This window comes from Bradyrhizobium sp. USDA 4503, assembly GCF_054055815.1.
In genome coordinates this window covers 4,301,964-4,359,211 of the sequence record NZ_JBSRXS010000001.1, presented here as the reverse complement: position 1 = coordinate 4,359,211, position 57,248 = coordinate 4,301,964, and the positions used below count along the sequence as shown (strand labels likewise).

Here is a 57,248-nt window from a genome sequence, read left to right as displayed (position 1 = left end):
CGGCCTTGCGACACCGTTTGCGCCAGTCGGGAATCGCAGCGAGCGAGTGAAGTTGATACGCATTGCTGAAGATCGGGAAGAACAGTTCGTAATCACGTTGCAGCCGCAGTTGCGGCGGGGAGGGTGCCAGCACACCTGCCAGTTTGGTCGATCCTGATGCAAGGCGCGTCCACTTGTAGACCCGTCGCGAGAACTCCAGCGCAGCGCGATTTTGAACATCGAACTGATCGGCGCGCGCCATCGCCGCCAAATTGTCCTCGAACTCATAGCTGAGGCAAAATGCAACAAGATCGGAAATCCGACGCTGCGAGAGGAGTAAAACCTTGCCTTCCACGAGGCGCTGCCTCCGACCTATCAAATGCCGGAAAGTGCCGGCCGCACGACTTCCGGAATCTCTCGACCAGGAGCGAGTTGCGCGTTGATCGTCGTCACGATGCGCGCAATGGCGCCAATCAACGCTAGTCCAGATACGCTATTTAATCTTGTTTTGTACAAGTTTTCCCGAAATTGGATAATGGCGAGCCTGTGGAGTTCATTGCACGCGCATTGGCATTCCCGCCGTGCCGTTGCGAATGCAAGCACGAGGATGCATCGGCGAAGATTTGCGAACGGTACAGCGAATCCGCGTTAACCTGGAGAAGTTAAATCTGGAACTCGCTGGCAGTAGCGAAGAACGTCAGCGGACAATGAGTGAGTGCGCGTTAACCCGAAAAGGTTAAATCTGGAACCGCCTGACAACAGCCGGCTTCGATGATGCGCAACGCGCTCTGCGGCAACTCCGAGAATTAGCTATAAATTTCATTTAACATGTGCCGAGCCAACGTTGGCGATGAACGCGTCGGGAAAATCCGGTAGCGTGCCGCATCATTTCGAAACGACAAAAATATTCAACACGGCAAATCATTGAACACAGGCGGCGTCGGGGTTCATGCGTATTCTTAGCGTATTTGGTACTCGTCCAGAGGCGATCAAAATGGCACCGCTTGTGCTTGCGCTGGGCGAAGCAGAAGGAATTGATACGCGCGTCTGCGTGACGGGCCAGCATCGTCAGATGCTCGATGATGTGATGTCGGCCTTCTCGTTGAAGGCTGACTACGACCTGAACATCATGCGACCGAACCAGTCGTTGAGCGAAGTGTTCAGTGCGGTCATGACCGGAATCGATCCGATCATCGCCGACTACAATCCGGACTACGTTCTTGTACAGGGCGACACCGCAACCAGTACGGCGGCTGCACTTGCCGCGTTCTTCCGGTCGGTCAGTGTCGGGCATGTCGAAGCGGGATTGCGAACCGGCAATCTCATGAGTCCATGGCCGGAGGAGGCCAATCGGCGGGTCACTGCCGTCGTTACGACGAGGCATTATGCACCGACGTCGCGGGCGCGTTCTGCCCTGCTGAAGGAGGGGTATCCGCCAGACGCCGTCATTGTCACCGGCAATACCGTGATCGACGGACTGCTTCGTATGGCTTCAAATATCTCTCAACCGGGCGAGCTTCGTCGGTCGCTTGAAGCGAAATACTCATGGCTCGATACCTCGAAGCGGCTCATCCTCGTGACTGGACATCGGCGCGAGAGCTTTGGATCCGGGTTCCGGCAAATCTGCGAGGCATTGAAGACGATCAGTCGGCGGGACGATATTCAGATCGTCTATCCCGTCCATTTGAATCCGAACGTGCGCGGGCCGGTGTTCGACCATCTGCGCGATGCGTCGAATATCTTCCTGATCGAACCCCTTAACTATCCCGAGTTCGTCTACCTCATGACGCGTTCGTATCTCATCCTCACGGATTCCGGTGGAATTCAGGAGGAGGCGCCGGCGCTTCGGAAGCCCGTGCTTGTCATGCGAGATACCAGCGAGCGCATGGAGGCCGTTGACGCCGGCGTCGCTCGCCTGGTCACCACCGACCCGGTTCGCATTGTTGCAGGCGTCGAGCGCCTGCTCGATGTGCCAGCGGAGCACGAAGCCATGTCTCTCGGTGCCAATCCGTTCGGTGAGGGACGCGCCAGCAAACTGATCGTGCATGATCTTCTGAATGTCCGTCGGCCGAAACATCCAGCTGATGGCATAGCGAGCGTCAATCTTTTGTCGAATGCCGAGATGCATACGAAACCGCCGTCGCCGGTTCCCCAACCGGCCCACTGATCAAACGAAGCCATGGACACCAGAACCAATCAATTGGTTATTCAGGAATACGGCCAGCCGCTTGCGGAAGACTATGGTCCGCCTGCGGCGGGCCGTCCCGCTTTCGGCTTATGGGACATTGTCGACGTTCTGCGCCGCGAATGGCGGTTGCCCGTTATCGGGCTGTTGATTGGGCTGGCGGTTGCCGTGGCTTCCGTTGTGGTCATGAAGGCGCCCTACAAGAGCAGTGCACGCATCCTCATCGATCGAAGTCTCAATCGTTATCTGCAGACGAACAAGATCGTAGATCAGCCGACGATGGATGAAGTGGAGGTCGGCAGTCAGCTCTACGTACTGTCATCAGACGGGGTCCTGCTTCCGGTTATTCGCTCGCTGGGTCTGGCCAGTGATGGCGAGTTTGCCGGGCGATCTGCACTTGGCAGCGCCACAGACGGGAACTCCAGCACGGCGGAAGCCACTGCAGCCGCTGAACGAGCGGCGCTCGAATCTCTGCTGAAGCGGGTGACTGTTGCACGTGAGGATGTCGCGAACGTTATCAACGTAACGGTCGAGTCGCAGAGCGCGGAGAAGGCCGCGAAGATCGCCAACGGAATCGTGGATAGCTATCTCGCGTCCCTGCAGGACGCAAAGCTGAAATCAACGCAGAAGGTGAGTAAGTGGCTGCAGGAGCGGCTGATCGAGCTGAAGAAGCAGGTGGCCGATGCTGACAAGGCGCTGCAGGACTTCAAGACGGCTAACAATCTCAGCAGCACTGGCGCTCAGGATACCGAGCTCCTGGCAAGTCTGAATACCCAGCTGATGAATGCCAAGTTCGCGGCAGTTGAAGCAAAGGAGCGTCTCGACCGGATCAAGCGGACAGAGGCAAACGGGATTCCGTCGGCCGTGTCGACGGACGCGCTATTCAACGACAAGCGAGCGGCGGTCATCAACTTCGCACTCAACAACAGCGAACTTGCACGTCTCCGCACGCAAAAGCGCGATCTTGCGTCTCGGCTTGCGGAGATGGAAGCTCGCGTCGGTCGCAAGCACGCGGCTGTCGTCAAGCTTCGTGCGCAGCTCAACGGCGTTGACGCCGCCATTCGGTCCGACGAGGGGCGCATTACCGATTCCTACGCCAGCGAATACGAAGTCGCTAGGGCACGACAGACTGAACTCGAAGACACCGCCGCGAAGCTTTCCGCGGAAACCGGAAGCCAGCTGCGCGAACTCGAGAGCGCTGCCGAGGCGCTGCGCAATCTCTATAGCGGATTCCTGCAAAAGCATAAGGAGATCGAGGCGGCGCAGGCGGAGACGCTTCCGGCCCAAAGTGCGCAGATCATCACGAGAGCGGTTCCGCCGCTGACAAAGAGTTCCAAGAAAACCCTCGTCGTGGCGGCAGGCAGCATTGTTCTCGGTCTGTTTCTCGGCATAGGCTCTGCCTTCGGACGTGAATGGATGGCGGATGTGTTCCGTACGCCCAAGGCCGTCGAACAGGTGACCGAAATGCGGTGCATCGGACTGCCCTTCGTCTATGCTGGTCAATTACCAATCGAGGAGCATGTCCTTGCTGCCCCCTTCTCGCGCTTCGCGGAAGGTCTTCGCAATGTGAAGGCGATGCTCGACCGTTCGTCCGCCTCGACCGGGGGCAAAGTCATCGGCGTCGTGTCGGCGGTTTCGAAAGAGGGAAAGACTGTCGTTGCCGCCAATCTTGCCGCGCTCATATTGTCGTCCTCTGGATCGCGCACGCTGTTGATCGATGCCGACCTTCATCTCCGGAATCTCACGACTGCACTGTCCCCGGATGCGAAGGTCGGGCTTTTCGAAGCGCTGGAAGATCCCTCCCGTCTTGGCGAGTTTGTTTGCAAGCGACCGCATTCGGGGCTGGATGTCCTGCCGAATGCCTGCGCGCTTCGGATTCCCAACGCTGCTGAACTCCTGGGCTCGCGGGAAATGGAAAACCTGCTCGCCGTCGCACGGAAGTCCTATGACTACATTGTGGTGGAGGTGGCGCCGATCATGTCGGTCGTCGATGCAAGGCTGATCGAGCGCTTCATCGATGAGTTCGTCTTCGTTGTGGAATCCGGTCAGACCAAGCGCACGAGCGTGCTCGAAGCGTTGTCGGTAACGCAGCTCATCCGTGAGCGCGTGTCGACCATTGTGCTCAACCAGATCGATCCCGTCGAGCTTAGAACCATCGAGGCAAGAAATGGCGTCAGGTCCGAAGGATATTACCGGGAGTAGACCTGTGGACGAGCTTGACAGGCGCGCTTCAGGTGTTCCGCACAACGCCACGCCGCGCAGGTATGTGCTGATTTCGCCCTGCCGCGATGAGGGAGCCTATCTCTGCCGTACGCTGGACAGCGTGGCTGAACAGTCGGTGCCGCCTGCGCTGTGGATCGTCGTTGACGACGGATCCACCGACGAGACGCCACGGATTCTGGAAGAGTATGCGGCGCGGTTGCCTTATCTGCGCGTCGTGCGCCGCCATGACCGAGGCCATCGGCGGGTAGGGCCCGGCGTGATTGAGGCGTTTTATGATGGTCTCGATCAAGTGTCGCTCGGCGACTTCGGCTATTTGTGCAAGCTTGATATGGATCTCGACCTGCCGCCTCGCTACTTCGAGCTGCTGATGCAGCGAATGGAGGATAATCCACGTATCGGGACGACCTCAGGCAAACCCTGGTTCGTTCATCCCCAAACCGGTGATCTCGTGCCCGAGGTCTGCGGCGACGAAATGTCGGTTGGGATGACGAAATTCTATCGGGTTGAGTGCTTCGAGCAGATCGGAGGATTCGTGCGACAAGTCATGTGGGATGGCATCGATTGCCACCGCGCCAGAATGCTGGGCTGGATCGCGGAGAGCGTCGATTCAGAGCCAATCCGGTTCGTCCACCTTCGTCCGCAAGGGGCCAGCCAGAAGAGCATCTGGGCAGGCAGAATTCGTGCTGGCTTCGGTCAGTATTTCATGGGCACTTCGCCGTTTTACTATCTGGCGGTGGCGGCTTCCCGTCTTCGCGCGCACCCAATGTTCATCGGAAGCATCGCGATGCTTTGGGGTTACTTCAGCAGCTGGGCAAAGGGGTTGCCGCGCTATAATGACCCCGAGTTCAGACGTTTTCTTCGTACGTATCAGCACGCGTGCCTGAGACTGGGTAAACGAGCTGCCACGGCTCGCCTGGACGCCGAGCAAGTGGCTCGGTGGCAAGCCAGCCGGCAATCGCCGCAGGGGAGTTGAGCAGATGAAGCAACACGCGGGCCTATTGGGCGTCGAATTTGATGCGGTTACGCTCGATCAGGCGGCGCAGCGCTGTGTCGATATCTGTCTCCGCTCGAACAGTTCTCACGTCGTGATGACGATCAATGCGTCGCATCTCTGCATGATGCGGCGAGACGTGGAGTTGGCGCACGCATGTTCCGCGGCCGATATGACGGTGGCGGACGGTATGCCGGTGGTTTGGGCAATACGAGCGTCAGGTCAACACATGCCGGAACGCGTGGCCGGCATCGATCTGATGGAAGGACTTTTAAGGGGGGCCGCGTCCAACGGACTTTGTGTCTATTTTCTAGGGGCGCACCAGCAAGTCGTCGAAAAGCTCGTGCGGGTCTGCGAGGCGCGCTTTCCGCAGCTGAAGATCGCTGGTTTTCGGAACGGCTACTTCGGTCCGGACGAGCACGAAATTATCGTCGATGAGATACGAGCCAGCGGCGCCCACATTCTCTTTATCGGCTTGCCGTCCCCGTTCAAGGAGGTATGGAGTGAACGCTATCGGGATCGGCTGCAAGTTCCCGTCATTCTGGGGGTCGGCGGCAGCTTCGACGTCTTGGCCGGCTTTATCAGGCGCGCTCCTCGGCTATTCCAATCGCTCGGTCTCGAGTGGTTCTGGCGCCTGATGATGGAGCCGCGCAAGTTATGGCGGCGATATCTTTCCACCAACAGCGAGTTCATCTGGCTGGCGCTCCGCGAAGTGGTGGCGCGCAGGGCTTACGCCGTCCGTCCGGGAAGAGCGATCGCCGGATCGGCAAGCGTGGTGCGGAGAGACGACCGAAAAGTGGGTACGGAACGCAGGGTAGCTGATCGGCGAATTCTTGTCCGGCGAAGGAGCAACGTGCGGGATTCGCAGGTTCCGATACCCGATCGCCGGCGCGGCATAGAGCGACGTATCTCAGAGCGTCGGGCACGGACGGCTAATGCTCTCAAGGGTATCGAGGTGAGCGCCTGATGTATCGGCTGACCGACCAGGATCACTGATCCAAGCAGGCGGCTAAGCGATTCGCTTCATGGCGCAAGCGCGGGAAGCATCAAAGTGATTAAACCGCCAAGCAGTACCGATTCCTTCGGGTACGATAACGCAGACCAACCCATAGTCGTTAAGCTAAAGCCTGATGTGTACGTATTTGGGTATGAGTTCTGCCACGTTCTGCAAACGCTGATCAAACACGGCTGCGTGCCCGCCGAGCTCATCTATGAGGACGGAGGGGCGCTCATCCTTATTTTTGATCCCAATGAGAAGAAAGCGGAACTATGGTCAGGATGGTGGAGGTGCGACAAACCCGACATTTACTCCATCATTGAACCAGAGCATCGCGGGCTCGTGAATCAAATATTCGAAACCTCAGACGCCTTCATGGAGTTTTCCAATGCTCGATCTCCTCAGATTGAGCTGATCCCAGGCCAGATCCAAAAGATTCAAAGATCGGGGGCTGCGGTTTTCCGCGGAGACGCTCCCCTTCGTCCTCGACCTCTATGAAGAGCTGCTTCCGCACAGCGCGCATTGGAGGCGTTTTTCTGAGTGTTGGGAATGGCGGCAGCGCTCCCCCGCTACCACGGGCTATGAATCTCGCCACGCCAAGCGTCGATCCTCCACCATTGCACAATCCAGACAGCAGCGGCGGCTCAGAAGTTTGAGGTTGAAGCAAGCCGAGGCGGAGCACCGCTGTCGGTCAATTTCGAACAGCCTGTTGTGACCCTCGCTACGGCTCAGCCGGATAAGCCGGCTTTGCGCAAGCCGTCGAGGAAGTGCTCGCGTTCGGCAGAAATTCTGTACCTTTCGGCCCGTGCTCGAACGAGATCGAGGGTGTTCGCTGGCGGCGTTGCGCCGTTCGCGCTCATTTCTCGACAACGTTCCGTGACGAACGCTTCGGCTTCGGATCGCGCTTCGCTGTGCCGACCCATCTGCGCATAACAGGCGGCAAGCAGACTGTGCGACCAGCGGTCGGGGGATCGCGCCTCCATCAGCGTCTTGACTGCTTCATCGTACTGGCGCCCCGAATAGAGGGCGAGCGCGTGGTACCAGTGGTACAGATTGGGCGGGAAGGGATTCAGTCGTTTGGCCGCACCGATCCATGTGAGGGCCTCTCGCCACCGTCCCCAGTAGACCAGAATGTTCGCGAAAACGGCGGCGACGTCGGCGTCGTTTGGATTGAGCGCGAGAGCCCGGCTGAAATGGATTTCGGCCTTGGCGTCCTCGCGACGCAGGAACAGCAATTGCGCGAAGACGCCATGGGCCCAGGCGTCGCCGCCGTCGATGTCGAGCGCGGTCTCGATCTCGCTCAGCGCGTCGTCGAGCTTCGCCATGCCGGGCGATTCGAGAAACACGTCGCAGACGATAGTCCAGGCAATGTTGATGTGAGCGCGGGCATATTGCGGATCGAGCGCGACGGCGTCCCGGAAAAACTGCCTGGCTTCCGCCATGCCCTTCACCGTCAATTGACGCCACCGCTCGTTGCCCAGCAGAACCAGGTCATAGGCGGTGATGCTCGGGGTCGGCTTGCGTCTGGCGATCTCGCGGCCGGCGTCCTCGAGCCGGCCCGGAAGGGCTGCGACGATTGCGCGGACGATCTCGTCCTGCAGGGCGAAGATGTCCTCGAGTTCGCGGTCGTAGCGCTCGGTCCAGAGATTGTAACCGCTGGCGCCATCGAGAAGCTGGACGGTCACCCGCATCCGGCTGCCGATCTTGCGCACGCTTCCTTCGGCCACGTACCTGACGCCGAGTTCGCGGCCGACCTGCTTGATCTCGGGCGTCTTGCCCTTGTAGGCGAAGCTGGAGTGGCGGGCGACAACGAACAGCGAGCGGAAGCGCGACAGTTCGGCGATGATGTCTGCCGTGATTCCGTCGGAAAAATATTCCTGCGCGGCATCGCCGCTGAGATTCGAGAACGGTAGCACCGCAAGCGACGGCCCATCCGGCACCGTCGGTGCCGGCGAGGTGGGCAGGCCGGCGCCGGATTCGGCAGCGACCAGTGGCCCGACGTAACGGTAGCCGCGGCGCGGCAGGGTCTCGATCCAGGTCGCGCCGCCCTCTACGTCGGCAAATACCCGCCGCAGAGCGGCGATCTGCACAGTCAGGTTGCTCTCCTCGATCGCAAGCCCCGGCCACGCCGCCTGCATCAATGCGTCCTTGGAAACCGGCGTTCCGGCCTGCTCGACAAGCAGGCGCAGCAGCGTCACCGCGCGCCGCCCGAGCGCGACCGGTTCGGACTCTCGAAACAGCATCACGGCTTCCGCGTCGAGGCGGTAGGGGCCGAATTCGTGGATCGTCGCCATGGTTCGGGAGACTACATTTTTTGCATCTTTTTCGGAACAGATTCAGGGCCTCCGGGAATTCGGCGACCCGCCCCGCTGCCGCTGACGCGCAGCTTTGCGCGGCCGATTTCCGCTTCGCCTTGATCCACCTCGCGCGGCACCTCCGCCAGCCGTTCGCGCAGCCGCGGCGAGGCGACGGCTGCTTGACAATGTAAGTAAGAATATTATTACAAGCTGCTGCTTTCGGAGAACGCGTTGATGCTGCAGACCAAGCGAAGCTATAGCGGAATGGTGACCGCGCCGCATCACCTTGCGGCGCAGGCCGGGCTCGCCGTCCTCTCCGAAGGCGGCAATGCGGTCGAGGCGATGATTGCGTCCGCCGCCACGATCGCGGTGGTCTATCCCCATATGAACGGCCTCGGCGGCGACAGCTTCTGGCTGGTCGGCCGGGCGGGCTCCGCACCGGTCGGAATCCAGGCGTGCGGACGGTCGGCGAAGGCCGCCAGCCGCGCCTGGTATCGCGAGCATGGCTGCAGCACCATCCCAAGCCGCGGACCGCTCGCGGCACTCACCGCCGCCGGGACCGTCGATGGCTGGCAGAAGGCCTATGAGCTCAGCCGCGATCGCCATGGGGGGCGCATGCCGCTGTCGCGGCTGCTCGAACCTGCGATCGGCTACGCCGCCGATGGCGTCGCCGTGACCCAGACCCTGCACGACAACACCTCGAAGAAGCGCGCTGAGCTGCAGGATGTGCCGGGCTTTGCCGATGTCTATCTGCCGCAGGGCGTTCCGCTTGCAGTCGGCGCGCGGTTGCGGCAGCCGCGCGTGGCAGACACGTTGCGGCAGCTGGCGCAAGCCGGCCTTTCCGATTTCTATCGCGGCGACCTGGCGCGTTCGATGGCCGCTGATCTCGAACGGCTCGGCAGCCCGCTCCGCCTATTCGATCTGGAGCAGCATCAAGCCACGCTGGTGACACCGCTGTCGGTCGATGTGGCCGGGCACAAGGTGTTCAACATGCCGCCGCCGACGCAGGGCCTGGCCTCGCTGTTGATTCTTGCGCTCTATGCCCGGCGCATGGCGAAGGAGGCGGACGGGGTCGATCATCTGCACCGGCTGGTCGAGAGCACGAAGGCGTCGTTCCGCATCCGCAATCGCTACGTGACCGATCCCGACTACATGGCGCGGTCGGCGGCCGAGTTTCTCACCGACGAGTCCATTGCGACGCTCGAAAAGACGGTCGCCGTCGATCATGCAGCGCGCTGGCCTGACCCGCCGGCCCAGGGCGATACGGTCTGGCTCGCTGCGACCGACCGGAACGGCCTTAGCGTCAGCTTCATTCAGAGCATCTATTGGGAGTTCGGCTCGGGCGTCATCCTGCCCCAAAGCGGGGTCACCTGGCAGAACCGTGGGACGAGCTTCGGTCTCGCCGAGACCGATATCAACCGCCTGGAACCTGGGCGGCTGCCGTTCCACACCATTCAGCCCGCAATGGCTGAACTCAGCGACGGCCGGCTGTTGTCCTACGGCACGATGGGCGGCGAAGGGCAGCCGCAAACCCAGGCGGCGATCTTCACCCGCTACGCGTTGCACGGTCAGGACCTTCAGTCGACAGTGACCGCGCCGCGCTGGCTGCTCGGTCGCACATGGGGCGAGGAGAACAACAATCTCAAGATCGAATCGCGTTTCGATCCTGCCGTCGTCGACGCGCTGCGGGCGCTCGGCCACGACATCCAGGTGGTCGGTGCGTTCGAGGAATTCATGGGCCACGCCGGCGCAATCGTCTGGCACCCGGATGGACTGCTCGAGGGCGCCAGCGATCCCCGCAGCGACGGCGTCGTCGCTGCCCGGTGAAGCGAGCACCCTTAGCGCTCACCCGCAGACTGTTCGGAATTTGCCGCGCGCGAGCTAGCGTGCGGCGCCGGCCGGTGTTCTGGCTGCGGACGGTTTCCGTTTTCCCTCGCTTGCGGCCGCCGTCGCCGTCAACCAGGTCATGATCACGTCCAGCGCGTGGTGGCGACGTTTCTCCAGCCAGTCCGGCTCTCCCAGATCCTTGTCGAACATCGCCGACAGCGTGTAGCGGTTGGAGACATGAAAATAGCTCATGGCCGTGATCGTGACGTAGAGCTGAACCGGATCGACGTCGCTGCGGAACGGCCCGACCGCAAGGCCCCGGCGAAGGATATTTTCGATGCTCGCGACCAAGGGTAGCGTGAGGTCGGCGATCTTGCGCGATTTGCGCAGGTTACGCCCACGCTGCAGGTTCTCATTGTTGATCAGGGCGATATAGTTCTGGTGCGCTCCGAAAAAGGTGAACGTGAAGTTGATCAGCTCGCGCATGGCCGCGACCGGATCGAGGTCGTCGAGCTTGAGTTGCTGTTCGGCCGCGCGGATCTCGGTGTAGACGTGCTCGAGCACGGCGAGATAAAGGCCGTTCTTGTCGCCGAAATAGGCGTACAGCAACCGCATGTTGGCTTTGGCGCGTTTCGCGATGGCTTCAACCCGAGCTCCGCCAATGCCGTTGCGGCAGAATTCGAACGTCGCCGCGTGCAGGATCGCTTCCTTGGTCAACGCGGAATCGCGTGCCCGTCTGCCGCGTGTGGCGCTGCGGGCCGGGCTGGTCGATGCTGTCGTTTCAGTCACGGGACAAGCTTTTCTCAGGTTGTACGAGCCCAGCGCGGACAATATGCCCCCGCCCATCATGTTCAACGGGATGCGGGGCCCTGCCGTGCAGGCTCGCGGGATTGAGATCGCTATTGCGGTGGCTCGTCAAGGGGTAACCTTCCCGATGTTCCGGTCTCCACATCCACATCAACGCGCCAACGTCACGACCGTGCCGCCATGCGCGACGAGGCGCCCATTCTTGTAGACGTCGCGCGGCCTGGGCCGGGCCACCACGGCCTCTTGCACGTGCTGCGCGTCGATCACGACGAAGTCCGCCGCCGCGCCCTCGGCCACCCCATAGTCCGGGAGGCCGAGTGCCTGCGCGGCGTTGGTGGTCACCATGTCGAAGGCCGCCGCCAGGTCGGCATCGGTGCTGAAGCCGGAGCGGTAGCCGACGATCATGGCGCGCTCCAGGAGGTCGCCGTCGCCGTAGGGCCACCAGGAATCGCGGATGTTGTCATTGCCGGCGAATATATTGACGCCGGCATCGCGCAGCAGCAACACCGGCGGAAACGCATGCGCTCCGGGCGCGTTGGTCAAAATCGCGACCCCGGCCTCGGCGAGCAGCTGCGCGGTGCGCTGAACCACGTCTCGCGGCACCTCGCCGAGAGCATAGGCATGGCTGATCGTGACCTTGCCGCCGAGCCCGAGGGCCTTGGTCCGACGTGCAATGTTCTCGATCTCGAAAATACCGAGCAAGCCGCCGTCATGCAGGTGAATGTCGATGCCGACCCCGCGCCGATCGGCAATGCCGAAGATGACGTCGAGATGCCCGTCGATGTCGGCATCGTAACCCGCCGGATCGAGGCCGCCGACCAGGTCCGCGCCGGCGCGAACCGCCTCGTCGAGCAATCCGGCCACGCCCGGCGACGTCACGATGCCGCTTTGCGGAAAGGCGACGATCTGGACCGACACCTTGTCGCGGTGCGCGTCACGCGCCGCCATGACCTGCTCGAGATTGCGCAACCCGACCTGAAGGTCGATATCGACGTGGCTGCGCATCCAGGTCGTGCCCTGCGCGACGGAGAGGTCGATCAGCGCGGCCGCCCGCACCGCAATCGGCCTCGCGCCGGCAAGCGCCTCCTTCTCGAACTTGACGCGCTCGCGCACGCTGAAACCGGCGGTGCAGGGGCGGTGGGACTTCCAATCGTCGCCGACGAAGCCCTTGTCGAGGTGGATATGACCATCGACCAGCCCCGGCAACACCAGGCGTCCGGCCAGATCAAGGGTTTCGCCGGCCGCGACCGGCGATTGCGACGCGATCGAGGTGATGCGGCCATCGCGCACGGCGATATCGACGGTGCGCCCATCGACCAATCGGGCGTTTCGAAACAGCGTGTCGGCAGTGCTCACTGGTCGTCTCCGGTTCGTCGCAATGGCGAGGCGATCGGGGCCCGATTCGTTTTCATCATGTTGGGACGATGCCATCGGGCAGCGCGCGCGAGAATGCGGCTATACCTCCGGCGGTGGTGATCCAGATCTCGTCACGCCGCGCCAGGATTGTCTGCAGGGCGCGCCGCAGCGGACGCAGGCGGTGCGGCTGGCCGACCAGATAGGGGTGCAACGCAATTCCCATGACGAGCGATTGCCTTTTCGACTGTGCCAGCATCTCCTCGAACGTCTCGGTGATCATGGCGGCGAACTGCTCGCCGGAGTCCTTGCGACCGACGATCGAAGGGATATCGTTCAACTCCTGCGGATAAGGCACTGAAAGGATGCGGCCGCCGTTCCGCGTCGAGAACCACACCGGCTGATCGTCCATGCACCAGTCGAGCAGGTACTCGTAGCCTGCTTCGGCCAGCAGATCGGGCGTGACCTGTGATTGCGAAATCCAGGGCCCCAGCCAGCCGCGCGGCGGCCGCCCTTCGGCTCGCGCGATGACATCGGTCGCTTCCGCGATCAATTGCCGCTCCTCGTCGGGCGCAAGCACACCCTGGCGCTCGGAATTGGTGCGGCCGTGACCGACAATTTCGTCGCCGCGGGCGCGAAATGCCTCCATGACTTCAGGGCAGTAGTGATAGATGCTGCTGTTTGCGAGCACCGACAGCGGCAGCTTCAGCTCGTCGAACAGCTCGATCAGGCGCCACACGCCGACACGGTTGCCATAGTCGCGCCAGGCATAGTTGAGGACGTCCGGATGCGGACCGCCGGGGCAGAGCTCGGCACCGAGCCCGTCGCCGAATGCGAAATGCTCGAGGTTGAGACCGACGTAGACGGCAAGCCGCCGCCCTTGCGGCCAATTGAAATCCGGGCGTTGCCCGATCGCGCTGTAGCGATAGCGTCCGTGAGTGGCGAGGACCGGTCCGACAGAATCCGAGCGCAGCACGGCTTCCCTGCGCGACAGGCGGTCGCCATCTTCCGCGATCGAGATCAACACGTCGCCGGCCTCGACATTCCTTGGGTCCATCGGAATTTTCCCCGCGCGGTTGATCGCTCGCTTGACATCGGAATATTTTTGAAGAAAGTTTTTACTTCCGTCAAGTCCGCGCATAAGCGGCAGCGGAGGAACTGGCGGCTTCGATGCCGAGGCCGCCATCAGCGGAGGAACACCGAACATGAACTTCAGGAGCATAGTTTCGTCCGGACCTGCGCGTCGTTGGCCGGCTTGGCACGCCGCTGCGACGATCCTGCTGGCCGCGTTGCCGTTCGCGTTCGGCGCGCGCGCGGCCGAACCGATCAAGATCGGCCTGGTGACCGCCCTGTCGGGACAGTCGGCGCGCGCCGGCGAGGCGCTCACCCGCGGAGCGACGATCGCCATCGAGGAAATCAATGCGAAGGGCGGCGTGCTCGGACGTCCGCTCGAGCTCGTCCGCCGCGACGACGAGAGCAATCCGGCCAAAGGACTGATCGCGGCGCGCGAGTTGATTCAGCGCGAGAAGGTCGCGGTCCTGGTCGGCGGCCTCGACACGCCGGTCGAGCTCGCCATCGTGCCGTTCGTCAACAACGTCAAGGTGCCGTTCGTGGTGCCATGGGCCGCCGGGACCAACATCACGCGGAACGGCGCCCCGTCCAACTACGTGTTCCGCGTCTCGGCCATGGACGATGAGGTCGATAAGGCGATCGTCCAGTTCTCGCGCAAGACGTACAATGCGAAGAAGCCCGGGCTCATCCTGGTCAACAATCCCTGGGGCGAGTCGAACGAGCATGGCCTGAAGGCGGCATTGAAGGCCGCAGGAATCGAGCCTGCCGGCGTCGAGAAGTTTGAAGGCAACGACGTCGATGTCGTTTCCCAGCTGTCGCGGCTGAAGCAGGCGGGCGCCGATACGCTCTACCTGGTCGGCAACGTCGGACCGTCCTCCCAGGTGGTGAAATCGCTCGACCGTATGGGCTGGGCGCCGCCGATCGTCTCGCATTGGGGGCCGGCCGGCGGCCGCTTCACCGAGCTCGCCGGGCCGAGCGCGGAGAACGTGATCTTCGTCCAGACCTACAGCTTCTTCGGGAACTTGTCGCCCGTCGGCAAGCGGGTGATGTCGGCCCTTCAGGCGAAGTATTCGGACATCAAGGGGCCTGCGGACGTGACGCCGGCGGTTGGCGTGGCCAACGCCTACGACTCCATCCTGGTCATTGCGCGAGCGATCGAAAAGGCCGGTGGCACCGAACCGACCGCCGTCCGTGACGGCTTCTACGCCATCGATCGCGTGGATGGCTTGATCAAGACCTACGAGAAGCCGTTCGCGCAGGACAAGCACGATGCGCTGACGGCGGGCGACTACATCTGGGCGCGGTTCGAGGACAACCACATCATGCCGTTCGCACGGAACTGACCGCGCGAGATCGTCCGACAAACGAGCAGGGTGGTCATCGATGTCATTTCTTCCCGCGGTGATAACAGGACTGGCGCTTGGGAGCATGTACGGGCTGCTTGCGCTTGGCTTCCACGTTACCTACGCCGTCTCCGGCACGGTCAATTTCTCCCAGGGCAGCTCGATGACCCTGGGAGCCGTTGCCGGATACTTCTTCCTCGTGCTGTGGGGATGGCCGGCCGCGGCCGGCATTCCCGCCGTTCTGCTCGTCTGCGCGGTCTATGGCCTGCTGATTGAGCGCTTTGCCGTCCGGCCGTTCGTGCAGCGCGGCTCCGACAACTGGCTGATGGCAACCGTTGCGGTTGGCATCATCGTCGACAACCTGATGATGTTCGTCTTCGGCAAGGAGCCGCGCAGCTTTCCGTCCGTCCTGGCGGCCAAGCCGATCCAGATCGTCGAGGGCGCGGGGGTCTATCCGTTGCAGCTCCTGATCCCCGTGCTCGGATTGCTGCTCGCGCTGGCACTTCATCTGCTCAGTCGCCGGACGCGCCACGGCGTCGCCATGCTCGCGGTGGTCCAGAACCCGAACGCAGCGCGGCTGATGGGCATCAACGTCAGCGGCGCCATCGCGGCAAGCTACGCGGTCTCGGCGATGCTGGCCGGGGTTGCGGCGCTGCTGATCGCTCCCCTGTTCAACGTGTCCTCCGAAATGGGCACGCTGTTCGGCATCAAGGCCTTCGCGGCGGCGATCATCGGCGGCCTCGGCAGCGCCTGGGGCGTGATGCTGGCCGGGCTCTGTCTCGGCCTGATCGAGGTGTTCGCGACCAATTACCTGGGATCAGTCTACACCCAGATCATCACATTCGCCTCGGTGATCGCGATCCTTGTCGTCCTCCCCCATGGGCTGCTCGGCCGAGCCGGAGTGAAAAAGGTATGACCTCTCGCGTCTCTATTCTCGCCGCCGTCGCGGCACTCGCGGCCGCTATCCTCTATGCTGCCGTCGCCGACAGCTACGGCGTGTTCCTGGCCGCGACCATCTCGCTGACGGCGATCGCCTGTATCGGCCTCAACGTGCTGCTCGGTCTGGCGGGGCAGATCTCGCTCGGCCACATCGGCTTCATGGCGATCGGGGCCTATACGACCGTGCTCCTGATGGAGAAGGCGGGGTGGCCTTATCTGGCGGCGACGGCTGCCGCGATTGCTCTTGTCAGCGTCGTCGGTGGTCTGCTCGCCATGCCGGCCTTGCGCGTGCGAGGTCCATATCTCGCGATGGTGACGATCGCCTTCGGCTTCATCGTCGAGCACGGCACGATCGAGTGGCGCGACCTCACGGGCGGCGGCAACGGCCTGATCCTGACCGCGCCGCCGGAAGTGTTCGGCTTTCCGCTGTCGGAGCGGCATTTGGCGATCGCGGGCATCGTGCTGGTGTTCGCCGGCCTCATCCTGTTCGAGCGCCTGAAGCGGAGCGGCTGGGGCTACGCCATGCGTGCCGCCCGCGACACCGAGGTTGCGACGCGCTCGATCGGCATTGATCTCGTGCGGGTCCGCACCGTGGCGTTCATCATCTCGGCCGCAGCGATGGCTTTGGCGGGGGCGCTGTTTGCGCCCCTGCAGGGCTATATCAGCCCGAGTTCGTTCCCCTTTCTGCAGTCGATCCTGCTGCTGTTCGGCGTCATGGTCGGCGGCGCCGGCTCGGCGCTGGGGCCGGTGATCGGGGCGACGCTCGTCGTGCTGCTGCCAGAAATGCTGTCCGATCTCGCGGAGTATCGTCTGCTTGCCTTTGGCGTGCTGCTTTTCGCCGTGCTGCGGCTCGCGCCCTCAGGCATCATGGGGCTGCTCGAGCAATTCGCGGCAAGGTTCCTGCCGACGGGATCGAAGGCCGATACGGGCGCAATGGGCGCCGAGCCGGTCGCCGACCTCGGCATCGGGACCAGCAGCGCGTCGCGTCTTGACGTCGCAAACCTCTCGATCTCGTTCGGCGGTGTCCGCGCCGTGCAGGACGTCTCGTTCACCGCCGAACCCGGCACGGTGACCAGCGTCATCGGCCCCAATGGTGCGGGCAAAACCAGCGCGCTGAATCTGCTTTGCGGCTTCTACCGTCCGAAATCCGGCACCGTGAAGCTTGGCGACCGCGACGTCACCGGTTTGCCGTCGCACCAGCTTGCGCGTGTCGGAGTGGCGCGAACGTTCCAGACGACGCAGCTATTCGGCTCGCTCTCGATCATCGAGAACGTCCTGCTGGCGGCGACGGCGGGCAAGCTCGGCAACGTCGTGTCGGCGCTGCACAATGACGCGCAGGAGCGCCTTGCGCGGTCGCTGTTGCGCTTTGCGGGTGTCGACGGCGATTTGAGTAGACGCGCGGACTCACTGCCCCATGGCGAGAAGCGACTGGTCGAGATCGCGAGGGCGCTCGCGCTGCGCCCGAATATCCTGCTGCTCGACGAGCCGGCCGCGGGTCTTTCGAAGGGCGACAAGCAGCGGCTGACGGTTCTGCTCCGTCGCATCGCGGAGACCGGGATCGCGGTCATCATCGTCGAGCACGACATGCCGATGATCATGTCGCTAAGCGACCTCATCGTCGTTCTCGATGGCGGCAAGCGCATCGCGATCGGCGATGCGGCGGCGATCCGCAACGATCCGCTGGTCCGCAAGGCCTATCTCGGCGATGCGCCGTCGGGTGAGCGGCGCCGCGCGACGCGCCCGGCAAAACAAGGCACGGCGCTCGAAGTCCGCACGCTCGATGCCTTCTATGGCCTGTCGCGGGCGCTCGGTGGGATCGACCTTGCCGTCGCGCCCGGCGAGGCCATCGCCGTACTCGGCGCCAATGGAGCGGGCAAAACCACCCTGATGCGCTCGATTGCCGGTCTCGAACCACCGCGGTCGGTCGGCGAGATCCGGCTGTCCGGCGCCCGCGTCGACAAGATGCCGGCGCATATCCGCGCCAGGGCCGGCATCGTGCTGGTGCCCGAAGGACGGCAGGTGTTTCCCGAACTGACGGTGCGGCAGAACTTGCAGCTTGGCGCTTTCGCACGCAAGGGCCTCGATCTCGACGCGGAGATCGACGCGATGTTTGCCCGCTTTCCGCGCCTGAAGGAGCGCATCAACCATCGCGCGGGCCTTTTGTCGGGCGGCGAGCAGCAGATGCTCGCGGTCGCGCGTGGGCTTCTGACCGCGCCCAAGGTCTTCATGCTTGACGAGCCGTCGCTTGGACTGGCGCCCCTTGTCGTCGACGAGTTGTTCGCCTCGTTCGAGCAGCTTCACGTCGAGGGGATGACCCTGATCGTGGTCGACCAGATGGCCGGGCAAGCCCTTGCGCTTGCCGACAGGGCTTATCTGCTCGAGACCGGCGCCATCCTGAAGAGCGGTGCGGCCGAAATCATTGCGGAGGACCCCTCGCTTGAAGCCGCCTATCTCGGCGGAGAGGCCCACGGGAGTAGCGTGCCGCGAACCGCCGTGCTCACGTCCTGACGCCATGGTTGCGCAGCAGGAGATCGGTGTGATGCGGCTAGGCAATACGTTTCGCGACCTGCCCGGCGCGCCCGTGTCTGAACGATTCGACGGCGGTGCCGTAATCGAGGTCGGCGTGCTTGCGCGCCGCGCGCTGCGCAGCGGACGGCGCGGCCGTATTGCGGCGGTGTTCGAGCGCAGCCTTTATGCGGTGCTCGACGATTGCTGGATCTGCATCGGTGTCAAAGACCTCGGCTCCGGCCCGCTGCATCTTCGGTGCACCGGGATCGAGCCGCGGCTGCTCGTTCCCGGACAAGAGGTTGCGATCGTCGACACGATGCTGCTCGTCGACGGTATGCGGTTTGCCGGTTTCGAGACGGCCTCCGTATGGGCGCCGCCGCCTTCGCCGGAATGGACGCTCGACAGTTTGCGGGCAGGGCTTGCGATGGTCGATCAGGTCTGGCGTCGCTTGCCGGTCGAGCAGGGGCTGGCCGCCTCGGGTGGCGCGGAGCCGCCCACAAGGCCGTCGCGGGTGCTCGCTGCCGCGGCGCCGGCGCTCGCCGCGCTCAAGCAATTGATCGAGGCCGGGCTTCGCGGAGAGCGATGCGTACCGCGTGACTACCCGGAGATCGTCGAATTGATCGGACTTGGTCCCGGGCTCACGCCATCCGGCGACGACTTGATCGGCGGCGCGCTGGTCGCGCTCGCCAGCCTCGGCCGTCTCGCGACGCGCGACGCGCTGTGGAAGACCTGTCGCGCGCATCTCGGCCGGACCAATCAGATCAGTGCCGCCCACCTGCACAGTGCCGTGCTCGGCTTCGCGGCGGCGGCGCTCCATGAAGCCATCGACGCGACGATTGGCGGACGGGTCGATCGTATCAAGTCCGCGGTCGCGGCGCTGTCGCGGATCGGGCAAAGCTCTGGACTGGATGCGTTTGCAGGTGCGCTGATGGTGTTGCGCGCGATCGAGTGCCGGCTGCTCAGCGACAGCGCGCTGCATCATGCCGGCCTCACCGGCAACGGCCCGCCGACGCGATCAATCGCAGGGGCCTAGACGATCATGCGCCGCGACGGGAATTGGACGACTGGTCGCGCGTGTTTGACAAAGTAAAAATTTTCTTACTAAGATCGATGCATCGGATCTCGGGAGGCCGCAAGTGGTGACCAAGCAGGAAGGGACGCCGAGCGGGCGTTTGTTGATGAGCAAGCCAAGCGTGGTGAACGTCGGGCTGGCAGGCTTTGTGAAGGACTTGCGGGACTGCGATATCGAGGTCGTGCAGGTCGACTGGACGCCGCCCGCCGACGGCGATCCCGAAATGGCGGCACTGCTCGCCAAGCTCGGTACGTGAGAGCGCGGCCATGAAGCTGATCGAAGACGCCAACAAGCAGGCGCTGGCCCGCATCCTCGAGGGTGAGCCCAGGCTGATCGATATCGTTCCGGCACGCGACGTGCTGGAAGGGTTGAAGGAACGCATGATCCTTCATGCCGGGCCGCCGATCACCTGGGACCGAATGTGCGGTCCGATGCGTGGCGCGGTGGCAGGCGCCATCGTGTTCGAAGGCTGGGCTCCGGATCTTGAAGCCGCCTTCGAACTCGCGGCCGGCGGCGTCGCCTTCCACCCCAACCATCATTTCGGCGCGGTCGGTCCGATGACCGGCATGACCACGGTCTCCATGCCGGTGTTCGTCGTCGAGAACGTCAAATATGGCAACCGCGCCTACTGCGCCATCAACGAGGGCCTTGGCAAGGTTATGCGCTTCGGCGGCAATGACGATAGCGTGCTGGCCCGCCTCGGCTGGCTGCGTGATGTATTCGGGCCGGTGCTGGCCAGGGCGATCCGCGCGCATGGCGGGATCGACCTGAAGGCGATCATCGCGCGCGGACTCTCGATGGGCGATGAAATGCACCAGCGCAACCTGGCCTGCTCCAGCGTGTTCCTGCGCGAGATCGGGTCGGCGCTGGCGCGCACCTCGACGGACAACGAGGTTCTCGCAAGCTGTATTGGCTTCATCGCGCAGAACGATCAGTTCTTTCTCAACATCGCGATGGCGATGGGCAAAGCGCTGACCGATCCCGCCAGCGGGATTCGCGGTTCGACGGTGGTGACCGCGATGTGCCGCAACGGAACCGACTTCGGGGTCCGCGTCAGCGGATTGGGCGATCGCTGGTTCACGGCGCCGGTGGAAATGCCGGAAGGGCTCTATTTCCCGGGCTATTCGCGCAAGGATGCCAATCCCGACATGGGCGACTCTGCGATCGTCGAGACGGTCGGGCTTGGTGGCTTCGCGATGGCAGCAGCTCCGGCAGTTGCCGGATTCATCGGCGCCGGGGCGCCGTCGTCGGCGGGCAATTTCACGCGGGCAATGAGTGAAATCACCGTCGGGCAGAATCCGGAATGGACGATCCCCGCGCTCGACTTTGCCGGCGTGCCGACCGGCATCGACGTTCGCCTGGTGGTGGAGACCGGCCTTGCACCGGTCATCAACACCGGCATCGCGCATCGCGAGCCCGGCATCGGCCAGGTCGGCGCCGGCGTGGTGCGGGCGCCGATGGCCTGCTTCCGGCAGGCCGTTCTCGCCATTGCGGAAGATCTGGGGGTGTCATGAGCGCGTTTGTCCTGAACGAAATTCGCAAGGGCTTCTATCTCGACTCGGTGGCGTTGATGCGGTTGTCGCGCGAGATCGCGTCGGCGGCGGGCGTCATCGAAGCCGCGCTGATGATGGGCACGCCGTCCAACCAGGCGATCTTGCGCAACGCCGGATTGCTCGATGGCGAGGTGATCGCGCAGGGCAATGATCTGATCCTCGCGATCAAGGCCGAGAGCGAAGCGGCGGCACGCGTCGCGCTTGCCGAAGCGCAAAAGGCGCTCGATCGCCCCAAGACGAGCAGCACGGGCGAAGCGGCGTGGCGGCCGCGCAGCATTGCCGCGGCCGTCAAGGCCGCACCCGCCGCCAACCTCGCCCTGATCTCCGTTCCCGGCGAGTTCGCCGCGGCAGAAGCGCGCAAGGCGCTGAACCGCGGACTTCATGTCCTGATGTTCAGCGACAATGTCTCGATTGCGGATGAATTGTCGCTGAAGCAGCAGGCGCGCGAAGCGGGCCTCTTGATGATGGGACCGGACTGCGGCACGGCGATCATCGGCGGCGCGCCGCTCGCCTTCGCCAACCGGCTGAAGCGTGGGAGGATCGGGATCATCGGCGCATCGGGGACCGGTACGCAGGAGGTGTCGTGCCTGCTGTCCGAGGCGGGCGAAGGAATTTCCCACGCCATCGGCGTCGGCGGACGGGATTTGAAGAAGGAGATTGGCGGCATCACGACATTGATGGCGATCGACGCCCTCGATGCCGATCCCGAGACCGATCGCGTCGTGCTCATCTCCAAGCCGCCGCATCCGGACGTCGCCAGGGCCGTGCTTGGCCGGATCGGCCGGAGCTCGAAGCCCTACACAGTGTGCTTCATCGGCGCCGCCGCGGCGGACCTGCCGCCAAATGCACGCTTTGCGACTACATTGAGGGAAGCGGCCGAAAAAGTCCTGGGCAACGGCCGGAGCATTGGCGGCAAGTTCGACGCTGCCGCCGTGGCTGCGCGTTTGCCGCCGCGACGCAAGGCGGCGCAGCGGATCGAAGGGCTGTTCGCCGGCGGCACGCTCTGCGCCGAGGCGCAGGTGATCCTTGCCGCGGGCGGTCGCAAGGTGGCATCAAACGCCGCTATTCCCGGCGTCCCGCATTTCGGTGAGCCGGAGGCGCAGGGGAGGGACCGCATTGTCGACCTCGGGGCCGACGAATATACCCAGGGCCGGCCGCATCCGATGATCGATCCCTCGGTGCGCGACGATGCGTTGCGGGCGGCGCTGGCCGATCCCGCGGTCGCCGTCATCCTGCTCGATCTCGTGATCGGATACGGCGCACATGACAATCCGGCAGCGCATCTTGCGGCTGTCGCGGCGGGCCGCGCGGATGACGCGCCGGTCCTGGTTGCGTCAGTGACGGGGACCGAGCTCGATCGCCAAGTGCGTTCGGCGCAGATCAGGCTGCTCGAGGACGCCGGCATCGTGGTGGCGCCGTCGAATGCCCAGGCCTGCGACCTTGCTCTCGCTTTTTCCGTCAACGACGTCAGGATGCCGCGCTATGCGAACACTCAATGAGGTCCCGCGCCGTCTCGTGATCGCGATCGGCGGCAATGCCGTCCACCCCGAAGACATCAGGGGCACCTCGGACGAGCAGAAGGCGGTCGCCCAGCATACGGCCGAGGCGCTGCTGCCGCTCGCCGAACTCGACAACGAACTGGTGATCACCCACGGCAACGGGCCGGTGGTGGGCAAGATCATGATGCGCCAGATGCTGACGATGAGCCGGATCCCGCCGATGTCGATGGACATCTGCGTCGCACACAGCCAAGGTGGCATCGGCTATCTTCTGATGCAGGCGATTGAGAACGTCTTGCGTGCGCATGGCAACGGCCGGCACGTCGCCAGCCTGCTGACCCAGGTCGAGGTCGACGCCAACGATCCCGCCTTCGCCAATCCGACCAAGTTCGTCGGACCGTTTTTCACCGAGCAGGAAGCCCAGCGCATCAGCGCCGAGTTGAACTGGAAAATGCGCGAGGACTCCGGGCGTGGCTGGCGCCATGTCGTGCCGTCTCCGAAACCCAAACATGTCTGCGACATTTCGCTGGTCGACGCGCTGGTCAAGCGCGGCACGATCGTTATCGCAGGCGGCGGCGGCGGTATGCCCGTGATCCGCGACGAACGGGGCGTGCGCACCGGCGTGCCGGCAGTGATCGACAAGGATCTGACCTCGGCCCATATCGCCAACGTGCTTGGCATCGAGGAACTGCTGATCCTGACCGCGGTGCCCCGCGTCGCGATCAATTTTGGCAAGCCCGACAAGAGGGAGCTGGATCAGGTCAGCCTGGCGCAGATCAAGGCCTATCATCGCGAGGGCCATTTTCCGCCGGGAAGCATGGGGCCCAAGGTCGATGCCGCCATCCGCTTTCTCGAAGGTGGTGGAAAGCGCGCGATCATCAGCCATCTTAATTGCGCAATGGGCGCGCTGACCGGCGAGACCGGGACCCACATAGTTCCCTAGCGTTCGTCAAATGCGATGGCGGCACCATTGATGATGGCCGCCGGGATCTGCCCAGCGGGATACCGATGTCGGTCGGCCGCGAGCACGGGCCCGGAACCATGCCGTTCCGCTCGGCTGCCTGCGCGCCTATTTCAGCATCGCCGCGACGTTGTCCTTTGTCACAACGTCGAGACCGGTGTGGATGATCGGCGGCGCCTTCTGGCCTTTCTTGATGGCAAGCAGCGTGTCCATCGCTTTCTCGCCCATTTCGACGGGCGCTGGCCGATCAGCGCATTTGCGTAACCCTCATTCAAAAACTCAAGCTGCATCTTGAGGGTGTCGGCCACGACGAGCGTGAACTTGCCGGCGTCCATGTCCTTCTTGCTCTTGCTGGCGAACGCCTTGAAGCCTTCGGGCGCGAACATCGGCCAGCCACCGACCGGGATGATGGCTGCAAGGTCGGGAGCAGCGGTGCGCAGATCGTTCATCTGCTGAACGCCGAGCGCGGGATCGTCGTTGCAGAAGGTCGGCGAGCCCCCGACCTCGGTCCACTTCGAGCCCTTGAGTGCCTCACGCACGCCGTCGACCCGCTCGGCCAGGTTCTCCGCACCCGGCCCGCCGGAGATCATCGCGTATCTGCCGCCGTCGGGCCGCAGCTTCAGCAATTGCTTGCCGAGCGCGAGGCCGAACTCCTTGTTGTCGGTGCCGATATAGGCAATCCGCTTCGAGCCCGGCGCGTCCGAGTCGAAGGTGATGACGGGAATGCCGGCTGCACTTGCCGCCTCGATCGACTTGGTCATTGCGGCAACGTCGGCAACCGAGATGGCCAAGCCATCCACCTTTTGAGTGACGAAATCCTGGATGATCTGCGCTTGCGTCGCCGGCTCGTGCTCGACAGGACCCTTGTAGATGCATTCGATGTTGCCGAGCTCCTTGGCGCGCGCGAAATCGAAGAACGGGTTGTTCATGGCCTTGGGCACGATCACGAATCTGTAGCTCTGGGCCAGGCCAGGCGTCGCCACCATGGCGAGGACCGCAGCGGCCAGAAGTGCCTTTCTCATTGTTTCCCTCCACATTTCTTATCGTGCCTATCCGTTCAAATCTGCGGCTCCGGGAGGCGGATAGGCGGATATCCATGATCCTCCAGGACGAACTCTTCAGGCCATGCGCGAGCGGAGACGATCGACCAGCACCGCGGCGATGATGATCACGCCCACCAGGGTCTGCTGCCAGTACGAGTTGACCTGCGCGAGCACGAGGCCGTTGCGGATCACCTCGAGCAGCACGCAGCCGACAATGGCTCCGAGCGGGCCGCCGGCGCCGCCCGCGAGATTGGCGCCGCCGATGACAGCTGCCGCAATCACGTTGAGCTCATAGGATGTCGCCATGTTCGCCGGCGCCGATCCCAGCCAGCCCGAGACGATGATGCCCTGCAGACCCGCCGCGAGCGCACAGATCACGTAGATCTCGATCTTCACCCGGACGACCGAGATGCCGGTCAGCGCGGCCGCCTTCTCGTTGCCGCCGACGGCAAAGACGTGGCGGCCGAAACCAGTGTGATGCAGCACGACCGCCATCGCCAGCGCGAGAACCACGAGATAGATGAACGGCGCCGGCATGCCGAACACAACGCCGGATGTCAGCGTGTAGAAATATTCGGCGTCGGGGCCGCCGGGAAAACTGCCGCGGCCGTTGGAGACGACGTAGCCGAGGCCGCGCACGATCGAGAGCATGCCGAGCGTCGTGACGAACGGCGACAGTCCAAGCACCGCGATGCAGAAGCCATTGACGAGGCCGACAATCAGCGCGACGCCGAGCCCCGCCAGAACCGAGACGAGCAGAATCAAGCCCGGCATATTGGCAATCACGGTCTTGCCGTCAGGGGCTAAATGCACGAACCACTCCGCGCCGGGCATGCCCGGTGTCGAGACGTGCGTCATCACCATTGAGGTGGTCATCGCTGAAAAGCACATCACGGAGCCGACCGAGAGATCGATGCCGCCCGTGATGATGACGAAGGTCATGCCGAGCGTGGCGATGGCGATGAAGGAAAAGTTCTTCGCCACATTCTGTATGTTGCCTGCGGTCAGGAAATAGGGGCTGGCGAAGTTCATCAGCACGAACAGCGCCGCCAGCGCCAGCAGGACGTTGCCGGTCTGCGAGGCGAACAGGCCGCTGCGCCACCATCTGGCCTTGCCGACATTGGTGAAGGTGAGGGGAGATTCCAGGGGCGTGGCCATCACGCAGCCTCTTTCGCTCCCGTGATGAGGGAGGTGACTTCCTCGGGGCTGGTGTCGCCGATCGCCTTGTCGGCGCGCTTCTCGCCGCGCCGCATGACGACGACGCGGTCGCAGGCAGCGAACACGTCGGGCATGCGGTGCGAGATCAGCATGACCGCGACGCCCTGTTCCTTCAGGCGATGGATCAGGCCGAGGACCTGCTCGACCTGGCGAACCGAAATCGCGGCGGTCGGCTCGTCCATCATCACCAGCCTGGCGTTGGAGAGCCGCGTCCGCGCGATCGCGACCGCCTGGCGCTGGCCGCCCGACATCTGCTTGACGAGATCGTGCGGGCGGGTCCCCGAGCGCAGCTCGCCGAACAGCTCCAGCGCGCGCGCTGCCATCGCCTTGTGGTCGAGCAAGGCGAATGGACCAAGCATGCGCTTGAGCTCGCGGCCGAGGAAGACATTGGCCGCCGCAGTGAGATTGTCGGCGAGTGCGAGGTCCTGGTAGACCACTTCTATGCCGACCGCACGGGCATCGATCGGACGGGCGAAATGAACCGCCTTGCCGTCAAAGCGGATCTCGCCGCGACTTGGCGGAAAGTTGCCGGCAATGATCTTGACGAGCGTCGACTTGCCGGCGCCGTTGTCGCCCATCAGGCCGACCACCTCGCCGGGCGACACGCGGAGGTCGACGCCATGCAACGCGCGAATGGCGCCGAACTCCTTGCCGATGCCCTTCAACTCCAGGACTGCTTGCCCGGCGTCGTGAGGGGTTACCATGGCTGGCTTTGCTCAAGCATGCTGGCCACCTCCGCTCAGAAGTGCACCAGCGTGCGCAGACCGAGAATCCAGGCGTTGTCGGTCTTCACGCCGGCGGCATTGTACCCGCGCCCGCCAGGATGCATCACATACTGGGCGTCGAACTTCAGGTTCATCCAGCCCGTCGCCTGCCACCCGTACCAGGCTTCGATCGGAACTTCGTTTCCTCCGGCGTTGGGCGTGAGCGCAGCCGTATTCACATGGGTCGTACCGACCGCAAAGCCGACTTCGTCCTCCGGGCGCGAGGCGAACGTTCCGGTGTGCCTGAAGCCGAATGCAATCTGGTAATCCTGGTACGACGTGCGGTGGTCGGCGACGGTCGTATTGAGGAAGGTGTACCAGCCCTGTGCCTTGGGACCCTCAACCGTCAGCCGCTGCAGGATCGATTCATAGACGCCATAACGACCGCGCGAATCTCCGAGACTCTGGTCCGAGACGCCGCCGGTGCCCGGAGAGATCGCAATGATCCCTGGCAGGCCGCCATCAATTGTCGATGCGCTGTCATACCAGCCGCCAAATCTCCAGGTCCCGTTCAACGGACCGCTCGGCGCCCAGACCACCTCGACCGGCACCAGAACGCCCGAGGCGGGGCTAGAGCCGGGGACACCCGGCAGGAAGTAAGTCGCGGAGTCCGACGTCGTCAGGTAGTTCGGGTTGGCGTCGTAGACGCCGACCGAGAGCTGCCATTCCTTGGCGAAGTTGTAGTGCACCACACCGGCCCATTGGCTCACCGGCCAATTGTAGATGTAGCCACCCTGGATGTTGCCGGGCTGGCCGCCGCAGAAGGTCAGGTTGATGAACTCGCAGAGACCAAAGAAGAAGTCGGAGCCGACCGGAAGACGGCCGCCCTTGAGCACAAGGCGATCATCGAACAGCTTCTGCGAGTAGTAGAGTTCGGTCAGGCGAAGAATGCTGCCGCGGCCGAACACTTCGTTGGTCAGCTGCAGCGCCGGAATTCCCGCCTCGTCATTCAGGTTGCGGCCGAAGCGGTCGACCAGCGTGAGGCCAACCGTGCCGCCATGGATGCCGGCAAGTTTTGCCATGTCGAACTTGGCCTGAAAGAAAAGCTGTCCGGCTTGGGTCGCGGTGTTCCTGTTGCCGCCCGACAAATTGCCGACGGCTTCGTCGCCCAGTGTCAGGGCCAGCGAGATCCCTCGCTCCTTTAGTTGCGTCCTGCCGAGATCGCCGAACAGATATGGTCTTGTCCAGAAGTCATCGGTCTCGGTGTAAGGCACCGGCGGAGCCTTCGACATGAGATCGGCCGCATGCGCGCCGCCGCCGCTGAACAGAGATAACAACGCCAACGCCATCCCCACGCCGCACGCCCGCGCGGTGTTTACAGACCTAAGTGACATTTTCTGCACTCCCAGCGTCCCCGGCTTTGTCTATTTTTGTGCCACGTTCCCGCCCAAAGACCTTGCGGGGAACGCGATAGTTTCAATTCATCGCTCTATCAATCAGAGATAGAATGCGCGCACGCAAAGCCCTCCGAGACGGTCGCGAGGGTCTGCCTGCGGCTCACTGGGCCAGGCTTGCTGCGCCAAATTGGATACGAGCGCCGCGAGCTTGATCGATCTTGCGCCTCGAACTCCTTCCCCTCGTTCCTCTACTCAAGCCGCCGCGACCATATTCCCGGTCCGGGTTCTTCCTTTTCGAGTTGTCATGCCTGATCGCCCGTCGTCGTCGGCAACGCAGCTGCGCTATGCTGAGCTGCGCCCTGCAGAATTGTGCTTTCCTTCGATCTTGGCGCAGTGCGGGCGAGGCCTGCCAGCGCGGCTTTGCGCCGTCGACGGGCATGCAATTGCTGATCCGCCAGCACACCGATCAGGATCACGGTCCCCATCACCGCGAAGTTCAGCGAATTGGGAATGCCGAGGATGTTCACAAGGTTCTGCAGCACCTGCAGCAACGCCGTCCCCAGCACGATGCCCAGAATGGAGCCCTCGCCGCCGCGCAGGCTACAGCCGCCGAGGACGGCCGCCGCGATCGCATAGAGTTCGTAGAAGTTGCCGAAGGAACTCGGAGAAACCGAGTTGGTGTAGAACACAAACATCACGGTCGAGACGCCGGCGAGCGCGCCGCTGATGACATAGGCGGTCGCAATCACGAGATTGGTGTTGATGCCGGAGAAGCGCGCCGCTTCCTCGTTCTTGCCCACGGCATAAAGCCAGCGCCCGTAGACCGAGCGGTGCAGCAGTACGCCGAGGATCAGCGCAAGGATGATCAGGAAGATGAAGGTGTTCGGGATGCCCGCAATATTACCGGAGGCGATGTTGCTCAGCGTGCTCGCCTCGTCACCGTAGCCGAAGCCGCGTGTCGAATCGCTGGTGTAATAGCGCGCGGCGCCGCGATAGATCAGCAGGCCGCACAGCGTTACGATGAAGGGCTGCATTTTCAGCCGTGTAATCAGGAAGCCCTGGATGCCGCCCAGCGCAAGCCCGCCCATCAGGACCAGCACCAGCGCGAACGGCCAGGGCACCTGATAGGTCGTCAGCAGGTCGACGAAGATGACGCCGAGTAGCGCGAACATCGAGCCGAGCGAAAGATCGATTCCTCCGGTGATGATGACGAGGCCTTCACCGAGCGCGAACACGCCGAACAGGCCGATCAGATTGGCCATGTTCAGCAGATTCACGACCGACAGGAAGGCCGGATTGATCGCGGCGGTGATGGCGGAGATCACCGCCAGCAGCAAGAATAGGCCGAGTTCCTTCTTCATCATGGCGCAGCGGCCTCCATGGTTTCGAGCGCCTGGCCGACCGCCAGCCTCAACACGTTGTATTCGCTGAACTGGTCGCGCTCGATCACGCCGCTGACACTGCCTTCATGCATCACCGCCACCCGGTCGGAGACGCCGATCACTTCCTCCATGTCCGAGGAGATCATCACGATCGCGACGCCCTGGTCGGCGAGGCTGCGCATCAGCGCGTAGATCTCGCTCTTGGCGCCGACATCGATGCCGCGGGTCGGCTCGTCGAAGAACATCACGCGCGGCTGCATGGAGAGCCACTTGCCCAGCACCACCTTCTGCTGGTTGCCGCCGGAGAGCGTCACGGCTTCGATGTCGATGCTCGGCGCCTTGATGGACAGCCGCCTGGCCTGGTCTTTGGCGATTCTGAGCTCGGCCGCGCCGTTGACCAGCCACATCCGCGCATGATCCAGCAGGCTCGCGAGCGTAATGTTCTCTCGGATCGGCAGTTCCAGCACCAGGCCGGATTTCTTGCGATCCTCCGGCACCAGGTAGATCCCTTGCCTGATCGCGTCACGCGGCGAGGCGACGCCGACCGGGGCGTTGTCGATCCGGATCTCGCCGCCCAGCATCGGATCGACGCCGAACACCGCGCGGGCAAGCGAGGTGCGGCCGGCGCCGACGAGCCCGGCGAGGCCGAGGATCTCGCCGCGCCGCACCGACAGATTGATCTGCCGGTCGGGAAAGGCAGTGGTCACGACGCCGGCGATATCGCAGCCGCCCGGCTGCGGCGTGCAGGACGGCGGTGTATATAGCGCCTTCAGGTCGCGGCCGATCATCAGCCGGATCATGGCGGCGTGGCTGAGCTCGTCGCGCGCCAATTCCCCCACCGTGCGCCCGTCGCGCAGCACCACGACGCGATCGGCGCAGCTCATGATCTCGCCGAGCCGGTGAGAGATGTAGATCACCGAGATGCCGTGCGTCTTCAGGTCGGCGATCACCTCGAGCAGCCGTTCCGTCTCCGAAATCGTCAGGCTGGAGGTCGGTTCGTCCATGATGATGACGCGGGCGTCGATCGAGAGCGCCTTGGCGATCTCCACCATCTGGCGCTCCGCGATCGACAAATTCTCGACCAGCGTGCCCGGCGTGAAATCGGCGCCCAGCCGTTCCAGCAGCGGCATCACGCGGGCGTGCATCTGCACATTGTCCACCAGCTTCAGCGGGCCGCCGGCCAGCTTCTCGCGTCCGATGAAGACATTGGCCGCGACGTCGAGATTCTCGAACAGGTTCAGTTCCTGGTGCACGAAGGCGATGCCACATCGCGTCGCCTCGGTCACCGTCATCCGGGCGTGCTCGGTGCCGCCGATGCGGATCACGCCGGTGCTCGGCGCGATCACGCCGGCCAGCACGCGCATCAGCGTCGATTTGCCGGCGCCGTTCTCGCCGATCAGGCCCAGCACCTCGCCGCGATTGACGCGCAAATTGACGTCGTCGAGCGCCCTGACGCCGGGATAGGTCTTGCTGATTCCGCTGAGTTCCAGCAGCGTTTCCGCCATTCGGCATGTCCTCCTGCACAACGCCCGGCGGCCTGTGGCGGCCGGGCGTTGAAGCCGACTGAAGTTACTTCTTGAGTAGTTCCTTCAGATGTGCGGCGAACTCCGCGACGTTGGTCTTGCTGATCACCTTGGTCGGCACGATCAACTTGCTGTCCTTCGGAATCCAGGACTTGTCACCGTTCAGCGTCCTGATGATGTTGGTGGCGGAGAAATAGCCGAACTCGTAGGGCTGCTGCACGACCGTGGATTCGATCGTGCCGTCGGAAATGCCGCGCAGCGTCCGCTGGTCCTCGTCGAAGCCGACGATCTTGACCTTGCCGGCCTTGCCTGCGGCCTTCACCGCGTCATAGATCAGCGGCGTCTCGTAGCTCCATAGGCCGGACAGCAGCGCGATGTCGGGATATTTGACGAGCACGTTCTCCATGTTCGCCTTGGCCTTGGCGAAGTCCACCTGGTCGGTGAACACGTCGACCAGTTCGACCTTGGTGCCGGCGATCGCTTCCTTGATGCCCTGCACCCGCTCGCGGGCGTTGTCGGCGTCCATCGTTCCGACGAACAGTGCGATCTTGCCGCCGTTCGGCAGCGCCTTCTTGATCTCCTCACCGGCCTGTCGCCCCGCCGCGACGTTGTCGGTGCCGATATAGGCGAGGCGATTGCTCTGCGGCGCGTCGCTGTCCGTGGTGATCAGCACGGTCTTGGCGGCAACCTTGTTAAGTTCTTCGGTTGCATGCGGTGCATCGTCGACCGAGATCGAGATGCCGGCGACGCCGCGCACCAGCAGATCGTCCAGTTCGCGCCGCTGGCCGGCCGCCGTCCCTTCATTGGTGACGATCAATTCGATATTGTAGTCCGGGTGCTCCTTCTGCGCCTTCTCAAGCCCACGGCCCGCGATGGTCCAGAAGTCGGCCGCGACATTGGTCACCAGCGCGATGGTCTTTTTCTGCTGTGCCTGTGCTACCCCCGTCGCCATGGCGAGTGCGGCAGCGCCCGCCATGAGCGGCACGATCAATTTTCTGGTTGAGACATTCATATGCACCTCCCTGTCGACACCCCCGGTGAGGGGATTTCACGCCCGGCGCTTTTTACGCCTTATTTTATTCACGTAACTAATAAATTAGCGCGACAAAATGTCCAGTCAAGGATGATTATGATCACGCCTTCGGCCAATAATAGTATGGAAGTGATGTTTTTCAGTCGCTATCCGCGCTTTTTGACCCACAAACGAGTAGCCTGCGTTGAATAATTTCATCAAGCGAATTAAAAAGCGCAATATGAACGAACAGCCCGAGCCGTTGAGACGTGCTTCGAGCCTGGCCCGCGGATCGAACCCCGGCCGTCTCGTCGAGGTACTGCGACGCCAGGGGCCGTTGCCGCGGGTCGAGCTCGCACGCAGCACGGGCCTGAGCTTCCCCGCCATTTCGGCCATCACGTCGAAGCTGATGGCGGAGGACCTGCTGTGCGAAGCCGAGACAGATGCGGCGACGCTGTGGCCCGACGACGCCGACGAAGAGGACGCGGATGGTGGCCGTCGCCGCGGCCGGCCGGCAGTCCTGCTGACCCTGAATCCCGAATTTGGCCGCATCATCGCGGTCTCGCTGCGCATGAATCTGGTCGAGACACTGATCGCCGATTTCAGCGGCTCCGCCCTGGCGCAATCGCGACTTGAACTCGCGACGCGCGCGCTCGATGCAAGCGCATTATGCGAGCTCGTGATCGCACAGATCGACGCCATGCTTGAGGCGACCGCCACGCCGCGACATCGCTTGCTCGGAATCGGAATGGCGCTGCAGGGCATCGTCGACGGCGATACCGGCCGGCATCTGTGGAGCCCGGCGCTGTCGATCACCGACGTCGATCTTGCCAACCCGATCCGCCAGGCGTTCGGTGTCGAGGTCGTGATGGCGAACGACGCGGTCGCGGTCGCGCTGTCCCTCGCTGCCGCCGAACCCGCACTGGCGCAGGGCCTCACGGCCACGATCATGGTGGGCCACGGCGTCGGCATGGGCATCATTGTCGACGGTGAAGCGCGCTGGGGTGCCGGCGCGGGCAGTGAGATCGGTCATGTCAAATTGGCGCTGAACGGCCCGCAATGCCGCTGCGGTCAGCGCGGCTGCATCGAGGCCCATCTTGCCGACTATGCGCTTTACCGCGATGCCCGCACCTTTCTCGACTTGCCGCCCGCGGCGTCGCAGCAACCGTCCGAGGCGCAGATGGCTCTGTTGCGCGATCGGGCACGGAGCGGCGATTCCCGTCTCGAGCACTTGTTCCAGCAGGCGGGTCACGCGCTTGCCGAAGCGGTCGCCACGACGATATCGGTGCTGCGCCCGCATCATGTCATCCTCGCAGGTCCCGGCCTGCAGGCATTCGACATGATGCGCAGTGTCTATGAGGAGAGGCTCGACCAGGCGGTGCTGCCGTGGCTGCTCAAGTCCACGGCAATATACGTGCGTCCAAGCGAGTCGGCGACCATCGTCGACGGCATGGTGCGGCGGACGCTGCGGGTCGTGGACCGCAGCCTCATGGAGACTACCGAGTGACCTCGGAATCTGTGGCCCCTTTGCCTGAGCCGCAGCAACGCAATCGACGCCCTTCAGGCGCCAAAATCGAGAGGATGCCAATGCAGGGCGCCATCTATCCAAGTCTCAAGGACCGGACCGTACTGGTCACCGGCGGCGGTTCCGGCATCGGCGAGGCGATCGTCCGCCGGTTCATCGGCCAGGGCGCGCGGGTCGGATTCATCGATATCGATCTGACGTCGTCGGAGCAGCTACTGTCCGATCTCGGGGCACAAGCCCGCGTGCACTTCGAACATGCCGATCTGCGCGACATCGGCGCGCTGCGGCGCGCGGTCGCCGGCATCCGCGAGGCGCTCGGGCCGGTCACCATCCTGGTCAACAATGCGGCCCGCGATGATCGTCACGCGATCGAGGACGTCACACCGGAATTCTGGGACGAGCGGATCGCCGTCAACCTGAAGCACCAGTTCTTCAGCGCTCAGGCGGTCGCGCCGGACATGAAGCAGGCAGGGGGCGGTTCGATCGTCAACATCGGCTCGGTGAGCTGGGTGATCGGCCAGGGCAACATGCCCTGCTACACAACGGCCAAATCAGCCGTTCAGGGCCTCACCCGGGCGCTAGCCCGCGATCTCGGGCCGCACAACATACGGGTCAATTCCATCCTGCCCGGATGGATCATGACCCAGCGGCAGCAGGATCTGTGGTTGACGTCTGAAGGCGTGGCCGAGCTGATGCAGCGCCAATGCCTCAAGCGCAAGCTCGTGCCTGATGATATCGCCCGCGTCGTGCTGTTCTTCGCCGCCGATGACAGCGGTGCTTGCACCAACCAGAGCCACATCGTCGATGGTGGCTGTGGTCTAGCGCTTCAGGTAATCCGGCAAGGTAAACCCGTCATAGAAGCGGTCGGACAGGATCGTGGTCTTGAACGTCTGTGATTTGTAGCCGGCGACGATGTCCTGCGCCCACGGCGAGCCCGCATTGGCCTGCTTCACCGCGACCACATTGATATAGGGCGTCGTCATCTTCTCCAGGGCGAATGCATTGGTCAGCTTCAAGCCGCTGTAGATCGCGAAGTTGCCCTGGATGGCGGCGAAATCAACGTCATCGAGCGCGCGCGGCGCCTGTGCCGCTTCCAGCGGCACGATCTTGATGCCGCCGGGGTTCTTGATCACGTCGAGTTCGCTGACATCGACCGGCTTGGAGTCGCGAATCTCGACGAGGCCGAGATCGCGCAGGATCCAGAGCGCACGCTGCAGATTGACGGGATCGTTGGGTACGGCCACGGTCGAGCCGGGCTTGATCGGCGAGCCGACCGGGTGCTTCTTCGAGTAAAGCCCCATCGGGGGTGTCGGGACGTGGACGATGCCGACGAGGTCGGTTTGCTGCCGTTCGTTGTACGAGTTCAGGAAGATCGTGTGCTGCATGACGTTGGCGTCGATCTCGCCCTTGAACACCGCGTTATTGGCTTCCAGCCCGGTCGAAAACTCGACATAGCGGACACGGTAGCCCTTCTTCTCGAGTTCCGGCGCGACGCCAACCTTGAATTCGTCGATGTAGGGGCCCGGCACGAAGCCGACTTTCAGATCGGATTTGGCTGATGTCTCCGCGTGCAGGGCGGCGCCGGTAAGGGCACCGACAATGAGCAGGGTCGAAACGAGCAGGACGCGCGCAGTGGTCATTGAACTCTCAAATCCTTAGGCTGTGGGCAAATAGCGATCCGGCCGACGCGGGGTCGGCGGTTTCGATCACGTCAGGCGATCGCCTTGATCGATCCGGAAAACACGCTTTGCGGCCGGCTCAGTCCGAAATGGTCGCGCAGCGTCGTGCCGCTGTACTCGCCGCGGAACAGGCCGCGCTTGCGCAGGATCGGCACGACCTGCTCGGCGAAGATATCGAACCCGCCGGGTAGCCAGGGCGGCATCACGTTGAAGCCGTCGGCCGCGCCATTGTCGAACCAAGTCTGGATGTTGTCGGCGATCTTCTCCGGCGGGCCCGCGATCACCCAGTGGCCGCGCGCCCCGGCGAGACGCTGCACGAGCTGGCGGATGGTCGGCTGCTCGCGATCGACGATGTCGACCACGAGCTTGAAACGGCTGGCGACCCCGCGGGCGCTGCCGGTGTCGATCAGGTGGCGCGGAAAGGGACCGTCGAGGTCGAAGCCGGAGAGGTCGAGCCCGATCATCTGGCGAAGTTGGGTCAACGAGTATTCCGGCTGGATCAGCTCGTTAAACTCGTCCTGCAACAGGTCGGCTTCGGCCTGCGTGCTAGCGATGAACGGACTGATGCCCGGCAGGATCCTGACCTGATCGGGGCTGCGGTCGAACGCGCGTGCCTGCCGCTTGATGTCCGCATAAAACTCCTGGGCGCTCGCCAGCGTCTGATGCGCGGTGAAGATCGCTTCGGCATAGCGCGCGGCAAAGGCGCGTCCGTCATCAGACGAACCCGCCTGGACATAGACCGGCCGTCCCTGCGGCGTCCGCGAGATGTTGAGCGGGCCGCGTACCCGGAAGTGCTTTCCGACGTGATCGATCGGATGGATCTTTCCCGTATCGGCGAAAATGCCGGACGCGGGGTCGTTCACCACGGCGTCGTCTTCCCAGCTGTCCCACAGCCGCGTGATGACATCGATATATTCCCGCGCCCGCTCGTAGCGTTCGTGGTGAGGTGGATGCTCGGGCAAGCCAAAGTTCTGCGCCGCCTGTGCCGTGCTGGTCGTGACGATGTTCCAGCCGGCCCGGCCGCCGCTGAGGTGATCGAGTGACGCGAACAGGCGGGCCAGATTATAAGGCTCGGTATAGGTCGTCGACGCGGTCGCGATCAGGCCGATCCGTTTCGTGGCGACGGCGATCGCGGCCAGCCAGGTGATCGGCTCGAACCGGAAGCGTTGTGCGTAGCGAACATTGTCGGCGAGCGCGGGGCCGTCGGCGAAGAGGATCGCGTCGAATTTCTGCGCCTCGGCACGCTGCGCCAGCTCCTGGTAATAGCTGACGTCAAGGATGCGATCCGCCGCAGACCCCTGGTAGCGCCACGCCGCCTCGTGATGGCCGCCGGGATAAATAAAGAGGTTAAGGGAAAGCTGTCGTTTGCTCATCTCGGATCTCGTGAGTTTTGCTGATTATTATTGGTGGGACGGCGCCTTGTGCGCAAACGCGAAGCGCAGGTAGCGCTCCAGCTTCAAACCTTCGGGCGTGCGCTGTTCTTCGACAAGGCGCGCGAAGGTGCGGCGCACCAGTTCGCGCTCGTGAGGGGTGAACGCTTCGAGGAAATTTCCGAATGCGCTCGCTTCCGACCACTGCAGCAGCGATGCCGCATCGTCGTGGATATCGATCAGCGCGCGCAGCTCGCTGCGGTAGCCGGCGAAGCCGTGTGCCGCGAACAGCGATTTGAGCTCCTCGTCGGTCGATCCGAGCACCGGGTTCGAGTCCTGGCGATCGCCGGCAAGACCCGCCTCGATGATGGCGCGACGAAGCAGCAGGCGCGACTGGTGCGGCCTGGACGGATCCTGCACATTCAATCCGAGGCGGCCGCCGGGCTTGAGCACGCGCCGGACCTCCCGCAGCGCGCGATCCTTGTCGGAGATCCAATGGAAGACGCTATTGAGATAGACCGCGTCGAACTGCGCGTCGTCGAAGCGCGACAGTTCTTCGGCGCGCCCGGTGGCGAACTGGAGGTTATCCCCCTGCCGAAGGCGCGCAATTTCGATGCGGCCGGCAAGTGGATCGATACCGATCACGCGGCCGTCCGGACCGACCAGTCCGGCGACGAATTCCGCAAGCCGGCCGGTTCCCGTCCCGATGTCGAGCACGTGCTCGCCGGTCTTGATGGCGAGCGGCCCGATCAGGAACTTGCCGTGGCGAAATTGAACGAGTCCCGCTTCATCATAGGAGCGGGCGAGCTCCGGGGTATCGTGTTCAAGGCTGATGTTGCCGGCAGTTCGCGGCATTTCGAGAGATCCATCGTTGCTCGCCGCGCGTCGACGTCAGGCGCGTGCGCTGCGTCAGACTCTATGTCGGCGGCGGTGAAATGAATTTGCGTTGTTGCACGGCAAGCGAGCATGAACGTGACGAGTTCGTCGTTCACCGGAGATGACTGCGATCGCGCCGATCCCGGCGACGTATGATTTGGGAAGTTCTCCCGATCGATCGCGCCGATCCCGCACGTCGCAATGCACATGAGATGATCGGTCAGGCGGCGATCATCGCAAATATTTCAATGCCCGCGTTGTCCACGACGCGAACATTGCCTGCTATCAAAAACAAAGCTGGTTTCGTTTCATTGACTGAATGTCGATCGCTTTTACGATTTGTAACGTCAAAGCGAGGTGGTCATTCATGCCGCAATCCGATCCCGACAGCGTCGCCCGCGAGGCCCTCCGGCTGATCGGGGTCGACCCACAGAACTGGGTGCCTGATCGCGACGGAATCGATCACAACGTCGTCGTGGTCGGCGGTGGCCAGTCCGGCGCGGCCTTCGCGTTTGCGTTTCGGCGCGCCGGGATCGGCAAGGTCTCGGTGATCGACGCCGCCGCCGACGCCAGCAAGGCCGGCGTGTGGCTGACGAGCGCGCGAATGCACAAGCTTCGCACTCCGAAGACGCTTCCAGGTCCGGAGCTCGGTCTGCCCGGTCTCGGTTTCCAAGCATGGTATGAAACGCGCCATGGCGCGGCGGCCTTCGACGCGCTCGATCGGATTCCGCGGCTCGACTGGGCGGCCTATCTCGACTGGTATCGCCGCGTGACCGGCGCCGGCATTCGTTACGGTACGCGGCTGCTCCGCATCGAGCCCGCAGCCGATCATTTGCGGTTACATCTGGAGCGGAGCGGGGTCACGACCATCGAGACCACGCGCAAGCTGGTGCTCGCAACCGGCTTTGCGGGTAGCGGGGGCGCTTATGTCCCCAACGCGCTGCGGGTCCTGCCGAAACGATTCCGTGCGCATACTTCGGAGAAGATCGATTTCAGGATGCTGCGTGGTCTCTCCGTTGCGGTGGTCGGGAGTGCTGCGTCGGCCTTCGATGCGGCGGCTGCAGCCCTTGAGGCCGGAGCGCGCGATGTTCATCTGTTTGCGCGCCGGGAAACCTTGGCCGCGTTGCCGGTCATTCGGATCCGCGGTTATCCGGGAGCCTATGACAATTATGGCAGCCTGCCCGACGGGGTGCGCTGGCATCAGGCGGTCCGGTTCAGGCAGGCTGGGTCGACCCCGCCGCCGGATGCGATTTCGCGCGCGGTAGCCTTCCCCAATTTTCATCTGCACCTGGGCGCGTCGTGGACCTCGGCGCAATTGAAGGGGTTGCGGCCGGTCGCCATCACTCCGCAGGGCGAGTTCGCGTTCGATTTCGCGATTGCGGGAACTGGCTATTCCGTCGATCTGGGCGCGCAGTCAGAGCTCGGCGATTTCGCCGACGAAATCCTGCTGTGGCGAGATCGCTTCGTGCCGCCTGACGACGAAAAGGACGATCGCCTGGCGGCCTATCCTTATCTCGGGTCCGGGCACGAGTATCTGGAGAAAGTTCCGGGCCGCGCGCCGTATCTGAAGGACATTCACGTCTTCAACCCGGCAGCATTTGTCAGCTTCGGCCTGCCGATCGGCGACGTTCCAAGCTTCAAGCGCGACATTCCGGGGATCACGGCCAGGGTCAGCCGCGATCTGTTCCTGGCCGACCTTGCATCTCACGAGGCGCGCATCAACGGAGAGATCGCGGAGGATTTCACCGCCGAACTCTATGCACCGGCTGTCTGGCGACCGCCGCAGCCCGTCGCGGCGGAATAGCGAGGATCGCGACCACATCATTGATCTCCGCCGTCGTTTCCGCGACCGGCGCATGGCGGAACTTTGTCCAGGGGATCGCGGCGACGAGACCAACATCATGAGCAACACGACCACTATCGACAACGTCATTCCGCGCGCCGACATCGTCAAGCGTGCCGCCCGGCTTGGTGCCGAGATCAAGAATGTGAAGTTGTCGGGCGACCTTCCCGACGCGGTCATCCGTGCCGTCAACCAGGTGCTGCTCGAGCACAAGGTGATCTTCTTTCGTGACCAGGGGCACCTCGACGACGCCGAGCAGGAGCGCTTCGCGGTCAGGCTCGGCAAACTGGTGCCGCATCCGACCATCGGCCCGAGCAAAGGCACGTCGTCGATCCTCGAACTGGATTCGGGGCGTGGTGGCGGCCGCGCGGACCAATGGCATACCGACGTCACCTTCGTCGACGCCTATCCGAAGATCTCGGTGCTGCGCGGCGTGGTAATCCCGCCCTATGGCGGTGACACCGTCTGGTCGAACACGGCGGCCGCCTATCTCGATCTGCCTGTGCCGTTGCGCAAGCTCGCCGACGAGCTCTGGACGGTTCATAGCAATGCCTATGATTACGCGGTGAAGTCTCGCGCCACCGACGCCGACAGAAAGCATTTTGACGAGGTATTCACCGGGACGATCTATGAGACCGAGCATCCGGTCGTGCGCGTCCATCCCGAAACGGGCGAGCACACGCTGGTGCTCGGCAATTTCGTCCAGCGCTTTGTCGGCCTGCCGAAATATGACGGCCAGAAGCTGTTCGATCTGTTCCAGTCCCACATCACGGCTCCGGAGAATACCGTGCGCTGGAGCTGGCGGGCCGGAGACGTCGCGATCTGGGACAATCGCGCGACCCAGCACTACGCCGTCAATGACTACGGCGATCAGCATCGTGTGGTGCGCCGCGCCACCATCGACGGCGAGGTTCCGGTCAGCGTCGACGGCCGCCACAGCGTGACGCGGATCAAATCGCCGAAGCCGCAAGCGGCGAAGGCAGCCTGAGCATGTCGCCTATTGGAGCAACACAATGAATGCCATCATTCGAATTCTGCGCGCGCGGCGAGCCGCTGCGCGCCGGGCGGCGCGATTGCTGCTGGCCGGCGTCTTTGCGTTGGGCCTGATCGCTTCGGCCTTCGCCGAGCCACCGCTCGATAAGACCGAGATCCGTTATCAAGGCTGGGCCGGGCAGGTGACGTTCACCGAGCTCGCCGAGGACCTCGGCTACCTCGCGCCGCTCAAGCTCAAATGGGTCGGCAACACCATCAGCGGGCCGCAGGACATTCAGACCGTCGTCACCGGCGACATCGACGTCGGCGGCGCTTTCTATGGTGCGATCATCAAGCTGATCGCGGCCAAGGCGCCGATCAAGGCGGTGGTCGGCTACTACGGTTCCGACTCCAATACCTACTACGGCTACTTTGTGAAGGACGACAGTCCGATCAAGACGGCCCGCGACCTGATCGGCAAGAAGGTCGCGGTCAATACGCTTGGCGCTCATCTGGAGTTCGTGCTGCGTGAGTATCTGGCGCGCAACGGCCTTAGCGCCGGCGAGGCCAAGCAGGTGACATTGGTGGCGGTCCCACCCGTCACCGGCGAGCAGGCGCTGCGGCAAGGGCAGGTCGAGGTGAGCGCGCTCAGCGGCGTGTTGCGCGACAAGGCGCTGGAGCGTGGCGGGATCCGCTCGCTCTTCAACGATACCGATCTGTTCGGACAGTTCACCGGCGGTGCCTATGTGCTGCGGGAGAAGTTCATCAAGGACAATCCGAACACCGCCCGCAAGCTGGTTGAGGGGATCTCGCGCGCCATCCAGTGGGCGCAGACGACGCCGCCCGATGAAGTGCGGGCCCGCTTCGACCGGATCATTGCCGAGCGCAAGCGCAACGAGGATGCCTCCTCGATCAAGTACTGGAAGAGCACCGGCGTCGCGTCCAAGGGCGGCGTGATCTCGGATGCCGAGCTGCAGGTCTGGGTCGACTGGCTGGTCAAGGATGGCCTGCTCAAACCGGGCCAGATCAAGGCCTCGGACACCTACACCAACGAGTTCAACTATTTCCGTCCCGGAAAGACGGCGGAGGCGCGATGACGTCGGTCAAGATCAGCTTTGACAAGGTCCGCAAGGAGTTCGTCACGCGAGGCGAAGGGGGCCGGCCGGCGGGCTATTTCACCGCGCTCGAGGACATCACGTTCGACGTCCGCGCCGGCGAATTCCTCGCCCTGGTCGGTCCAAGCGGTTGCGGCAAGTCGACATTGCTCGATCTGCTCGGCGGGCTCGCGACGCCGACCAGCGGCCGCATTCTGCTCGACGGCCGGCCGATCGTCGGACCCGGACGCGACCGCGGCGTCGTGTTCCAGCAGTACGCGCTGTTTCCGTGGCGCACGGCCGCGCAGAATGTGGAGTTCGGGCTCGATATCGCCGGCCTCAAGCCGAAACAACGCGGTGAGATCGCGCGGCACTTCCTCGACTTGGTCGGGCTATCGGGTTTTGCTGACCGTTATCCGCATGAACTCTCCGGCGGCATGAAGCAGCGCGTCGCGATCGCGCGCAGCCTTGCCTATGATCCGGAGGTGCTGCTGATGGACGAGCCGTTCGCTGCGCTCGATGCCCAGACGCGCGAAGCGTTGCAGGGCGAGTTGCTGCGGATCTGGCGGGCCACCGGCAAGACCATCATCTTCATCACCCACGGCATCGACGAGGCGGTCGTGCTCGGTCAGCGCGTGGCGGTCATGACGTCCCGTCCGGGGCGGATCAAGGAGATTGTCGACATCCCCGCGGCCTTGCGCAGCGAAGCCGAGGATGTGCGCTCGCTGCCGGAATTCGGCCGCGTGCGCCATGAGATCTGGAGCCTGCTCCGCGAGGAAGTGCAGAAAGCGCAGCTGGGGCAATCGGCGGGCAGGGTCAGCGCAGGCCGTGTCGAGCGTGAAGTAAAGGAAGTCGCTCATGTCTAGCCTGGAGATGATGACATTGCTGGAGCTCGCGCATGGACGGCGAGACGAGCAAGCGGTGGCGGCGCGGTCACCGCTAGTGAGCGCGGTCCGCGCCGCGACCCGCGGTCTGGTAGCTTTCGGACGCCGCTCCCTGCTGCTGATCGTCCTTCTGGCGATCTGGGAGGCCGCGCCGAGGCTCGGCTTGATCGACGCGGTGTTTCTGCCGCCATTCTTTGATGTCATCGCCGCAGGCTGGCAGCTCGCGCAAACCGGCGAGCTCTATGACGACGCCTCCGCGAGCCTGCTCCGCGCCCTGAGCGGGTTTCTGGTGTCGGTCGTGTTGTTCGTCCCGCTCGGGCTGGCCGTCGGCTGGTACACAAGGCTCGGCGATCTGCTGAACCAGTTCATCGAGATTTGCCGCAATACCGCGCCGCTCGCGCTGTTGCCGGCGTTCATCCTGCTGCTTGGCATCGGCGAGCTCTCGAAGGTCACGATGGTGGTCTATAGCTGCGCATGGCCGCTCCTGCTCAACACCATCGCCGCGGTGAAGCAGGTCGATCCGCTCTTGATCAAGTCGGCGCGGACCATGGGCGCGACCCCGCAGCAGCTGTTCCGCAAGGTGATCCTTCCGGCGGCGCTTCCGACGATCTTTGTCGGCATTCGCCTCGCCAGTGCGTCAGCCATGCTGGTGCTGGTCGCATCCGAGATGGTCGGCGCCAAGGCCGGTCTCGGCTATCTCATCATCAACAGCCAGTACAGCTTCCTGATCCCGCAGATGTATTTCGGCATAATCGGGATCACCGTGATCGGGTTGGCATTCAATGCGGTCCTGGAGGCGTTGGAACGGCGCTTGATGCGATGGAAGGCACAGGTTGCGGCGTGATGAGATCGTGGTTCAGGCGCCGCTCGGGCTGTTTCGTGCGGTGGCCTGCGTCACAATGCTGTTCGGCGGCACGTCCTTGGTCAGCCAGACGTTGCCGCCGATGGTCGACCCGCGGCCGATCGTGATCCGGCCGAGTATGGTTGCGCCGGCGTAGATCACGACGTCATCCTCGACGATCGGATGGCGGGCGTCGCCCTTGATCACATGGCCCTCGTCGTCGGTCGGGAAATGCCGCGCGCCGAGCGTGACCGCCTGATAGATCCGGACGTTGTTGCCGATGATGGCGGTTTCGCCGATCACGACGCCGGTTCCGTGATCGATGAAGAATCCGGAGCCGATCCGGGCGCCGGGATGGATATCGATGCCGGTCCTTGTGTGGGCGATCTCCGACATCAGGCGAGCCACCAGCCGCGCGCCGATCTGGTAGAGCAGATGCGCAAGGCGATGGTGGATGATGGCGGTCATCCCCGGATAGCCGATCAGGATCTCGGGAAAATTCTGCGCCGCCGGATCTCCAACGAATGCCGCCCGCAGATCGTTGATCAGAAGTCCGCGGACCGACGGCAGTTGGGTCGCGAATGCGCGTGTCAGCTCGATCGCCTCTTCGTGCCCAAAGCCCGGCTCCAGCTCGTCGCCAACGAACAGCGCGCTGCGATGGATCTGCGCGCTGAGCGAATCCAATGCTGTGCTCAGCGTATTGCCGACGAAATAGTCGATGTTCTCGCCGTCGAGGTCCGATTGGCCGTAGTGGCGCGGAAACAGCGCCTCGGTGAGGCCGTCGAGGATCGCCTCCAGCGCGTCCCGCGAGGGCGCGCGGCGTGCCTCGCCGTCGCGCCGGATGCTATGGGTCTCCTCGCGGGAGGTGCGCAGCTCGGCCACGATCCGGTCGAGCTGCCAGCGGCCCGGTGGTCTGCTGACCGCGCCGGCCGTTGACGGAGGCGATGCTGGCGGCAATTCGCGTTTCATGCTGCACCCTTTCTCTGTTCTAACGGACATGCGCCAGAGGAATGCTGACTTCGGCCAATAGGTCGAGATCGGCCTCGTGATCGATCTGGACATACTGTCCATTCCAGTAAGTGAGGCCGGACAGCCGATGCGACAATTCCATGCTGGCGAGGCGGCCCACGATGATGCCATGGGAATGCCGCTCGATGATCTCCTCGACCTGGCATTCGATCATCGCAAGCGACCGCTGCAGCAACGGCACGCCCGAGGCTCCATGGGTCCAATCGGTGCCCTCGAAGCGTTCCCTGCCTTTCAGCCGGCCATTGCTGAAGCGCTCGGCCAGGGCCTGCTGGTCGGAGCCGAGGATGTTGACGCCGAACAGCCGATGGCGGGCGATCGGTGCGAAGGACGATGCCTGCCGGTTGATGCTGACCAGCAGCCGGGGTGGGCTGGCGCTGAGCGACGTCAGCGAGGTCACCGTCATGCCGGTGATGTCCTCACCCTGTCCTGCGGTGATGATGCAAACGCCGCCCGGGAGGCGGCGCATGACAAGGCGAAATTGACGCTCGATCTCGTGGTCGGCGTCCACAAGATGAATATCCGGCTTGCTCATCGGGATTCTCCCTTGCTTTGCCTCGCCGGATTGGACCTCGCCAGAGCGTTTTCGAGCGAAGTGGATACCGGTTCGCGTGAAGAAAACGCATCAAAACAACAATCCAGAGCTCCGTTCCGATTCGATCGGAGTGGGGCTCTAGAAGAAGCCCTTGGCGGGTAGCGGCGTGCCGCTGATCTCGTATTGTCCGATCGAGCGCGCCTTGAAGGTGTTTGGATTGTGCGACGCCAGGGTGCGCGCGTTGCGCCAGTGGCGGTCGAAATTGGTCGCCTTCTTGGTGGCCGATGCACCGCCGACGTCGAACAGCAGGCTGCCGCTCCGGATCGCGAAATCGTCCGCAACGATCTTGGCCTTGGCCGACAGCAGCGCGGCCTTGTGCGCGGCCTCGACGGCGTTTTCGTCGCCTGCATCGAAAGCGTCGGTGGCGGCATGGAGCGCCTCCGCGGCCGCAAGCACCACGGTCTCGGCGGCGAATGCGCCGCTGGCGATCTGGCCGACGGTCTGTTGCAGCAGCGGGTCGTCCACTGGCACCTCACTCGGCGCGTAATAGAACGTCCGCTTGCGGGTCCGCACCAGGGCGCTGGCGTCGCGCAGCACGGCGCGCGCGATGCCGGCATTGATCGCAGTCAGGAACAGCTGGGCAAATGTGTTGGAGTAGGGAATGCCGTAGCCGGTATCCGGTGCATCGAACACGACCTCCTGGCGCTTGACGCGCACGTTGCGGAAGTGGGTGGTGCCGGTCGCCGTCAGCCGCTGCCCGAGACCGTCCCAGTCGTCGATCAGCTCAATGCCCTCGCGGTTCACCGGAATCAGCACGGCAGCATTGGTGGCGGATGTGTCGGCGGTGCGAACGAGGACGTAGTCCGAATACAGTGTGCCGGTGCTATAGTATTTCGTGCCGTTGAGCAGGTAGTCGTCGCCGTCGGCAGTGAGTGTCGTGTTCGGCGTGACATTGCCGACCTTCGGCGTGTCGAGCTCGGTCGCCGCGAGCCCGATGATCGCGCCGTCGGCAACTGCCTTCTGCCACTGCCTGTGCTGATCGTCCTTCGGCCGGCGCACCAGGCGTTCGACGACGCTGAAATGGTTGCGCAGGATATGCGCGACATTGGCGTCGGCCTCGCCGAGACCGATGACGATCTCGAACAATGCGCGAATCGACAGGCCGGCGCCGCCGGCTTCGATCGGAAGCCGCAACGCGCCGAGGCGGGCCTTGCGAATGAGATCGACTTGCGCGAACGGCAGGACGCGCTCGCGTTCGCGGTCGGCGGCGCCTTCCGCGATGCGGCCGAGCAGCGCGTCGATATCGGGTGCGCGGCTGTGAAGGCGGTCGGAAGGCTCCAGCGAGGTGGCGGACAGAGGCTTGTTCATTGGTATCACCCAAATGGCGTTGATTGATATGACTGCTACTGATCAGAGCTGGGCCAGGTGGTCGGTGACTTTGATCGGCTCCGGGAGCACCTTGCGCGCGACCAGCCAGTCGGCGGCCCTTTGCAGTTCGGCGAGGAAGTTTTCGTCGTTGGCGGCGAAGTAGCGATACTGCCGGTTCAGCGCGATGAACTGGTCGCGGACCTGGTCGCTGTACTTGCCGGCCTTCTGCGCGATGTATTCGGCATCCTTGCTGTTCGCGGAGATCCACTTGCCTTCGGCGCGGAAGGCGTCGTTGACGGCCCGGACCAGCGCAGGATTGTCGGTCGCAAATTTTCGGGTGGTCAGGTAGGACGTGTAGTCGATCTGGAACTCGAGATCGCGACCTTCCAGGAAGATGTCGTGCGCCTTGTATTCGAGCCGCGCGATATCGACGCCCGGGCTCCACATCGACCAGGCGTCGACCTTCCCGGAGGCCAGCGCCGGCGCTGCGTCCGGCGGGTTGAGATAGACGAACGTCATCTTGGAGCGGTCGACCTTGTGCTTCTCGAGCGCGGCAACCAGCAGGAATTCGCCGAGACCCGAACGGTTCACCGCCACCGACTTGCCGACGAGATCCTCGACCTTGTTTATGCCAGAGTCATCCCGCGCGATGATCGCCGTGGTGCGCGGCTCGTAGACCACGAATTGGGTGAATACCAGCGGCGAGCCGGCGATGATCGCGGCGAGTGCCGGCGTCGTGCTGCCGCCGAAGCTGAAATCGGCGCTACCGCCGGTCACAGCCTGCAGCGTCGGCGCATGATTGGGGAACGGCCCGAGCCACTCGACCTTGATGCCGTCCCTGGCCAGCAGCTTCTCGAACTCGCCGCGCTCCTTGGCGATCAGATTGAGGCCGCTCAAACCCCAGGTCAGACGCACCGTGTCGGTGACGCGGCCGGTCGCCGCATGCGCCGGCTCGGACAGGTCAAAGCCGGCAAGCGCGCCGATGCCGAAGGCGGCGCCGCCAAGGAAGCTGCGACGGGTGGGGTTGGTGAACCGGGGGATAGACATTGAGTGGTCCTCAGGCAGGAATGGGGTGAGAGGTGTCGACGCCGAGCTCCGCCAGCAGGTCGGTGCGGGCGATCGGCGCTGCGCCGTTACGTTTCATGGGATGCTCGAACGCGATCCGGCCCTCGCGCATCACCAGGATGCGGTCGGCGAGCGCGATCGCCTCGTCGACGTCGTGGGTGACCAGGAGCACGCCGGGGCGATGGACGGCGACCAGCTCGCGCACCAGATCGTGCATGCGAATGCGAGTCAGCGCATCGAGCGCTGCGAACGGCTCGTCGAGCAAGAGCAACTCGGGTTCCTGCACCAGCGCGCGCGCCAGCGCCACGCGCTGCGCCTGTCCGCCCGAGAGGTTGCGCGGCCAGTCATCGAGACGGCCGCCGAGTCCGACCTCGGTGAGCGCGGTGGCGGCGCGCTGACGGGCGTCGCTCGCATTGAGGCCGAGCGAGACGTTGCGCCACAGACTGTCCCACGGCAGCAGCCGGTGCTCCTGGAAAACGACGGCCGGCCGCCGCGGTGCCGTGATGCGCCCGCCGTCGATCGCATCGAGGCCGGCCAGCGCCCGCAGCAGCGTGGTCTTGCCGCAGCCGCTTTCGCCGAGCAGGACGACGAACTCGCCGCGCTCGATGCGCAGGTTGAGGTTCTCGATCACCACGCGGCTGCCATAGGCGCGATGCAGTCCGGTCACCACGACGGCCGGCGCAATCGCGGCCGGTGAGGGCACGGCGTGCAGCGTCATCGCGCGCTTCCATAGTTCGGATGCCAGGCCAATAGCCGCCGCTCCAGGGCACGCGCGATGCCGTCGGCGGCGACGCCGATCAGCGCATAGATCACGATCGTCAGCACGATCACGTCGGTGCGCAGGAACTCGCGCGCATCCATGGCGAGAAAGCCGATGCCGGACTGGGCGCCGATGGTCTCCGCGACCACCAGCGCCAGCCACGCGGTCGCCAGCGCATAGCGCACACCGGTCAGGATCGATGGCAGGGCGCCGGGCAGGATGACGCGCCGGATCAGCTCGAGTGTCCCGAGGCCCTGGACGCGGCCGAGCTCGAGCAGCTTCGGGTCGACCTGCCGGATGCCCAGCGTGGTGTTGATGTAGATCGGGAAGGCGACGCCGAGCGCGACCAGGAAGATCTTCTGGGCTTCGCCGACGCCGAGCCAGACGATCACCAGCGGTAGCGCGGCGAGAAACGGGATCGCGCGGATCATCTGGATGCTGCGGTCGATGGCAGCCTCCGCGATCCGCGAGAAGCCCACGAGGATGCCGAGCGCGAATCCGACGCTGCCGCCGATCGCAAAACCGGCCGTTGCGCGCAGCAGGCTGACGCCGAGATCGTTCAGCAGGCTTCCGGACGTCGCCAGCTTGAATGCCGTCCGGACGACCTTGCTCGGTGCCGGCAGCACCTGCGGCGAGAGCCAGCCGGCCTGCGCCAGCAATTCCCAGACGATCAGAAGCGCGACCGGGGCGAGCCACGACAGCAGCAGCATGCCGCGCCGGCCGATCTCTACTCGTGGCTTCCGGGACGGCGATGCCGTTTGAACGCTGCGCGGCGTTGAATCAAACGCGATCGATGACGCAGCCTGTTCGAGGTTGCTCAAGTCTGTTCTGTCCTCGTCTAACATTGCGCGCGAGCATCATTGATCGCGCGCGGCATGGTTCGCCGTTCTCTCGATGAACGGCGCGTCGCCGCACGAAAGAAGGCGTTGTTCATGTCGCGCAAACTGTCCCACGAATTTTCTCGAACAGAAATAGAGCCGTATTCCAATTGTCGCTGCGTCCGGAGTTTTCTGGTTTATCGGCGCGCGCGGCGCGGCAAGGAAAATCTTTTGATGCGCCGCTGCTTGATCTGTCGCCGTGCTTCTTTGAAAACACGCCGACGTAACGTCAGGGAAATCGGAGAGACGGCATGTCGACACGACCGCTTCGCTTTGGCATCTGGGCGCTGGTCCATGGTTCGCGCGCGGCCTATCAGGATCCGGAGGAGCAGTATGACGCATCGTGGGAGCGCAATCGCGACCTCGTGCTTGCCGCCGAGACACTGGGCTACGATTCCACGCTGATCGCGCAGCACACCATCAATCCGCATCGGGAGGATTTCGATCAGCTCGAGGCCTGGAGCGCGGCGGCGGCCGTTGCGGCATTGACCAGCCGGATCGAGATCATCGCGGCCATCAAGCCCTATCTCTATCATCCGGTGGTTCTCGCCAAGCTCGCGCTCGGGATCGAGAACATCAGCCGCGGACGCTTCGCGATCAACCTGGTCAATGCCTGGAACCGGCCCGAACTCGACAAGGCCGGCATCGGCTTTGCCGAGCACGATGCCCGTTACGCCTATGGCCGCGAGTGGATCACGATTGTCTCGCGCCTGATGCAGGGCGAGCGGTTGACCTACAAGGGCGAGCATTTCGACGTCCGCGATTATCTGTTGCGGCCGACGAGCCTCTACCGACCGCGACCCTTGATCTATGTCGGCGGCGAATCCGAGCCGGCGCGCGCTTTGGTCGCCGACCACGGCGACGTCTGGTTCATCAATGGTCAGCCGCTCGAGGATGTCGCGGGCCTCATTGCCGACGTGGCGGCGCGGCCGCGGACGTCGGTGCCGCTTCGCTTCGGGCTGTCCGCCTTCGTCATCGCGCGCCAGACGCAGGCCGAGGCCCAGGCCGCCTATGAGCGGCTGCTTGAGCTGTCGCGGAAGGACGCCTCGATAAAGGTGATCCAGCGACAGAACACCGACCCGAAGGTCGTGATGATGCAGACCATGCAGAAGTCGGAGCGGATCGGCAGCAACGGCGGCACCGCTGCCGGGCTGGTCGGCAGCTATGATGACGTGGCCGCCCGAGTCGGGGCGTTCCATGCCGCAGGCATCGAGTTGTTCATGCTGCAGTTCCAGCCTTTCGAGGCCGAGATGGAGCGCTTTGCGAAGGAGATCATCCCGCGCGTCCGCGCAGCGTCATCTGCTGCGAATGACACCCCACCACTGCTGGCGAGCTCGCGGTAACTGCGTCACGCGGTTGCGGCGGCTTCCGTCCGACGCGCAAAGTGGCTGATCGGCCGAGGCAGGCCAAAATGCTCACGCAAGGTGGTGCCGGCGTAATCGGTTCGGAACAGATCGCGGCGCTGCAGGATCGGCACCACGTTGTCGACGAAGACCTCGAGCCCGGTCGGCAGCACGTCCGGCATCAGATTGAATCCGTCGGCCGCGCCGGCCTTGAACCAGGCCTCGATGTCGTTGGCGATCTGCTCGGGCGTGCCGACGATGATGCGGTGTCCGACCCCGCCGCCGAGCGCGCGCAACAACTGCCGGACGGTGAGGTTGCCGCGGCGCGCAAGGTTCACCGTGCCCTGGAACATGGTGTGGTTGGCGTTGGCCGGCAGCGGCAGCGGATCGGGTAGCGGCTTGTCGAGCTCAAGGATCGCAGGATCGACCTGCAATGTGCCCGCGAGACGCGCCAGGCTGTACTCGATCGGAACCAGCTCCCACAGCTCATCCTGCCGCCGTCTCGCCTCGGCTTCGGTGCTGCCGATCACTGTGGCAAGGCCCGGCAGGATGACGATGGAGTCGCCGGCGCGGCCGTAGGTCGCGGCGCGGGCGCGCAGATCGCGCGCATAGGCGACGCCTTCCTCGATCGTCTGCGCCAGCGTGAACACGGCTTCGGCCTGCGCGGCAGCGAGATCACGGCCGTCGTGCGAGCCGCCGGCCTGCACGGTGACCGGGCGGCCCTGCGGCGAACGCGGCACGTTAAGCGGACCGGCCACGGCGTAATGGGCGCCGCGATGCGCGATCGGATGAACCTTCGACGTATCGACAAATCGCGCCGAGGACTTGTCGCCGACAAAGGCGTCGTCCTCCCAACTGTCCCACAGCGCATGGACGACCTCGGCGAACTCCTTGGCGCGCTCGTAGCGGGCCTTGTGCTCCAGCACGTTGCTGAGGCCAAAATTGCGGCTGGCCGACGCGTCGGCAGTGGTCACCGCATTCCAGCCGGCGCGGCCGCCGCTCGCGAGATCCAGGGTCGCGAAGCGGCGCGCGATGTTGTACGGCTCGTTGTAGGTGGTCGAGGCGGTCGCGATCAGCCCGATATGGCTGGTCGCCGCGGCCACCGATGCCAGCACGATCGTCGGTTCCATCGACATGAAGGAGCGGTAGTCGATGCGGTCGGTGATCGCCGGTGTGTCGGCAAGGAAGATCGCATCGAGCTTGCCGCGCTCGGCGATCTCAGCCACGCGCACATAATGGCCGACGTCGAAGCAGGCGCGAGGATCGCTTTCGGGCAGCCGCCACGCCGACGCATAGACGCCGGAGTGCAGCAGATTGACATTGAGATGAAGCTGACGATCGGACATGGCTGCCCCGCATTGAGGTGAGACGACTCACGAAGTATCGCCTGTCAGGCCACATGAAAACGAACGGCCGGCGCGTGCATGCAAAAAGAAATTTCCGTCTCCGCTGCGCGATCTGCGAACAAATCCGGTGTCGATCTTCTGCGATGAGCGGAACATCCCCTCCGCCGCCGCATGAATATTCTGCCACGTGCCGCGGCAGGGGAAGCTTCGTCCAAGTCTGCGCAAATATCTGAAATTGCCAGGGCAGCCTGCGCGCGTAACGATGCTGTTGCGGCGCGTTGCAAGCAATCGGTGCCGCCCGGAGAACTGAACGATGACAGTCCACGAGCGACGCGCCGAACAGCGAACCGCGCCAGGCGGTTCGGTCGAATTCGACGCCGACGTGCTGGTGATCGGCGGCGGACCGGCAGGCACGTGGGCTGCGGTGAGCGCAGCCGAGTGCGGCGCACGCGTCGTGCTCGCCGACAAGGGATTTTGCGGCACGTCGGGTGCCACCGCGGCTGCCGGCACCGGCGTCTGGTATGTCGATCCCAATCCGGCGCTGCGTAAGGCCGCGATGGCCAATCGCGAAAAGATGGGCGGGCACCTGCAGGATCGCCGCTGGATGGCGCGCGTGCTCGACCAGACCTACGAGGACAGCAATCGTCTGGCCGCCTGGGGTTACCCTTACCCGGTCGACGACAGCGGCACATCGCAGCGCAACTCGCTGCAGGGGCCGGAATACATGCGCCTGATGCGCAAGCGCACCAAGCAGGCCGGCGTCACCATTCTCGATCACAGTCCGGCGCTCGAACTGCTGGTGGATGACGACGGCTCGGTTGCGGGAGCCAGCGGCGTGCGCCGCCAGAAGCACGATCGCTGGATCGTGCGCGCCAAGGCTGTCGTCATGGCGACCGGCGGCTGCGCGTTCCTGAGCAAGACGCTGGGATCGAATGTGCTGACCGGAGACGGCTATCTGATGGCCGCGGAGGTCGGGGCCGAATTCAGCAGCATGGAATTCTCGAATCCCTATGCGATCTCGCCGGCGTTCGGCTCCGTGACCAAGACGCTGTTTTATGGCTGGGCGACCTTCAGCTACGAGGACGGCAGCGTCGTTCCCGGTGCGGCATCCAAGGGCGGGCGATCGGCGATTGCGCGCGCGCTGCTTCAGGGACCGGTCTATGCCCGCCTCGACAAGGCCGACGACGACGTGCAGCGTCACATGCGCGCATCGCAGCCGAATTTCTTCCTGCCGTTCGATCGCACCGGCATCGATCCCTTCAGGGAGCGTTTCCCCGTCACCTTGCGGCTCGAAGGCACCGTGCGCGGCACCGGCGGCCTTCGCATTGTCGACGGTAGCTGCGCCACCAGCGTGCCGGGACTCTATGCCGCCGGTGATGCAGCGACGCGCGAATTGATCTGCGGCGGCTTCACCGGCGGCGGCAGCCACAATGCCGCCTGGGCGATGTCATCGGGGACCTGGGCCGGATGGGGCGCTGCTGGCTATGCAAGGCAGCTGGGCCCGGCGCGTCAGCGACGACTGGCGTCCGCCGGCACCGTCGCGTTCCGGAGCAATGCGGGTCGCGCGTTTGAGCCCGCCGCGCTGGCAAAGGCGGTCCAGGACGAAGTCTATCCGTATGAGCTGAACTACTTCCGGCACGCCTCGCGTCTTGAAGGCGCCCTCGAGCGGCTGGATGCGGCGTGGGTCGATGCATCATCGGCCGATGCGGCGAGCAAGGACGATCTGCTACGTGCCCGCGAGAGCGCGGCCATGCTGGCGACGTCGCGCTGGATGTACCGCAGCGCGCTGGCGCGGAACGAAAGCCGCGGCATGCATCGCCGCGACGACTATCCCGATCAAGACGACCGCCAACGCCATTACGTGACGAGCGGCGGCTTGGACGAGGTCTGGACCACGGTGCGGCCGCATGCCGAGGCCAGCTATGCAGAGGCCGCGGAATGATCGAGGTGATCGACGCCGAGCGCTGCACGTCCTGCGACATCTGCGTGAATGTCTGCCCCACCAATGTCTTCGACAAGACGGAGGGGATTCCGGTGATCGCCCGTCAGGGCGATTGCCAGACCTGTTTCCTCTGCGAACTGTATTGTCCCGAGGACGCGCTTTACGTGTCGCCTTATGCGGAGGAGCCTCGCCCGACCGACGTGGTCGCGTTGCGGCAGACTGCCGCGTTGGGCAGCTACCGCCGCGCGGTCGGCTGGACCGACGAGACGCGCGATCTCCGCGGCATCGACCGCAGCTATCTGCTCTTTGGTCATTGAGCCCGGGCTGTGCCCGGCGACCGAAGCCATTTCCCAATTGGACCGACTGAATGAATGTACATCAATCCCTGACGACGGCGCAGCATGTTGCGCCGCTGCCGTCCATTCCGCTCGCTTCCAACGCGAGCGAAGCCATGATCCGCTTCGAGGCGGTCTCGAAGGTCTATCCGGCCTATCGCGGCAAGCCGAGCGTGCATGCCTTGCAGGCGATCGACTTCGCGATCCCGCGCGGCTCGATCACCGGCGTGATCGGCCGCTCCGGCGCTGGCAAATCGAGCCTCGTCCGCCTCATCAACGGGCTTGAGAAGCCGTCGAGCGGCCGCGTCGTCGTCGATAACAGCGAGATCTCGGCGCTTGCCGGTCGCGAGCTGCGCCTGGCGCAGCGCTCGATCGGCATGATCTTCCAGCACTTCAACCTGCTGTCGTCGCGGACGGCGGCGGACAATATCGCCTTGCCGCTCGAGATCGCCGGCTGGTCCAGGGCCGACATCGCCGTCCGTGTGGCCGAGCTGCTCGAGCTCGTCGGCATTGCCGACAAATACGATCGTTATCCCTCGGAATTGTCCGGCGGCCAGAAGCAGCGCATCGGCATCGCCCGCGCGCTGGCGACTCGGCCGAATGTGCTGCTGTCCGACGAGGCGACGTCGGCGCTCGATCCGCAGACCACGCGCGCGATTCTGGACCTGCTGGCCAACATCAATCGTGAACTCGGGGTCACGATCGTGTTGATCACCCACGAGATGTCGGTGGTCCGCCAACTCGCCAAGGAAGTCGCGGTGATCGACGGCGGCCAGGTCGTCGAACGCGGCCATGTCGCGGAAATCTTCACGCATCCCCAGCATCCGGTCACGCAGGCGTTCCTTTCCGAGGTGATCGGGGACAGTGTTCCGGTCTCGCTGGCGAGCCGCCTTTCGCCACAGCCGGTTGCCGGCGGGCAGACGGTCCTTCGCGTGCAGGTGCGCGGTACTGAAGCCGGCGACACCGTCGTGGCGCGGCTTTCGCGCGAACTGTCCCATGACGTGGCGCTGCTATCGGCCCGCATCGATGAGATCGGCGGCCAGCACGTGGGCTCGCTAATCCTTGGCATTCCCGGTGGTGAAGCCACGGCCAGGCAGGCCCTGGCCTATCTTTCTCAGCATGACATTCTGGTGGAGCGTCTCGGCTATGTCGCGTGAACTCATCAACCTGATCGTTCAGGCCACGGGCGAGAGCCTTTTCATGGTCTCGGTGGCTGCGCTGGTTGCGACCGCGCTGGGCCTTCCGCTTGGCGTCTTCCTGGCGACCAGCCGGAAAGGGGAGCTGTTCGCCGCGCCGCCAGCCAATGGCGTGCTCGGCGTCATCGTCAATGCGGCCCGCTCGACGCCGTTCATCATCCTGGTGGTTGCGATCATTCCTTTCACGCGGCTGATTGCCGGCACCTCGATCGGATCGGGCGCGGCAATCGTGCCGCTCACCATCGCGGCAACGCCGTTCATTGCCCGTCTGGTCGAGGCGGCGATCCGCGAGGTCGATGCCGGTCTGATCGAGACGGCGTCCTCGTTCGGTGCAAGCCCGTTGCAGATCGTGTTCAAGGTCTTGATCCCGGAGGCGTTGCCGGGCCTGGTGCTGGCCTGGACACTCGCGGTGGTCAGCCTGCTCGGCTACTCCGCAATGGTCGGGGCCGTCGGAGGCGGCGGCCTCGGCGACCTCGGCATTCGCTATGGCTATCAGCGCTTCATGCCCGAAATGATGCTGGCGGTCGTCGTCGTTTTGATCGCGCTGGTTCAGACCGTGCAGACCGCCGGCGACTATCTGGCGCGCCGCGTCAACCGCCGCCTGCGTCATCGCTAAAGGCGCGGTGGCGTCACGATCCCTTCGGTGCCCAGATCTTGACGTCGCCGGTATCGACCTTGCGTGGCAGCAGACCTTCCGCCGTGAAGGTATCGGCGATCTTCTGCTGCTCGGAAAGGCCGGCCGCGGTGACCACGCCGACCTTGTAGGAGCGATGGCTGTTGGCCTCCTCCACCGTGGCGGCGTCGATACCCCACAGGCCGGCGAGCAGCGCCGCGGCCTCGTTCGGATTGGCTTTGATCCAGGTGCCGGTTTCCACCAACCTGGCGAAGATGACATTCAGTGCATCGGCCCGCTTTTCGGCGATCGCGGCCGAGGCAAGATAGTAACGCTTGTAGTTGGCGAGCCCGCCGCTGCCGTCGGTCAGGATGCGCGCGCTGGACTGGCGTTGCGCGCTGCTGAGGAACGGATCCCAGGCGACCCAGGCATCGACATTGCCGCTGACGAATGCCGCGCGGCCATCGGCCGGCGTCAGATAGGCCGGCGTGATGTCCTTGAAGGACAGTCCGGCCTTGGCAAGTACCGCTAGCAGCAGGAAGTGGCTGCCCGCGCCCTTGGTGACCGCGACCTTCTTGCCCTTGAGATCGGCCGGCGCTTTGATTGCGGAATCCTTGGGCACCAGGATCGCCTGCGCCGATGGAGAAGCGGCTTCCTCGGCGACGTAAGCGAGCTTGGCGCCGGCGGCCTGGGCGAAGATCGGCACGGTGTCGGCGACGTCGGCTCCGAAATCGATGCTGCCGACATTGATGGCCTCGAGCAGCGGCAGGCCGCTGGTGAACTCGTGCCACGACACGGTGATGCCGAGCGGCGCCAACGCTTTCTCCAGCGCGCCGTTGGTCTTCAGGATAGCGGTCAGCGTCGACGATTTCTGGTAGCCGATCCGGATTTCCTCGGCGGCCGCAGGCCGAACCAGCGAGGTCATCGCAAGCAGCCCGATGGCGGCGACAGCAAGACGGCGCGACATCGCAGTCGCCGATGATGCGGCCTGCGCTTGCGGGATGGGGCGGGCAAAGATGGACATGGCAAGTTGTCCTTAGCCGGTTCGATCTGTTGCCATTTGTGTGCAATCGGTGCGTCGGAGGCAATCGCGGAGAAGCCGTCCGAACGAGTGCAATTTTCTCTGCAAGCGAAGTCAGCGAGAAAAGTATTTTTGGCCTACGCGTTGCCGCCGGCATCGGCAGATAAGTCGCTCGCTGCGCCAAGATGCCCGGCCGGCTCCATTCTCTTTTCATCGCGGCCACAGCAGCGGCGACTCGTCATCGGGAAAAATTTGGATTCTCATTTCATTGATTTCGTCCCCGGCGCGAGCGATGAGCTTGATAGCGAGTTCAGTTCCATGGAGACCAAGATGTTGCTTCGATCCAATTTCGCTCTTGCAGGCGCTGTTGCGATCTGGTCGACCGCCGCCGCGGCAGAAACGATCAAGATCGGCGTGACACCCGGGCCGCATGCACAAATCCTTGAGGCCGTGAAACCGATCGCGGCGAAGAGCGGGCTCGAGCTTCAGCTTATCGAGTTCTCCGACTATGTCGTTCCGAACGCGGCGCTCGACGCCGGCGACATCCAGGCCAACTCGTTTCAGAACCAGCCTTATCTGGACAACCAGAAAGCCGATCGCGGCTACAAGATCGAGCAGGTGGGACTGACGGTCAATTTTCCGATCGGCGTCTATTCGCGCAAGCACAAGAACTGGGCCGACGTTCCTGACGGAGCCAAGGTCTCAATTCCCAATGATCCGACCAATGGCGGCCGGGCGCTGCTTCTGCTGCGCGACAAGGGCGCAATCAAGCTGAAGAGCGACGTCGGCTTCAAGCCGACCGTTATCGACATCGCCGACAATCCCAAAAACCTGAAATTCGTCGAGGTCGAC

General features: G+C 63.9%; 48 protein-coding genes and 1 pseudogene (2 of these 49 cut by a window edge). 26 read left to right on the top strand and 23 right to left on the bottom strand.

Translation table 11 applies throughout. From position 1 onward, the window contains the following. Nucleotides 1-334, bottom strand: the beginning of a protein-coding gene (locus ACVMIH_RS21090; protein ID WP_057017404.1) for a glycosyltransferase family protein. 800 nt of this gene lie to the left of the window's left edge; the window shows 334 of its 1,134 coding nt (coding positions 1-334); its start codon is at nt 332-334; its stop codon lies off the left edge, out of view. Between the two features lie 594 nt (nt 335-928). On the opposite strand from ACVMIH_RS21090, the gene wecB reads away from it, so the two are divergent. The 4 genes from wecB to ACVMIH_RS21070 are packed head-to-tail and all read left to right on the top strand — an operon-like array spanning nt 929 to nt 6,345. Further along, entirely contained in the window at nt 929-2,146 is a 1,218-nt protein-coding gene (wecB, locus tag ACVMIH_RS21085) for a non-hydrolyzing UDP-N-acetylglucosamine 2-epimerase (protein WP_082653799.1), read from the top strand. 12 nt (nt 2,147-2,158) lie between these two features. Further along, the gene (locus ACVMIH_RS21080) at nt 2,159-4,366 is read left to right on the top strand and encodes a GumC family protein (RefSeq protein WP_456855353.1); all 2,208 of its coding nucleotides are present in this window, start codon (nt 2,159-2,161) and stop codon (nt 4,364-4,366) included. 4 nt (nt 4,367-4,370) lie between these two features. Beyond that, nucleotides 4,371-5,360 (top strand): glycosyltransferase, encoded by a 990-nt coding sequence (locus ACVMIH_RS21075; RefSeq protein ID WP_063790092.1) that lies wholly within the window; start codon nt 4,371-4,373, stop codon nt 5,358-5,360. A gap of 4 nt (nt 5,361-5,364) precedes the next feature. After that, on the top strand, nt 5,365-6,345 hold the full coding sequence (locus ACVMIH_RS21070) for a WecB/TagA/CpsF family glycosyltransferase (RefSeq protein WP_456863214.1): 981 nt from the start codon (nt 5,365-5,367) through the stop codon (nt 6,343-6,345). 758 nt (nt 6,346-7,103) lie between these two features. Here ACVMIH_RS21070 and ACVMIH_RS21065 read toward each other — a convergent pair. Continuing rightward, complete coding sequence (locus ACVMIH_RS21065; protein WP_057017409.1) at nt 7,104-8,669, bottom strand: winged helix-turn-helix domain-containing tetratricopeptide repeat protein; 1,566 nt, start codon at nt 8,667-8,669, stop codon at nt 7,104-7,106. A 237-nt stretch (nt 8,670-8,906) separates the two neighbouring features. Here ACVMIH_RS21065 and ACVMIH_RS21060 point away from each other — a divergent pair, with 237 nt between their 5' ends. Next, the gene (locus ACVMIH_RS21060) at nt 8,907-10,499 is read left to right on the top strand and encodes a gamma-glutamyltransferase family protein (RefSeq protein WP_057017410.1); all 1,593 of its coding nucleotides are present in this window, start codon (nt 8,907-8,909) and stop codon (nt 10,497-10,499) included. 54 nt (nt 10,500-10,553) lie between these two features. Here ACVMIH_RS21060 and ACVMIH_RS21055 read toward each other — a convergent pair whose 3' ends face one another. The 3 genes from ACVMIH_RS21055 to ACVMIH_RS21045 form a co-directional block, all read right to left on the bottom strand. After that, nucleotides 10,554-11,330: a TetR family transcriptional regulator gene (locus ACVMIH_RS21055; protein WP_233475250.1), complete on the bottom strand. Its 777-nt coding sequence runs from the start codon at nt 11,328-11,330 to the stop codon at nt 10,554-10,556. A 126-nt stretch (nt 11,331-11,456) separates the two neighbouring features. After that, the gene (locus ACVMIH_RS21050; RefSeq protein WP_456855354.1) at nt 11,457-12,662 is read right to left on the bottom strand and encodes an amidohydrolase family protein; all 1,206 of its coding nucleotides are present in this window, start codon (nt 12,660-12,662) and stop codon (nt 11,457-11,459) included. 55 nt (nt 12,663-12,717) lie between these two features. After that, entirely contained in the window at nt 12,718-13,716 is a 999-nt protein-coding gene (locus ACVMIH_RS21045; protein WP_456863212.1) for a polysaccharide deacetylase family protein, read from the bottom strand. A gap of 148 nt (nt 13,717-13,864) precedes the next feature. On the opposite strand from ACVMIH_RS21045, the gene ACVMIH_RS21040 reads away from it, so the two are divergent. The 8 genes from ACVMIH_RS21040 to arcC all read left to right on the top strand — a co-directional run bounded on the left by ACVMIH_RS21040 (nt 13,865) and on the right by arcC (nt 23,587). Beyond that, on the top strand, nt 13,865-15,073 hold the full coding sequence (locus tag ACVMIH_RS21040) for an ABC transporter substrate-binding protein (protein ID WP_371852122.1): 1,209 nt from the start codon (nt 13,865-13,867) through the stop codon (nt 15,071-15,073). Between the two features lie 40 nt (nt 15,074-15,113). Continuing rightward, nucleotides 15,114-15,989: a branched-chain amino acid ABC transporter permease gene (locus ACVMIH_RS21035; protein WP_456855356.1), complete on the top strand. Its 876-nt coding sequence runs from the start codon at nt 15,114-15,116 to the stop codon at nt 15,987-15,989. After that, entirely contained in the window at nt 15,986-18,520 is a 2,535-nt protein-coding gene (locus ACVMIH_RS21030; RefSeq protein WP_456863209.1) for a branched-chain amino acid ABC transporter ATP-binding protein/permease, read from the top strand. Before ACVMIH_RS21035 ends, ACVMIH_RS21030 begins: the two co-directional genes overlap by 4 nt. A 31-nt stretch (nt 18,521-18,551) precedes the next feature. Next, a complete protein-coding gene (locus ACVMIH_RS21025; RefSeq protein WP_456863207.1) occupies nt 18,552-19,553 on the top strand; it encodes a DUF2877 domain-containing protein in 1,002 nt (333 codons plus the stop codon). Nucleotides 19,554-19,656: 103 nt separating this feature from the next. After that, nucleotides 19,657-19,848: a hypothetical protein gene (locus tag ACVMIH_RS21020; protein WP_057017417.1), complete on the top strand. Its 192-nt coding sequence runs from the start codon at nt 19,657-19,659 to the stop codon at nt 19,846-19,848. Between the two features lie 10 nt (nt 19,849-19,858). Further along, the gene (locus ACVMIH_RS21015; protein WP_456863204.1) at nt 19,859-21,106 is read left to right on the top strand and encodes a DUF1116 domain-containing protein; all 1,248 of its coding nucleotides are present in this window, start codon (nt 19,859-19,861) and stop codon (nt 21,104-21,106) included. After that, the gene (fdrA, locus tag ACVMIH_RS21010) at nt 21,103-22,644 is read left to right on the top strand and encodes an acyl-CoA synthetase FdrA (protein ID WP_076826936.1); all 1,542 of its coding nucleotides are present in this window, start codon (nt 21,103-21,105) and stop codon (nt 22,642-22,644) included. Before ACVMIH_RS21015 ends, fdrA begins: the two co-directional genes overlap by 4 nt. Then, nucleotides 22,628-23,587 carry a carbamate kinase gene (arcC, locus tag ACVMIH_RS21005; RefSeq protein ID WP_057017420.1) on the top strand — a complete coding sequence of 320 codons (960 nt, stop codon included), beginning with the start codon at nt 22,628-22,630 and terminating at the stop codon, nt 23,585-23,587. Before fdrA ends, arcC begins: the two co-directional genes overlap by 17 nt. Before the next feature lie 126 nt (nt 23,588-23,713). Here the strand turns inward: arcC and ACVMIH_RS21000 are convergent. The 7 genes and pseudogenes from ACVMIH_RS21000 to ACVMIH_RS20970 form a co-directional block, all read right to left on the bottom strand. Continuing rightward, nucleotides 23,714-24,627: pseudogene (locus ACVMIH_RS21000) on the bottom strand (sugar-binding protein). A gap of 96 nt (nt 24,628-24,723) precedes the next feature. After that, on the bottom strand, nt 24,724-25,806 hold the full coding sequence (locus ACVMIH_RS20995; RefSeq protein WP_057017421.1) for an ABC transporter permease: 1,083 nt from the start codon (nt 25,804-25,806) through the stop codon (nt 24,724-24,726). Then, a complete protein-coding gene (locus tag ACVMIH_RS20990; protein ID WP_057017422.1) occupies nt 25,806-26,570 on the bottom strand; it encodes an ATP-binding cassette domain-containing protein in 765 nt (254 codons plus the stop codon). Before ACVMIH_RS20990 ends, ACVMIH_RS20995 begins: the two co-directional genes overlap by 1 nt. Before the next feature lie 35 nt (nt 26,571-26,605). Continuing rightward, nucleotides 26,606-27,964, bottom strand: a complete 1,359-nt coding sequence (locus ACVMIH_RS20985) for a carbohydrate porin (RefSeq protein ID WP_456863201.1) — start codon at nt 27,962-27,964, stop codon at nt 26,606-26,608. Nucleotides 27,965-28,269: 305 nt separating this feature from the next. Further along, nucleotides 28,270-29,331: an ABC transporter permease gene (locus tag ACVMIH_RS20980; RefSeq protein WP_456863198.1), complete on the bottom strand. Its 1,062-nt coding sequence runs from the start codon at nt 29,329-29,331 to the stop codon at nt 28,270-28,272. Then, the gene (locus ACVMIH_RS20975; protein WP_456855363.1) at nt 29,328-30,854 is read right to left on the bottom strand and encodes a sugar ABC transporter ATP-binding protein; all 1,527 of its coding nucleotides are present in this window, start codon (nt 30,852-30,854) and stop codon (nt 29,328-29,330) included. The genes ACVMIH_RS20980 and ACVMIH_RS20975 overlap by 4 nt, the downstream gene beginning before the upstream one ends. Before the next feature lie 64 nt (nt 30,855-30,918). Beyond that, nucleotides 30,919-31,884, bottom strand: a complete 966-nt coding sequence (locus ACVMIH_RS20970) for a sugar-binding protein (protein ID WP_057017426.1) — start codon at nt 31,882-31,884, stop codon at nt 30,919-30,921. A 241-nt stretch (nt 31,885-32,125) separates the two neighbouring features. Here ACVMIH_RS20970 and ACVMIH_RS20965 point away from each other — a divergent pair, with 241 nt between their 5' ends. Continuing rightward, nucleotides 32,126-33,391: an ROK family protein gene (locus ACVMIH_RS20965; protein WP_057017427.1), complete on the top strand. Its 1,266-nt coding sequence runs from the start codon at nt 32,126-32,128 to the stop codon at nt 33,389-33,391. A gap of 80 nt (nt 33,392-33,471) precedes the next feature. Further along, nucleotides 33,472-34,305, top strand: coding sequence for an SDR family NAD(P)-dependent oxidoreductase (locus ACVMIH_RS20960; RefSeq protein WP_456863195.1), 834 nt, complete (start codon nt 33,472-33,474; stop codon nt 34,303-34,305). Here ACVMIH_RS20960 and ACVMIH_RS20955 read toward each other — a convergent pair. The 3 genes from ACVMIH_RS20955 to ACVMIH_RS20945 all read right to left on the bottom strand — a co-directional run bounded on the left by ACVMIH_RS20955 (nt 34,228) and on the right by ACVMIH_RS20945 (nt 37,313). Beyond that, entirely contained in the window at nt 34,228-35,049 is an 822-nt protein-coding gene (locus ACVMIH_RS20955; RefSeq protein ID WP_057017429.1) for a MetQ/NlpA family ABC transporter substrate-binding protein, read from the bottom strand. The genes ACVMIH_RS20960 and ACVMIH_RS20955 overlap by 78 nt on opposite strands. A gap of 71 nt (nt 35,050-35,120) precedes the next feature. Continuing rightward, entirely contained in the window at nt 35,121-36,461 is a 1,341-nt protein-coding gene (locus ACVMIH_RS20950) for an LLM class flavin-dependent oxidoreductase (RefSeq protein WP_456863192.1), read from the bottom strand. Nucleotides 36,462-36,488: 27 nt separating this feature from the next. Further along, a complete protein-coding gene (locus tag ACVMIH_RS20945; RefSeq protein ID WP_057017431.1) occupies nt 36,489-37,313 on the bottom strand; it encodes a class I SAM-dependent methyltransferase in 825 nt (274 codons plus the stop codon). Nucleotides 37,314-37,701: 388 nt separating this feature from the next. On the opposite strand from ACVMIH_RS20945, the gene ACVMIH_RS20940 reads away from it, so the two are divergent. From ACVMIH_RS20940 to ACVMIH_RS20920, 5 genes are all read left to right on the top strand, one after another. Continuing rightward, entirely contained in the window at nt 37,702-39,138 is a 1,437-nt protein-coding gene (locus tag ACVMIH_RS20940) for an FAD-dependent oxidoreductase (protein WP_057017432.1), read from the top strand. 97 nt (nt 39,139-39,235) lie between these two features. Further along, a complete protein-coding gene (locus tag ACVMIH_RS20935; RefSeq protein WP_057017482.1) occupies nt 39,236-40,165 on the top strand; it encodes a TauD/TfdA dioxygenase family protein in 930 nt (309 codons plus the stop codon). A 25-nt stretch (nt 40,166-40,190) separates the two neighbouring features. Further along, the gene (locus ACVMIH_RS20930) at nt 40,191-41,246 is read left to right on the top strand and encodes an ABC transporter substrate-binding protein (protein WP_076826947.1); all 1,056 of its coding nucleotides are present in this window, start codon (nt 40,191-40,193) and stop codon (nt 41,244-41,246) included. Beyond that, the gene (locus ACVMIH_RS20925; RefSeq protein ID WP_057017434.1) at nt 41,243-42,109 is read left to right on the top strand and encodes an ABC transporter ATP-binding protein; all 867 of its coding nucleotides are present in this window, start codon (nt 41,243-41,245) and stop codon (nt 42,107-42,109) included. Before ACVMIH_RS20930 ends, ACVMIH_RS20925 begins: the two co-directional genes overlap by 4 nt. Next, nucleotides 42,102-42,971, top strand: a complete 870-nt coding sequence (locus ACVMIH_RS20920; RefSeq protein ID WP_199805246.1) for an ABC transporter permease — start codon at nt 42,102-42,104, stop codon at nt 42,969-42,971. The genes ACVMIH_RS20925 and ACVMIH_RS20920 overlap by 8 nt, the downstream gene beginning before the upstream one ends. 12 nt (nt 42,972-42,983) lie before the next feature. Here ACVMIH_RS20920 and epsC read toward each other — a convergent pair whose 3' ends face one another. The 6 genes from epsC to ACVMIH_RS20890 form a co-directional block, all read right to left on the bottom strand. Next, on the bottom strand, nt 42,984-43,937 hold the full coding sequence (epsC, locus tag ACVMIH_RS20915; protein WP_057017436.1) for a serine O-acetyltransferase EpsC: 954 nt from the start codon (nt 43,935-43,937) through the stop codon (nt 42,984-42,986). 19 nt (nt 43,938-43,956) lie between these two features. Then, a complete protein-coding gene (locus ACVMIH_RS20910) occupies nt 43,957-44,529 on the bottom strand; it encodes a flavin reductase family protein (RefSeq protein WP_057017437.1) in 573 nt (190 codons plus the stop codon). A 138-nt stretch (nt 44,530-44,667) separates the two neighbouring features. After that, entirely contained in the window at nt 44,668-45,897 is a 1,230-nt protein-coding gene (locus tag ACVMIH_RS20905) for an acyl-CoA dehydrogenase family protein (protein WP_057017438.1), read from the bottom strand. Between the two features lie 42 nt (nt 45,898-45,939). Next, nucleotides 45,940-46,944, bottom strand: a complete 1,005-nt coding sequence (locus ACVMIH_RS20900; protein WP_057017439.1) for an NrtA/SsuA/CpmA family ABC transporter substrate-binding protein — start codon at nt 46,942-46,944, stop codon at nt 45,940-45,942. 10 nt (nt 46,945-46,954) lie between these two features. Continuing rightward, nucleotides 46,955-47,680, bottom strand: coding sequence for an ABC transporter ATP-binding protein (locus ACVMIH_RS20895; RefSeq protein ID WP_076826951.1), 726 nt, complete (start codon nt 47,678-47,680; stop codon nt 46,955-46,957). Beyond that, nucleotides 47,677-48,432: an ABC transporter permease subunit gene (locus ACVMIH_RS20890; protein WP_143270825.1), complete on the bottom strand. Its 756-nt coding sequence runs from the start codon at nt 48,430-48,432 to the stop codon at nt 47,677-47,679. The genes ACVMIH_RS20895 and ACVMIH_RS20890 overlap by 4 nt, the downstream gene beginning before the upstream one ends. A gap of 419 nt (nt 48,433-48,851) precedes the next feature. Between ACVMIH_RS20890 and ACVMIH_RS20885 the strand changes: the two genes are divergently transcribed. Then, complete coding sequence (locus ACVMIH_RS20885; RefSeq protein ID WP_057017442.1) at nt 48,852-49,943, top strand: LLM class flavin-dependent oxidoreductase; 1,092 nt, start codon at nt 48,852-48,854, stop codon at nt 49,941-49,943. Between the two features lie 5 nt (nt 49,944-49,948). Here the strand turns inward: ACVMIH_RS20885 and ACVMIH_RS20880 are convergent, their stop codons facing one another. Further along, the gene (locus tag ACVMIH_RS20880) at nt 49,949-51,289 is read right to left on the bottom strand and encodes an LLM class flavin-dependent oxidoreductase (protein ID WP_057017443.1); all 1,341 of its coding nucleotides are present in this window, start codon (nt 51,287-51,289) and stop codon (nt 49,949-49,951) included. Nucleotides 51,290-51,602: 313 nt separating this feature from the next. Here ACVMIH_RS20880 and ACVMIH_RS20875 point away from each other — a divergent pair, with 313 nt between their 5' ends. Genes ACVMIH_RS20875 through ACVMIH_RS20860 form a run of 4 tightly spaced genes read left to right on the top strand, consistent with a single transcriptional unit; the run spans nt 51,603 to nt 55,378 of the window. Next, entirely contained in the window at nt 51,603-53,231 is a 1,629-nt protein-coding gene (locus ACVMIH_RS20875) for an FAD-dependent oxidoreductase (protein WP_057017444.1), read from the top strand. Then, a complete protein-coding gene (locus tag ACVMIH_RS20870) occupies nt 53,228-53,548 on the top strand; it encodes a 4Fe-4S dicluster domain-containing protein (protein ID WP_016840109.1) in 321 nt (106 codons plus the stop codon). Before ACVMIH_RS20875 ends, ACVMIH_RS20870 begins: the two co-directional genes overlap by 4 nt. A gap of 50 nt (nt 53,549-53,598) precedes the next feature. Further along, nucleotides 53,599-54,723, top strand: coding sequence for a methionine ABC transporter ATP-binding protein (locus ACVMIH_RS20865; protein ID WP_076826954.1), 1,125 nt, complete (start codon nt 53,599-53,601; stop codon nt 54,721-54,723). Beyond that, nucleotides 54,713-55,378, top strand: a complete 666-nt coding sequence (locus tag ACVMIH_RS20860; RefSeq protein WP_057017446.1) for a methionine ABC transporter permease — start codon at nt 54,713-54,715, stop codon at nt 55,376-55,378. The genes ACVMIH_RS20865 and ACVMIH_RS20860 overlap by 11 nt, the downstream gene beginning before the upstream one ends. Nucleotides 55,379-55,391: 13 nt before the next feature. Here ACVMIH_RS20860 and ACVMIH_RS20855 read toward each other — a convergent pair whose 3' ends face one another. After that, nucleotides 55,392-56,399: an aliphatic sulfonate ABC transporter substrate-binding protein gene (locus ACVMIH_RS20855; RefSeq protein ID WP_057017447.1), complete on the bottom strand. Its 1,008-nt coding sequence runs from the start codon at nt 56,397-56,399 to the stop codon at nt 55,392-55,394. A 315-nt stretch (nt 56,400-56,714) separates the two neighbouring features. On the opposite strand from ACVMIH_RS20855, the gene ACVMIH_RS20850 reads away from it, so the two are divergent. Then, a protein-coding gene (locus ACVMIH_RS20850) for a MetQ/NlpA family ABC transporter substrate-binding protein (protein ID WP_456863184.1) crosses the window boundary here: on the top strand, nt 56,715-57,248 show its 5' portion. 261 nt of this gene lie beyond the right edge of the window; only the first 534 of its 795 coding nucleotides appear in the window; the start codon lies at nt 56,715-56,717; the stop codon falls past the right edge of the window.

Bases quoted from the DNA above. Each gene is read 5' to 3' on its own strand.
- wecB (WP_082653799.1), top strand. From the start codon at position 929: ATGCGTATTCTTAGCGTATTTGGTACTCGTCCAGAGGCGATCAAAATG.
- ACVMIH_RS21080 (WP_456855353.1), top strand. From the start codon at position 2,159: ATGGACACCAGAACCAATCAATTGGTTATTCAGGAATACGGCCAGCCG.
- ACVMIH_RS21070 (WP_456863214.1), top strand. From the start codon at position 5,365: ATGAAGCAACACGCGGGCCTATTGGGCGTCGAATTTGATGCGGTTACG.
- ACVMIH_RS21065 (WP_057017409.1), bottom strand. From the start codon at position 8,669: ATGGCGACGATCCACGAATTCGGCCCCTACCGCCTCGACGCGGAAGCC.
- ACVMIH_RS21060 (WP_057017410.1), top strand. From the start codon at position 8,907: ATGCTGCAGACCAAGCGAAGCTATAGCGGAATGGTGACCGCGCCGCAT.
- ACVMIH_RS21045 (WP_456863212.1), bottom strand. From the start codon at position 13,716: ATGGACCCAAGGAATGTCGAGGCCGGCGACGTGTTGATCTCGATCGCG.
- ACVMIH_RS21040 (WP_371852122.1), top strand. From the start codon at position 13,865: ATGAACTTCAGGAGCATAGTTTCGTCCGGACCTGCGCGTCGTTGGCCG.
- ACVMIH_RS21035 (WP_456855356.1), top strand. From the start codon at position 15,114: ATGTCATTTCTTCCCGCGGTGATAACAGGACTGGCGCTTGGGAGCATG.
- ACVMIH_RS21030 (WP_456863209.1), top strand. From the start codon at position 15,986: ATGACCTCTCGCGTCTCTATTCTCGCCGCCGTCGCGGCACTCGCGGCC.
- ACVMIH_RS21025 (WP_456863207.1), top strand. From the start codon at position 18,552: ATGCGGCTAGGCAATACGTTTCGCGACCTGCCCGGCGCGCCCGTGTCT.
- ACVMIH_RS21015 (WP_456863204.1), top strand. From the start codon at position 19,859: ATGAAGCTGATCGAAGACGCCAACAAGCAGGCGCTGGCCCGCATCCTC.
- fdrA (WP_076826936.1), top strand. From the start codon at position 21,103: ATGAGCGCGTTTGTCCTGAACGAAATTCGCAAGGGCTTCTATCTCGAC.
- arcC (WP_057017420.1), top strand. From the start codon at position 22,628: ATGCGAACACTCAATGAGGTCCCGCGCCGTCTCGTGATCGCGATCGGC.
- ACVMIH_RS20995 (WP_057017421.1), bottom strand. From the start codon at position 25,806: ATGGCCACGCCCCTGGAATCTCCCCTCACCTTCACCAATGTCGGCAAG.
- ACVMIH_RS20990 (WP_057017422.1), bottom strand. From the start codon at position 26,570: ATGGTAACCCCTCACGACGCCGGGCAAGCAGTCCTGGAGTTGAAGGGC.
- ACVMIH_RS20985 (WP_456863201.1), bottom strand. From the start codon at position 27,964: ATGTCACTTAGGTCTGTAAACACCGCGCGGGCGTGCGGCGTGGGGATG.
- ACVMIH_RS20980 (WP_456863198.1), bottom strand. From the start codon at position 29,331: ATGATGAAGAAGGAACTCGGCCTATTCTTGCTGCTGGCGGTGATCTCC.
- ACVMIH_RS20975 (WP_456855363.1), bottom strand. From the start codon at position 30,854: ATGGCGGAAACGCTGCTGGAACTCAGCGGAATCAGCAAGACCTATCCC.
- ACVMIH_RS20970 (WP_057017426.1), bottom strand. From the start codon at position 31,884: ATGAATGTCTCAACCAGAAAATTGATCGTGCCGCTCATGGCGGGCGCT.
- ACVMIH_RS20965 (WP_057017427.1), top strand. From the start codon at position 32,126: ATGAACGAACAGCCCGAGCCGTTGAGACGTGCTTCGAGCCTGGCCCGC.
- ACVMIH_RS20960 (WP_456863195.1), top strand. From the start codon at position 33,472: ATGCAGGGCGCCATCTATCCAAGTCTCAAGGACCGGACCGTACTGGTC.
- ACVMIH_RS20955 (WP_057017429.1), bottom strand. From the start codon at position 35,049: ATGACCACTGCGCGCGTCCTGCTCGTTTCGACCCTGCTCATTGTCGGT.
- ACVMIH_RS20950 (WP_456863192.1), bottom strand. From the start codon at position 36,461: ATGAGCAAACGACAGCTTTCCCTTAACCTCTTTATTTATCCCGGCGGC.
- ACVMIH_RS20945 (WP_057017431.1), bottom strand. From the start codon at position 37,313: ATGCCGCGAACTGCCGGCAACATCAGCCTTGAACACGATACCCCGGAG.
- ACVMIH_RS20940 (WP_057017432.1), top strand. From the start codon at position 37,702: ATGCCGCAATCCGATCCCGACAGCGTCGCCCGCGAGGCCCTCCGGCTG.
- ACVMIH_RS20935 (WP_057017482.1), top strand. From the start codon at position 39,236: ATGAGCAACACGACCACTATCGACAACGTCATTCCGCGCGCCGACATC.
- ACVMIH_RS20930 (WP_076826947.1), top strand. From the start codon at position 40,191: ATGAATGCCATCATTCGAATTCTGCGCGCGCGGCGAGCCGCTGCGCGC.
- ACVMIH_RS20925 (WP_057017434.1), top strand. From the start codon at position 41,243: ATGACGTCGGTCAAGATCAGCTTTGACAAGGTCCGCAAGGAGTTCGTC.
- ACVMIH_RS20920 (WP_199805246.1), top strand. From the start codon at position 42,102: ATGTCTAGCCTGGAGATGATGACATTGCTGGAGCTCGCGCATGGACGG.
- epsC (WP_057017436.1), bottom strand. From the start codon at position 43,937: ATGAAACGCGAATTGCCGCCAGCATCGCCTCCGTCAACGGCCGGCGCG.
- ACVMIH_RS20910 (WP_057017437.1), bottom strand. From the start codon at position 44,529: ATGAGCAAGCCGGATATTCATCTTGTGGACGCCGACCACGAGATCGAG.
- ACVMIH_RS20905 (WP_057017438.1), bottom strand. From the start codon at position 45,897: ATGAACAAGCCTCTGTCCGCCACCTCGCTGGAGCCTTCCGACCGCCTT.
- ACVMIH_RS20900 (WP_057017439.1), bottom strand. From the start codon at position 46,944: ATGTCTATCCCCCGGTTCACCAACCCCACCCGTCGCAGCTTCCTTGGC.
- ACVMIH_RS20895 (WP_076826951.1), bottom strand. From the start codon at position 47,680: ATGACGCTGCACGCCGTGCCCTCACCGGCCGCGATTGCGCCGGCCGTC.
- ACVMIH_RS20890 (WP_143270825.1), bottom strand. From the start codon at position 48,432: ATGCTGCTGCTGTCGTGGCTCGCCCCGGTCGCGCTTCTGATCGTCTGG.
- ACVMIH_RS20885 (WP_057017442.1), top strand. From the start codon at position 48,852: ATGTCGACACGACCGCTTCGCTTTGGCATCTGGGCGCTGGTCCATGGT.
- ACVMIH_RS20880 (WP_057017443.1), bottom strand. From the start codon at position 51,289: ATGTCCGATCGTCAGCTTCATCTCAATGTCAATCTGCTGCACTCCGGC.
- ACVMIH_RS20875 (WP_057017444.1), top strand. From the start codon at position 51,603: ATGACAGTCCACGAGCGACGCGCCGAACAGCGAACCGCGCCAGGCGGT.
- ACVMIH_RS20870 (WP_016840109.1), top strand. From the start codon at position 53,228: ATGATCGAGGTGATCGACGCCGAGCGCTGCACGTCCTGCGACATCTGC.
- ACVMIH_RS20865 (WP_076826954.1), top strand. From the start codon at position 53,599: ATGAATGTACATCAATCCCTGACGACGGCGCAGCATGTTGCGCCGCTG.
- ACVMIH_RS20860 (WP_057017446.1), top strand. From the start codon at position 54,713: ATGTCGCGTGAACTCATCAACCTGATCGTTCAGGCCACGGGCGAGAGC.
- ACVMIH_RS20855 (WP_057017447.1), bottom strand. From the start codon at position 56,399: ATGTCCATCTTTGCCCGCCCCATCCCGCAAGCGCAGGCCGCATCATCG.